This window comes from Gordonia sp. LMA484 (genome assembly GCF_058129505.1).
In genome coordinates, this window is sequence record NZ_CM176700.1 from 2,643,949 (window position 1) to 2,701,420 (window position 57,472).

Below are 57,472 nucleotides of genomic sequence, written 5' to 3' on the forward strand. Positions count from 1 at the left end.
GCGCCCGCGCCGCGATGCGTGCGGCCCAGGACGAATCCCACCGACTGCGATTGCGCTGCGCCACCCAGTCTCTCGACCCGGCTGAGGCCGGGGAACCGCAGCGGACCGGCGACCTCCTGTCGATCGCGAACTCCGACGCCGACGAGACGGGCGGTCTGCTCCGTTTCGTCCCGCAGACCGTCGCCGCGGTGACCGCCCTGACCGCGTGCGCGGTGGCCCTGCTGTCGGTGGACGTCACGCTCGGGGTCATCGTGTTGATCGGCGTACCGGTGATCCTGTCGCTCGTGCAGGTGGTGGCCCCGCTGGTGACCCGACGTGTCGGTGCGCAGCAACACCACATCGGTCGCGCGACCGCCGTCGCCACCGATCTGCTCACCGGACTGCGGGCACTGCGTGGGATGGGAGCGCAAACCGTTGCCGCGCAACGCTATCGGACAGTCAACGAGCAGGCTCGTGCCGCGGGGCGGAGGGCAGCGGTGGGCCACGGCATGTTCTTCGGCACCGCCACCGGTGTCACCGGCGTACTCGCCGTCGGGGTGGCGACGCTGACCGGCTGGTTCGCGCTGACCGACCGCATCACCGTCGGTGCGCTCATCGCGGTGCTCGGCGTGGCCCAGTTCCTGACCGAACCACTGGCCGTCCTCGCCATGATGCCCGGTCGCGTCGCCACCGCCCGAGCATCCGCCGACCGGATCGCCACGGTGGCACCCGCCGGCCGTGACCGGGTCCGACGCGCATCGACGGTGACCGGCGTCGACGCACCCGGGGCATCGGTCGACGCGACCGTCGACATCGTCGCGAACACAACGGAACCCGAGGCCGTCGTCGCACTCTGCGCCACTGCGGCAAGCCCGGTCGGCGCGCTGCGATGTGGGGTCCGGCCCGGCGAACTCGCCGTGTTCGTCGCGCCATCCCCCGTCCTCGCGCAGCGCCTCGTGGATCTCCTGGACGGACAGGACGGGTCACCGGACGCTGAAGTCCGCGTGCTCGGACACGATTCAGCCACCCTGCCTGCCTCGCTGCGGCCGCGCGGTCTCCTGGTCGAACCGCACGGCGTCGACCTCTTCACCGGAACGGTCGGCAGCAACCTCGCCATCGGCGGAGCCGCCGGCGCTCAAACCACCGGTGCCGAGTCCGTGCTGGCCGTGCTCACCGCGATGGGTAGCCGGGACCTCGTCGACGAGGGACCAGCCGACTCGCCGACCGACGCCGCGTCCGCGCTGCGACGCCCGGCCAGCGATCGTGGGCAGTCACTATCGGGTGGTCAGCGACAGCGACTGGCACTGGCCCGAGCGATCCTGACCGATCCGTCGGTGCTCGTCCTGCACGAACCGACGACCGCCGTCGACTCGGTCACCGAGCATCGCATCGTGCGTGCCGTACGCGACCTGCGTCATCACGACGGATCCGACCGCGTCACCGTCGTGGTCACGGCCGCTCGAGCGTGGCGGTCGGTCGCCGACCAGGTCATCGAGCTCGTGGACCAGCACGCCCCCGACAAGGCGCCGGCCGGCGCGGCCACATCTCCTCGGGCGGATGCGGCGGTGATGGCCCGATGAACCACGCATCGGACACCACCCCGGCGGCCGGCACCACGGTGCTGCCGGTCGCCACACCCGCCCAGACATTTCGTCATCTCGGGTCCGGCCTACGCCGCAGAAAAGGGCGCGCCTTCGCCGTGGCGGGGCTGTGTCTGATCACCGCTGCATCGGCGGTGATCCCGCTGCTCGCACTCGGCGTACTCGTCGACCGGGTCACCGCGCACGCCGACGTCTCGACGCTCGTCCCGATCGCGACGACCGCGGCCATCGCCGCGATGATCGGCGGCATCGCCGCCGGCGCCACCGTGCACTCGATCGCCTGGCTCGGCGCCGATCTGCTGGCCGATCTGCGTGAGGACGCCGTGGTGTCGGCGTTGCAGATGCGTGCCGACGTGATCGAAACGGCCGGGCGTGGCGATCTGCTGTCGCGGGTGAACAATGACGTCACCGCGATCAACCGTGCCGTCACCACCGTGCTGCCCACCGTGGTCACGGCGGCCGCGCTCGGTGTGGTCACGCTCGCCGCGATGGTCGGCCTGGACTGGCGCCTCGCGATCGGCGGGGCGCTCGCGATCCCGCTGTATGTGATCGCGTTGCGCTGGTACCTGCCGCGTTCGGCACCGGTGTTCGCCGACGAACGTCAGGCCGCGGCACACCGCTCGCACGCTCTCATCGAAGCGATCGACGGCCGTGACACCGTCCGGGCCTACCGCATCGCCGACCACGAGATCACGGCCATCGCCCGGGCCTCCGGGCGCACCCGCGATCTGTCGATGACCGCGTTCACCCTGTTCACCCGCTTGGTGGGACGAGCCAATCGCGCCGAGTTCGTCGGACTCGCAGCCATTCTCGTCATCGGGTTCTGCCTCACGTCGGCCGGCGCGGTGACCGTGGGCGCCACCACCGCGGCGGCCCTGATGTTCCACCGATTGTTCAACCCGATCGGCATGATCCTCTACAGCGCGGCGGACCTGCAGCTCGCCGCGACCGGCGTCGCTCGGCTCATCGGCGTGACCCACGCACAGACGGCCTCGTCGCCGCCGGAGCCGAGCCAGCGGCGTGGCGACGACGATGTGGTGCTGCAGGACGTGCACTTCTCCTACCGCACCGGCCGCCCCGTGCTGCGCGGGGTCGACCTGCGCATCCCGCCGGGCACCCGGGTGGCGCTCGTCGGCAGCAGCGGGGCCGGGAAATCCACGGTCGCCGGTCTCCTCGGCGCAACGCTGGTACCCGATCACGGTGTCATCGGCGTCCCCGCCGGGGAGGGGGTCTACACGATCAGCCAAGAGGTCCACATCTTCGCCGGACCGCTGATCGACGACCTTCGCCTACCGGCCCCGCGGGCGACCCGCCCCGAGGTCGATGCCGCGCTGGCGACGGTCGGTGCCCTCGACTGGGTTCGGACGCTGCCCGACGGCGTCGACACGATCGTCGGGGACGGCGGCCATCGCATCGGCGGCGCCCGGGCCCAGCAGCTCGCGCTGGCACGCCTGATCCTCGCCGACCCCCGGATCGTGGTGCTCGACGAGGCCACCGCCGAGGCGGGCAGCCACCACGCAACCGAACTCGATGCCGCCGCCGAGGCGGCGACCCGTGGCCGCACCGTCTTGGTCATCGCCCATCGACTCTCTCAGATCCGGGCCGTCGACGAGGTCGCCGTCATCGACAACGGAGTCATCACCGAGAACGGGCCACCCGACGACCTCATCGACGCCGGCGGCGACCTCGCCCGGATGTGGAGGGGATGGTCACCGACCATCGCCGGGGCGCCGACATCACAACCCGCATCGCAGATCCCAGCAGATTGCCCGCACAACCGACCCGAGGATGCCCGATGAACGACAACGCGCACGCCGACAACCGTCTCGCACCCACCCTGATGGCCGAACCCACCGACGCCTCCGGAGTCCTCGACATCGTCGGGATAGGTTTCGGGCCGTCGAATCTCGGGTTGGCGATCGCCGCGGCCGAGTTCAACGCCGAGACCACCGGACCCGGGCTGTCGGCACGCTTCGTCGAGCGGCAGCAGAAATTCGGATGGCACACCGGGATGCTGTTGCCGCGCACCACGATGCAGATCTCGTTCCTCAAGGATCTGGTGACCCAGCGCAACGTGCGCAGCCGGTACTCGTTCCTGAGCTATCTGGCCGACCGTGGCCGACTGATCGACTTCGTCAATCATCAGACGTTCTTCCCCACCCGCCACGAATTCCACGACTATCTGGAGTGGGCGGCGCGGAGGGTGGACGCCGACGTCACCTACGGGACCACCGCGCGGCAGGTCCGGCATGTCGACGATCACTTCGAGGTGGACTTCGCGGGCCGGACGAGCGGCACCGTGCGAGCCCGGAACATCGTGGTCTCCACCGGTTTGTCGGCCCGCCTACCCCAGGGCGTCACGGCGTCGCGGCGTGTGTTCCACAATCACGATCTACTCGGCAACCTCGCCGACATGCCACGACCACACCACCACCGGTTCGTGGTCCTCGGCGCCGGTCAGAGTGCCGCCGAGACGGTCGAGTACCTGCATTCGACCTACCCTGCCGCCCAGGTGCACTCGGTGTTCTCCAAGTACGGCTACAGCCCCGCCGACGACAGCCCGTACGCGAACCGCATCTTCGACCCCAGCGCCGTCGACGACTTCCACGCATCCACCCCGGAGTTCCGGCGGCGCCTGATGGCCTACCACCGGGCGACGAACTATTCCGCCGTCGACCTGCCGTTGATCGAAGAGCTCTACGCCCGCGAATACGCCGAACGGGTCTCCGGGGATCGACGGCTGTTCATGCACGGAGCGTCAAGGGCACTTCGGGTGGACGAGCACACCGATGGGGTCGTGGTGACCGTGTCGCATGAGCCCACCGGCCTCACCGAGGACCTGGTGTGTGACGCCGTGGTCTGCGCGACCGGCTTTCACCAGATGGACCTTCGCGCGGTTCTCGGTGACCTCGCCGGCGATGTCGTCGCCGATGACGCGGGGCCGTCCGTCACCCGCGACTATCGTCTCCTCACCCACCGCCCGACCCCGGGTGGTGCCATCTACCTGCAGGGCGGTACCGAACACACGCATGGCATCTCGTCGTCGTTGCTCTCCAATGTCGCCACCCGGACGGGGGAGATCGTCCGGTCGATCGCTCGCCGGCGGGTGTCTGCCGAGCCCGTCGGAGCACACCACCAGTAGTGCTTACCGAAAGGCACTCTGTAATACACATTGTTGATAGGATCGGGGCCATGATCTCCAAGGTTCCCCCAGACTATGCGGATCTGCTCGAACGACCCATCGTCGGTGTTCTCGCCACCGTCAGTCCGGACGGCTCGCCCACCCTGACGCCCAAGCAGTTCACCTGGGACGGCGCGCACCTGCGGATGAGTCAGACGATCCCCCGTAAGAAGTTCGTCAGCCTGCAGGCCAATCCGAACTATGCGTTCATGATCACCGATCCCGACGCGCCGTCGCGCTGTCTCGAGGTGCGCGGTTGGCTGGTCACGGTCGAAGAGGACACGAACGCCCGGTTCTATCTGGACCTCGGCAAACGGTATGGAGAAACGTCCGCGCAGCCTCCGTCCGACGTCGACGATAGGGTGGTCATGATCCTCGATGCCACCCGATTCACCGCCAAATAGGTCGACAGCACTCGCCTCGACCGCGCCGACCCCCTCCACCCTGCCGCTGCACACACTCTGGCGGCCGGGCGTTGGTCTGGCGGTGTGGTGGGCCCGACCCGACGCCGGCCCGGCCGACCTGCCCGAGGTGCTCGCCGATCAGCTGTCGCGACGTCGATCACGACGCGAGGTCGCCGTCATCGGCGAGTCGGGTCGTCGCGAGTTCCTCTCGACGATCACGCTGGGCACCGCATCGGCGGTCGCCCTGCTCGATCTGACCCGCTCGCATCCCGTCAGCGGAGAGATCTCGTGGTATCGCCACCTCCTCGACGGCGTCCGGCGCCACGTGTCCGCCGGCGCCGTCGCGCCCGGTGTCGCCGAGATCGACGGCGAACCGATGCTGCGCTGGCAACCGATTCCGACACCGTCCTGGCGTAGCTGGGCTGCGGTCGCCTCGTCGACCGCACCGCAGGTGGTGCTGGACAACGGTGGGCAGGCGGCGATCACCGACCTCGTCGCCGAGCTCGTCGATACTGAATGCCGCGGTCGCATCGCCGCCGCCGGGCCGATCAATTCCGACGGACTGCCCGCCGACTGGCTCATCCGCGGGCTCGGAACCGACCCACCGGCCTTCACACCCGACGTACAGGCGCGGTTGAGATCCGCGTCGGGGGCGTGGATGCAATGGAACTCCGCTGCCCCGCACGACGATTCGATGGTGGTCCTGCGACTACACGAACCCGAGGACGAGCCCGAGGAGTCGTGGCGCCCGGCCCCGCAGCCCGAGCACACACTGTGGCGGCTCGAGGTGTGCCGACGCAGCTCCGAAGGCCGCATCATCGCTGTGCAGCCCCACCGGCTCGATCAGTATGAACTCGATCGGGTGACGAGCGCCCTGGCGACCGCGGTACGGGTGTTCCCGGAGCTCTCACACGCCGAACCAGACCGCCACTCCCTGGACTTCCTGCTCACCACACCGACCGTCGAGCGCCTGTTCGCCGACGGGGCCTCCGCGCTCACCGAGGCCGGCTGCCCGGTGCTGCTCCCCCGCACGATCGCCGAGGTCCGTCCGACACTCGGGCTGCGCGCCCGCCCGGTCGTCGGCGACTCCGGGCGAGCCGCTCAGATCGGTGTCGCCCAGATCGACGAGTTCGAATGGCGCCTGGCCCTCGGCGACGATCCGGCGGCGGCCACCCTGTCGGACGCCGATCTGGCCGACCTGGCCCGGCGCCAGGGTGATCTGGTCCGGGTTCGCGGCATCTGGGTCCGGGCCGAAGGTGGTGCGCTCAGCCGCGCAGCGGCATTCATCCTGGCCCAGCGAGCGCAGGCGACGTCGGACCATCCGGCCGACATGGGCGAACTGTTCAATCTGGTCGTCGACACCGTCCCGGTGCCGGTCACCTCGATCGAGGGATTGTCGTGGCTCGACGACATCGCCGCGGGTGGCGCACTTCGCCCGTCCCCGATCACTCCGCCACCGTCGCTACGTGCGGAGTTACGGCCCTATCAGCAACGCGGTCTCGACTGGCTGGCGTATCTGTCCTCGCACCGGATCGGCGGCGTCCTCGCCGACGACATGGGGTTGGGGAAGACGGTCCAGATCATCGCTTTGCTGTGCCACGAGAAGGCCACCCTGGGATCGTCTACGCACCCACCCACACTGATCGTGTGCCCGATGTCGGTGGTGGGTAACTGGGAGCGCGAGATCGACAGGTTCGCGCCGCATCTGCGCGTAGTCGTGCACCACGGCACCGCTCGTGCCGGGCGGAGCACCATCGCGCAGCAGGTGGCGTTGGCCGATGTGGTGCTCACGACGTTCGCCATCGCCACGCGTGACCGGGAGATCCTCACCGCCCGGCGGTGGCGACGCATCGTCGTCGACGAGGCACAACACCTCAAGAATGTCTCGACCAAGGCGGCCAAGGCGGTTCGGGCCCTGCCCGCCGATCATCGGATCGCGCTCACCGGCACCCCGGTCGAGAACCGCCTCGAGGATCTGCGCGCGGTGATCGACCTCGTCAATCCGGGTCTGCTGGGATCGGCGTCTAGGTTTCGGGCGCGATTCGCCGAACCGATCGAACGTGACCGCGACCCCGGCGCCCTTCGCCGTCTCAACGCCCTGACGCGGCCGTTCGTGCTGCGCCGGGAGAAGACGGACCCGTCGATCATCACCGATCTCCCGGAGAAGGCCGACATCACGGTGCGGGCCAACCTCACCCTGGAGCAGGCGGCGCTCTACCGCGCGGTCATCGACGAACTGATGGAGGCGTTGCGCAACAAACAGCAACGCACGATCCGGCGCCGCAACATCCTGGCCGCCCTCACGCGCCTCAAGCAGGTCTGCAACCATCCGGCCCACTACCTGGCCGACGACTCGGACATGATGCGGCGCAACCGACATCGATCGGGCAAGGTCGAACTCCTCATCGACATCCTGACCACCGCGGCCGCCGAGGGCGACCGGGCGTTGGTGTTCACCCAGTTCGCCGCCTTCGGGGAGATGTTGTCGCAGTGGCTGGCGCAGTCGTTGGGCGAACCGGTGCCGGTGCTGCACGGCGGCGTCAGCCGCGGTGATCGCGACGACATGGTGGCCCGATTCCAGTCCGGTGACGGACCTCCCGCGATGATCGCGACCCTCAAGGCCGGCGGCACCGGCCTGAACCTGACGGCCGCAAGCCATGTGGTGCACGTCGACCGGTGGTGGAACCCCGCGGTGGAGGATCAGGCAACCGATCGCGCCTACCGGATCGGTCAGCACCAACGTGTACAGGTGCACCGGTTCCTCTGCGTCGGCACCCTCGAGGAGCGGATCGACGAGATGATCACCGCGAAGCGTGAATTGTCCAGGCTCACCGTCAACTCCGGTGAGAACTGGCTGTCCGATCTCGGGGACGACGAACTGTTCGACCTGTTCCGTCTGCGGGACGAGGCGGTGAGCGAGTGAGTCCCCGAGGAAGTCAGCGACGGGTTCCGCGGAGCTCGGCGACCCGCGGTTACGGGACGACCCGATGGGGTCGGGCCTTCGTCGACCTCGTCGAGGGTGCGCATACCGGGGACCTCGACCGGCGACGGATCACCCAGGCGCGCCGCTATTTCCGTGACCATCATGTCGAGCGGATCACGATCGCCGACGCCGAGGTCACCGCCTCGGTGCGGGGCAGCCAGCTCGACCCGTTCGAGGTGACGCTGACGATGCGTCCGGTCGACGCGCCGACCGTCGTCTCCCTGCTGCGCGGGCGTGACGCCACCGGCGACCTGATGGCGCTGACCCGTGGCGAGCAGCCCCGACTGTTGGGCGAGCTGATCCTGCCGTCGGAGTCGGCCGATGTCGCGTCGGACTGCACGTGCCCGGACGAGTCGCCTCGCTGCATCCACGCCCTGTGCGTCGCCTACGAGGTGGCCGCCGAGATCGACCGCAGCGCAGCCACACTGCTCACGGTGATGGGCACCGACACGCCATCGCTGTTGGCCGCCGCGACACAGGTGACGTCGTCGCACACCGACGCCCGCGCCGGTACCGATGCCGATGCAGGTGCCGATGCGCAGCCCGACACGGGCCGGGCCGCACCGGTCGTCGACTTCTACGGCACCAACGCAGCGCTGCCGGCATTGCCGAACCCCCCGCGTCTGAACGCGATCATGGAACTCGACGCGGATGCGCTACGGAAGGCACTGCGTGCGTCCGGAGTGGCGCCCGCCGACATCGGCGAGACGCTCGACCTCCTCGACGACCTCTACGACCGCCTCCGCGATCCCATGTGAGTGTTGGCGGCGACTGTGCCGTAGATCAGTGTCATCCAGCGACACCGATCTACGGCACTCACGCCCGGACGCGAGACGCGGGCCTAGAAGTCCCAGTCCTCGTCCTCGGTGTTGACGGCCTTGCCGATGACGTAGCTGCTACCCGACCCGGAGAAGAAGTCGTGGTTCTCGTCGGCGTTCGGCGACAACGCGGACAGGATCGCGGGGTTCACGTCGGTCTCGTCCTTCGGGAACATCGCCTCATAGCCGAGGTTCATCAGCGCCTTGTTGGCGTTGTACCGCAGGAACTTCTTGACGTCCTCCGTGAGGCCGACCTCGTCGTAGAGCGCTTCGGTGTAGTCGGACTCGTTGTCGTAGAGCTCGAACAGCAATTCGAAGGTGTAGTCCTTGAGCTCTTGACGGCGCTCGGGTGACTGCACCTCGAGCCCACGCTGATACTTGTACCCGATGTAGTAGCCGTGTACCGCCTCATCGCGGATGATCAGGCGGATCAGGTCGGCGGTGTTGGTGAGCTTCGCGCGACTCGACCAGTACATCGGCAGGTAGAAGCCGGAGTAGAAGAGGAACGACTCGAGCAGCGTGGACGCGACCTTGCGCTTGAGCGGGTCCTCGCCACGGTAGTAGTCCATGACGATCTGCGCCTTACGCTGCAGCTGTTCGTTCTCCTCCGACCAGCGGAACGCCTCGTCGATCTCCTTGGTGGAGCACAGCGTGGAGAAGATCGAGCTGTAGCTCTTGGCGTGCACCGACTCCATGAAGGCGATGTTGGTGAGCACCGCCTCCTCGTGCGGGGTGGTCGCGTCCGGGATCAGCGACACCGCACCGACCGTGCCCTGGATGGTGTCGAGCAGCGTCAGGCCGGTGAACACCCGCATGGTCAGCTGCTTCTCGTACTCGGTGAGCGTGTTCCACGATGGGATGTCGTTGGACACCGGAACCTTCTCCGGCAGCCAGAAGTTGCCGGTGAGCCGGTCCCAGACCTCGGCGTCCTTCTCGTCGGGGACGCGGTTCCAGTTGATCGCCGAAACCCTGCTCACCAGCTTGATGGGTGCGCCGTCGGCGGGGCTGTGGGTGCCGGACACGCTGGTCATGATGTCTCCCTTGCCAAAGTTCTGTCGGTGGTCAGAGTACTGATCGGTCTGGTCGCGGTGCGATTGTCTCGGTGGTCGGGCCGGTTCGGATGACGTGGGACTCAGGTGACGTGGACGAGGTCGAGAACGTCGTCGGCGACCGCACGGTCGCCCACCACGTCCATGTCGGCGAGGCGCCGCCGATGCCAGACCGCCAGGAGCAGGTCCGACGCCGACCCTCGCACTGCGGCCTCGGCCTTGGCGTGCACCCGAACGTGGTCGAGGCCCTCGGGCGTCAGCGTCAGCAACCACTCGCCGCCCTCGACGTCGCCCGCGTGCAGATGGACGGTGCGGCCGACCAATTCGGGCGGCACGCCACGCCGTTTCAGAAACCGGGGGACGAAGACCTCGAGCCATTCGGCGATACCGTCGATCGCCACCTCACCGGGTATGGGTCGTTCACGGCCCGGCCGGACGGCGGTGTCGAGATCCCAGCGGTGCACCGACAGCTCGTGCGCCTGTCGCCGATACCAGAAGGCCACGGTCACGTCACCGACGAAGCTCGTCGTCGGCGCCGCGGGATCGCTGACGTCGAGTGCATCGATCAGCGCGTCCAGGGACTCGCGATACCAATCGAGCAGCTCCGGCCCCGACGTGGGCCGCTTCGCGTTCGCATAGCCGGCCCGCGCGCCGTCCGTGTCCCCGGACAGGTGCGCGGTCGCCCACCGGTGCACGGCGCCGACATGGACGATCAGGTCGGCCGCGGTCCACCCCGGGCACGACGCCACGGGATTGGTGAGGTCGGCGACATCGGTGGCGGTGATCCGTGCGCCTTCGTCACGGATCACCTGCAGCCACTCGTCAGCACCCATCATCGACTCTCGTCACAACATGCACGAGACGCAGTTCTCCACTTCGGTCCCCTCCAACGCCATCTGGCGCAGTCGGATGTAGTAGAGCGTCTTGATTCCCTTGCGCCACGCGTAGATCTGCGCCTTGTTGACCTCGCGGGTCGTGGCGGTGTCCTTGAAGAACAGCGTGAGACTGAGCCCCTGGTCGACGTGCTGGGTGGCCGCCGCGTAGGTGTCGATGATCCTCTCGTACCCGATCTCATACGCATCCTGGTAGTACTCCAGGTTGTCGTTGGTCATGTACGGCGCCGGATAGTAGACGCGACCGATCTTGCCTTCCTTGCGGATCTCGACCTTGGCCGCCACCGGGTGGATCGAACTCGTCGAGTGATTGATGTAGGAGATCGACCCGGTCGGCGGGACGGCCTGCAGGTTCTGGTTGTAGATGCCGTCGCGTGCGACATCGGCCTTCAGGGCACGCCAGTCGTCCTGGGTGGGAATGTGAATACCGGCCCCGCCGAACAGATCCCGCACCTTCTGGGTCTGCGGCTCCCACACCTTCTCGGTGTACTTGTCGAAGAACTCGCCGCTGGCGTACTTCGAGCGCTCGAATCCGGCGAACGCGCGACCGCGCTCACGGGCGATCTTGTTCGACGCCCGCAACGCATGGAACAGCACGGTGTAGAAGTAGATGTTCGTGAAGTCGACACCCTCTTCACTGCCGTAGAAGATCCGCTCACGGGCGAGATAGCCGTGCAGGTTCATCTGGCCGAGACCGATGGCGTGGGAGTCGTTGTTGCCCTTCTCGATCGACGGCACCGAGGTGATCGCCGTCTGATCACTGACCGCGGTCAGGCCACGGATCGCGGTGTCGATCGTCTGACCGATGTCCGGCGAATCCATCGTCTTCGCGATGTTCAACGACCCCAGGTTGCAGGAGATGTCCTTGCCGATGTGCGAGTAGGACAGGTCGTCGTTGAATTCGGACGCGGTGGAGACCTGCAGAATCTCCGAGCACAGGTTGGAGTGGGTGATCTTGCCGTCGATCGGGTTGGCCCGGTTCACCGTGTCCTCGAACATGATGTACGGGTAACCCGATTCGAACTGCAGCTCGGCGAGGGTCTGGAAGAACTCGCGAGCCTTGATCTTGGTCTTGCGAATCCGCTTGTCCTCGACCATCTCGTGATACTTGTCGGTCACGTTGACGTCGGCGAACGGGACCCCGTAGACACGCTCAACGTCATACGGGCTGAACAGGTACATGTCGTCGTTGGCCTTGGCCAGCTCGAAGGTGATGTCGGGAATCACCACACCCAGTGACAGCGTCTTGATGCGGATCTTCTCGTCGGCGTTCTCCCGCTTGGTGTCCAGGAAGCGGTAGATGTCCGGGTGATGGGCGTGCAGGTACACCGCACCGGCTCCCTGGCGGGCACCGAGCTGGTTGGCGTAGGAGAACGAGTCCTCCAGCAGCTTCATGATCGGGATGACACCCGAGCTCTGGTTCTCGATCTTCTTGATCGGCGCGCCATGCTCGCGGATGTTGCTCAGCAGAAGAGCCACACCGCCGCCCCGCTTGGACAGCTGGAGAGCCGAATTGATCGATCGCCCAATGGATTCCATGTTGTCTTCGATGCGAAGTAGGAAACAGCTGACCGGCTCACCGCGCTGCTTCTTACCCGAGTTGAGGAACGTCGGGGTGGCCGGCTGGAACCGGCCCTCGATGATCTCGTCGACGAGGTTGCGCGCGAGCGCGGTGTCGCCGTCGGCGAGGGTGAGCGCCACCATGCAGACCCGGTCCTCGAACCGTTCGAGGTAGCGCTTCCCGTCGAAGGTCTTGAGCGTGTAGCTGGTGTAGTACTTGAACGCACCCAGGAACGTCGGGAACCGGAACTTCTTCGAATAGGCATGGCCCACAAGGAGTTTCACGAATTCACGGTCGTACTTCGCGAGCACCTCGGGCTCGTAGTAGTTCTCCTCGACGAGGTAGTCGAGCTTCTCGTCGAGGTCGTGGAAGAACACCGTGTTCTGGTTGACGTGCTGCAGGAAGTACTGATGGGCCGCCTCGCGGTCCTTGTCGAACTGGATGTTGCCGTCCGCGTCGTACAGGTTCAGCATCGCGTTGAGCGCGTGGTAGTCGAGCTCGCCGGGCTCATGCCCCGACGGGCCGGCGTGCAGACCGGACCGGCTGGCCGAGGCGGTGTCCGAGACGGGTGCGGCGGTTGGCGACACGAAAGACTCCTGGCAGATTGAGGATTTGTATGTGAAAAACGCTACTCGGCGGGTCCGACAGTTCAGGCGTGTGCGGCGCTGAGTTCGGCCCGCGGATCGAGGAACGCCGGGCTGTGTGCGAAGTCCGCGAGGCCGGCCTGTACCCGATCGACGTCGTCCGTGGTGCCCATCAGCTCGAATCGATAGAGATAGGGCACCGCGCATTTGCGCGAGATGATGTCACCGGCGTGGCAGAACTCCTCACCGAAGTTCGTGTTGCCGGCCGCGATCACGCCGCGGATCAGCGCGCGGTTGTGCTCGTTGTTCAAGAACTTGATGACCTGCTTCGGGACGAACCCACCGGATGCGCCCGACGCCTTGCCGCCTCCATAGGTCGGGCAGACCAGAACGTAGGGCTCACCGACGGTGAACCCACCGGTGCGGTCGATCACCGGGATGCGCACGGCGCGCATCCCGAGCTTCTCGACAAACCGGTGGGTGTTCTCCGAGACCGAGGAGAAGTACACGAGCAACGGCGATTCGTCTGCCATGTCGTCCACCTCCCCGTCAGTTCGTTTCCGATGCGTCTGGATGTCGCGGTGCGATGATCCGGCTTCCCCGTCGGATCGTCACCGCCCGGTGGGGCCGATCAGGCGGCAGCGGTCGCCAACGCCTTGATGCGATCCGGGCGGAAACCCGACCAGTGCTCGTCGCCGACGACCACCACGGGAGCCTGCAGGTAACCGAGTGCCATCACGTAGTCGCGGGCCTCGTCATCGGTGCTGATGTCGACGACCTCGTAGTCCAGGCCCTGCTTGTCGAGGGCCTTGTAGGTCGCATTGCACTGGACGCAGGCGGGCTTGGTGTAGACGGTGATGGCCATCAAAGTTCTCCTTGCTGGATCAGGCTGTGTGCTGGATCGTTCTGCGCGGGCCGCCGCATCGTCGTGGCCGATGGTCCGCGTCGGAGTCGTCTGTCTCGGGTCGTCGTGTCGCGTTCTACTGTCTTCTCACTCTGGCCGGCTCCGGCCCCGGACGGGCCTTCACCGTTCGCTCCGCACGGGAGCGAACCCGCGTCTCCCCGACCTCGCCGGGCGTCGCACGTTCACCGCATACGACGTTCAACGATCCGTGGCGACGGACACTTTCCCAACGTGAAGAAAGTGATCCAGATCACCGTCTTGCTGGCGTTCTCCGCATAATCACATCGATGTACGTTGTCGGCCATGTTGGTGTCCAAAACACTACACCTTGTGGCTGACATTTCGACCCACCACAACAACTTGTGAATAACATTCGTGAAAGTCGCAGGTCGCGGGCATGCACGATCGTGAAGCCGGGCGTGTCCGGCGTGTCGTCCACACGTTGTCCCCCGACTGTCCACAAGGTGTCCGCAGAATGCTCCACAGGCACCGGAGAAAAGACGCACCGCCGCGGCCCCGGGGGGCTCGCGGCGGTGCGTCGACAGTACTGTGCGGACCGGATCAGGCGGCGACGGCCACCTCGTCGACGAGACGATTGACCGCAGCGACGACCTGTGCGACGAGCTCGGGATCGGCGAGGCCCTGATCGCCGAGCGTGGAGGTCTGGACACCGACCTCGACATCTTCGATCACCCGGCCGCCGGCGATACCGACGGACTTGCGGGTGTCCTCACGCGACCAGGTGCCCGCATACCGTCCCAGTGCCGCGCCGATGACGCCGACCGGCTTGGCGGAGAGTGCCCCGGCGCCGTACGGCCGCGAGAGCCAGTCGATGGCGTTCTTGAGCACGGCAGGGATGGTGCCGTTGTATTCCGGTGTGACCACGAGCACGGCATCGGCGGCACCGACGGTCTCACGGAGAGCGGCCACGCCGGCCGGGAGGACGGCATCGCCTGTGATGGACGGGTCGTGATCCTCGCTGTAGAACGCCAACTCCCCCAGGCCCTCCACGATGGTCACCGTGGCGCCCGCGGGCGCATTCTCGGCCGCCACCTGCGCCAACTGACGATTGATCGACTCCTTGCGGAGACTTCCCACGAGCGCGACGATCTTCACGTTTCGTACGGTCACAATGCTCCCTTTCGATGTTTAGCTGATCGAAACAAATCAACCGGACTTCAGTCCGATTAATTCCGGTTCCGACCAAGCGTTACGCTCGTCACGTGTCCCTCGGTCCCGACGGTGGTCTCATACCCCTACGCGCCTCCGGCGACCTCTCCGAGCGGGCGGATTCCGAGCGGGCCGATGCCGCGCGCAACCGGCGGCTCCTGCTCGCTGCCGCCAAGAACCTCATCGACAACCACGGCGCGGCCGGCGTCACCATGGATGCCGTCGCTCGCGAGGCCGGCGTCGGCAAGGGCACTGTCTTTCGCCGGTTCGGCAGTCGGACCGGATTGATGCTGGCGCTGCTCGACCATTCTGAATCCGAGATCCAGCGTGGTTTCCTGTTCGGGCCCCAGCCCCTCGGTCCCGGCGCACCGCCGCTGGATCGACTGCTCGCCTACGGCCGGGCCCGCCTCAAGCTCACCTCGGATCATCTGGACATCCTGATCGAGGCCGCGGGCGCGGGCGGTGACCTGATGACCCACCCGGTGTGGGCGGCCTCCAATCGACATGTACAGATTCTGTTGCGCGAGCTGGGGTTCGGCGACCATCTCGATGTCGTCGCGATCGCCGTGCAAGCCCCGCTCAACGCATCCTCGGTGCGACACCTGCGCGACATCGTCGGGCTCGACCTCGAGACAATCATCGCGCAGTGGGAACAGACGGTCCGCCGCCTCACCGCAGGCGTCGCCACCGCATGACCGTGTGACCGAGGGGTCTTAGCACGTACGGCACGGGACGTCGGCGCGTACGCCACACTGCGGTCTCGCACGGTCGGTCTTAGCCTTGACTCACCCGTCGGGGACGACGACGCGGGAGAGAAGGGACATCACGAGGTGAAGGCTGTCATCATCGGCGCCGGAATGGGCGGACTCAGCGCTGCGATCGCGCTCAAGCACATCGGACTCGATGTCGAGGTCTACGAGCAGGTCACCGAGAACAAACCCGTGGGTGCCGCGATCTCGGTGTGGTCCAACGGAGTCAAATGTCTCAACCATCTCGGCCTCGAGCGTGAGACGGCCGAACTCGGCGGCATCGTCGACACGATGTCCTACATCGACGCGTTCACCGGCGACACGATGTGCCGCTTCAGCATGCAGCCGCTGATCGACGAGGTCGGCCAGCGGCCGTATCCGGTCGCACGCGCAGAACTGCAGTTGATGTTGATGCGCGCCTACGGCATCGACGACATCAACTTCGGCAAGAAGATGGTCTCGGTCACCGACGGTCCCGACGCAGCAACCGTCGAATTCGCCGACGGGACCACGGCTTCCGGCGACCTGGTGATCGGGGCGGACGGCGCGAAGTCGCTGACCCGCGAGTACGTCCTCGGACATCCCGTCGAACGCCGCTATGCCGGCTACGTCAACTTCAACGGCCTCGTCGACGTCGACGAGGCCATCGGCCCGGCCACCGAGTGGACCACCTATGTCGGTGACGGCAAACGTGTGTCGGTGATGCCGATCGCCGGCAACCGTTTCTACTTCTTCTTCGACGTGACCATGCCCGAGGGCGTGCCCTACGAACGTGGTTCGGCCCGTGAGGTTCTCGGAGAGACCTTTGCCGACTGGGCGCCCGGCGTACAACGGCTGATCGAGAAGCTCGACCCCGCCACGACCAACCGGGTGGAGATCCTCGACCTGGATCCGTTCCACACCTGGGTGAAGGGCCGGGTCGCGGTCCTCGGGGACGCCGCCCACAACACCACCCCCGACATCGGTCAGGGCGGTTGCTCGGCCATGGAGGATGCCGTCGCTCTGCAGTTCGCCGTCAAGGACAACCCCGACGACGTCCATGCCGCACTCGCGGCCTACGAGCAGGCCCGCACCGAACGCGCCGGCGAGCTCGTCCTACGGGCCCGCAAGCGCTGCGACGTGACGCACGCCAAGGATCCCGACGCCACCGCCGCCTGGTATGACGAACTGCGGTCCGAGGACGGCACCCGGGTCATCCGAGGCATCGTGTCCAACATCGTCGGCGGGCCGCTGACGTCCTGACCATTCGGCGGCACGGCGAGAAGACTCCCGGCTTCCTCGCGCGAACGCCCGCCAGCGATACACCCCGGTCCTGAGGAGCCTCCGAGCCTGCGAGGCCGGCCCCGGTCCCTGAGGAGCTTCCGAGCCTGCGAGGCCGGCCCCGGTCCCTGAGGAGCCTCCGAGCCTGCGAGGAAGCGTCACGAAGGGCCCCGAAAACCCCAACTCACCAGCGACACACCCGCTCCCTGAGGAGCCTCCGAGCCTGCGAGGATGCGTCACGAAGGGCCCTTCGTGACGCACCGCTCGTTCCTCGCGAGGCTCCTCAGGGACCGTAGGGATGACGCACCGCTCGACCGCAGGGATGACGCACCGCTCGTTCCCCGCAAGGCTCCTCAGGGACCGCAGGGATGACGCACCGCTCGTTCCCCGCGAGGCTACTCAGTTCTCCGGTTGCGAGATGGCTCGGCCGCCGTCGTCGGGTGCCATACCGTCGTGCGACACCAGTGCGGCTGTCCGCGAGAGTGCGGGCCCGGGGGCGAGCAGGGAGATCACCGACCACGGCGCCCTCGTCGGGCTGTCCCCCAAGCCCAGGACCTGCCCGGTCCCGGCGTCGGCGACGCCGAACCGGATGCCGAAATCACTGATGTAATAGCGGGATTCGGCCCGGTCACTGTCCGGCTCCGAGCCGGTCACCTGGATGTACTCACCTGACCCGGGGCGCAGATAAACCTGATCGACCCCCGGGCCGGGACCATCCGAGGTGGTCACGGTGACCGGGTGCGCGTCATCGGGTAGAGGCAGGGCCCGCCCGATCAGGAATCGGGTGGTCGCGCCGGCATCGTCGGTGCCTCTGGACCATGCCTGGCACAGGGTTTTCGCCGACCCCACATCCACAAGATTAGGTGTGCGTCGCGGGAAGTCGTCGACCGGAAGCCTGGATGAGGTACGGCTGGCCGCGACCTGTCCCGGTGCGACGGTGGGCACCGGAGCGCTGCCGTCGCGGTCGGCGAGCCGGAGGATCTCGGCCGTGGTCTCGCCGATCTGTTGGACCCCGTCGCGCAGCACCACGTAATAGGTCGTCTGATCGTCGATGCCGACGGCCTTGACCACCGATCCGACCCGTACGTCGTCGACGTCCAGCGCACCACGCCGACCCACACCATCGATCTCTGGCACGGCGATGGGGTCGACCTCGGGAAAGGTGTTCAGCAGGCCGGCACTCACCTCGCGGGGGGTGGCACCCTCCAGACCCAGGGCGCGCATCACCGGCACGCTGTCGGTGTCCACCGCGGCACGAACCGCTACGGGCCTGCCGTCACGCTGCACGGTGTAGATGAGGAAGGTCTGCCCTGCGCTGGTGGCGTACACCGCATCGGCTGCCCCCGCGGTGCGGATCGCATCACCCAGCGCGGGTCGGTCACCGATGACGGTCAGGGCGATGGACTCGCCGGACATCTCCGCGGAGATCGTGGACGTGTCGCAGACCGTCCAGTAGGACCGACCACCGTGGGCAGAGGACTGCAACGCGGCGGGAGCACCGGGTATGCCGAGCAGGGGCCCGCGCGGATAGCCGGCCAATTTGCCGTCACCGACGGATTTCGGTGACTCACTGCTGCCGGTGATCAGGCGGGCCGAGGCGAGGTTGAGTACTGGGTGCAGGGTCCCGTCGACGAGAACATAGTTGCCGCCGGAGTCCTTGCTGACCACGATCTTCGCGTCACCGACCGACCCCTGCGGCCTGACCAGGCCCCATACACCGCATCCGCCGAGCACGAGCAGAGCCAGGACCGTGCCGACCATTAGCGCCTGCACCTGCGAGCGCATCGGATCGTGCAGCATGCGCACGTCTCGCCGTACCAGCGCGTGTTCGAGCCGGCGCAGCAGAAAGCGGTACCCGTTCACCTGGGCCTTGGTGGTGAGCTGCCGAGCCATCGTCCCCCCTTCGACTGCATGGCAGACAGGGCGCGCCGTCGGTGCCCGAGTATCGCGTGGCCACCGACGTTTCGCCGCGTAGTAGCGTAGCCGATACATTTCCACGGGTGTCGCGCCTGTCACCCGTGAGAACTGAGGGGGGTTCCATTGGCGATGCGAGGCGCGCCCACGGCCGTGCGTGCACCGGCCACACCGACGGACCGTGGCGCACACACGGGCGCGGCGGGCGAGCACCAGTCGGCCCGCGACCGCCACCCGCGGCGACGTCTACCGTTGCAGACGCTGGTCGTGATCGAGGTAATCCTCGCCGTCGGTGTGATCGCCTGGGCGGTCAGCGGCGCCGAAACAGGCTGGATCGCACTGGTTGTCGCGGGCGTGGCAGCGATCGCCCTGCTCCCGTTCCGGGGCCGGGGATCGGCGGTTGATCGGTTCTCACAGCGGCTCGGGTTCGGTTGGGCCAGGGCGCGCCGACGGTCCACGGATCTGGCCCCCGCATCGTTCGACATCCCGGCGGGGCCACAGACGACCACGCTACGCACACCGTCGCCCGGCGGCGACACCATCGGGGCGCGTTGGGTCGGTGACACGCTGATCACGGTGCTCCGGGTGTCCCCGGGGTCACCGGCTGCAACCTATCTGACGCCGGGTCATGCGGGCGTCGCCGACCCGACCGGTCAGCTGGTGCCGCTGTCCGCGCTCGCGGAATGCATCAACCCGTTCGACATCCGCCTCGATTCGATCGAGGTGATCAGCCATGGCATCCGCAGCTGGGGCGGGGGTCCCGTCGCAGAGACCTATCACCGCACCCTCGGGCCGTTGGCGGCCACCGCGCACCGATCGGTCCTGGTGGTGCTCAGGCTGAATCCCCTCGACTGCGCCGATGCGGTCGCCCGCCGCGGAGGCGGAGCCGTCGGCGCCCTGCGGACGGCGACGATCACCACGCGCCGGGTCGCCAACCGCCTGTCCGAGAGCGGTCTTCGGGTGTCGGTTCTCGGTGGCGCGGAGATCACCACGCTGACCACGGAGCTGTCCGAGGGCGCATCCCTCGACGACATGGACGAGGACTGGGACTCGATCCGCGCGGGCGAGCTCCGATTCCGCAGCGCGGCCATCGAACCCGATGCGATCGCGTCGGTGCTCTCGACGGTCTGGGTCAACACGGCACTGTCGACCACCGCCACTCTGCGGCTACGCCACGACGCGGACGGCGTCCTGGAGGTCCGCGGCATCGTCCGATACGCCGAACTTCCCGCCGCGGGGCGTACGGCCGATCCCCTCCCGCCCGGCCTCACCGCGCTCGACGGCCACCACTTCGACGCACTGACCGCCGGCTTGCCGATCGCGATCCCGGCACGCCTCGACAAGCACGTCCGCGCGCTGCGCGGCGAGGAGGCCGACCAGCTCGTCCGGCTGCTCGCACTGCCCGCCGGCGGTTGTGGTCAGCTGGTGGGCGCCGATCACAGCGGACGCGCCGTCGCGGTCCCACTGCTCGGTCCGGACGTCGGATCGGTCGCCATCGCCGCGGGCCCGCAGGTGGTGGCCCAGGTCACGTTGCGTGCGGTCGCCATCGGGGCGACGGTGACCGTTCACACGATCCGCCCCGATCTGTGGCAGGACCTGATCGGCAAGGTCGGCGACCTCCGGCGACTCGCGCTCGGTTCGGACCGGGTGCACGCCCCGGTCGGCCATCGTGTCGTCATCTTCGACGGCGTGACCGCGCCACCCGCCGAACCCCACACCACCCATCTCAGCGTGCTGGCCCCCGGAGACCCCCGGGTGCACGAACTCGTCCCCGACGCGGCGGTGATCGTCCGGCAGGATCCGCGCGCACCTCAGGACATCTCGGTGACGACGCCGAACGAGCGGGTGGCGGTCACCATGGTCGCCACGCCGGAGGAATGGACATTCCTCGGCCGCTGACGGCCGTCGTCAGCCAGGCACGCCGAGAGGTACCAACGCGCGGAAGAACACCGCTCGCGACGACGCGGCGTGGACCACGACGTCGGGTTCGGCATCGCCGACCCAGACCGCCTGTCCGGCACGCACGGTGATCGCCGTGCCGCCCATCGGGCGAACGTCGATGGTGCCCGACAGCACGGCCAGGATCTGCGGGCCCGGCATGTCGAAGCAGATCGACGACGCGTACAGCAACCCGGTCCCGTCGAGTTCCACGCGGGAGAGCCGGAACTCCGGTGCGGCACTGAGGTAGATCCGTTCGGCACCGACGGTGCGCACCGGCGGGGTGAGCTCACCGACCCCGACCGGGGTGAAGTCGAGCACCCGGAGCAACTCCGGGACGTCGATGTGTTTCGGCGTGAGTCCCCCGCGCAGCACGTTGTCCGAGTTGGCCATGATCTCGACGCCCGTCCCGCGAAGGTAGGCGTGCAGGTTGCCCGCGGGCAGATAGAGCGCTTCGCCGGGCTCGAGGTGAATCCGGTTGAGCAACAAGGACGCGAGTACGCCGGGGTCGCGTGGGTAATCCTCGCCCAGCTCGAGGACGGTCCGGAGTTCCGCGGCGAAGTGGGGCGCCGCGCCCGCGCTCAGCAGGTTCACCGCGCCGCCGAGCACCGCGGGCACGAGCGTGGCGATGGATGCGTCGGGCAAGGTCAGCCACGTGGTGAACAGCGCCCGCAGACCCTCCGAGTCGGGCTGGCCGGCCAGCATCCCCAGGAAGGGATCGAGTTCGGAGACCTGGAGTTCGCGGAGCAGTTCGACCGTCGCGTGCGGATCACGGAAACCGGCGAGTGCCTCGAATTCGGTGATCGCGACAATCAATTCGGGTTTGTGCCATGGATCGCGATAGTTGCGGTCGGGTGCGTCGATCCGCAGACCCTGCGCATTCTCCCGATCGAACCCCTCGCGTGCCTGCGCCGCACTCGGATGTGCCTGCAGCGACAGCGGTTCTTCCGCGGCGAGGATCTTGATCAGGAACGGCAGCCGACCGTCGAACGTGTCGACGATCCGATCGCCGAGCATCGCGCTCCGATCGGCGTCGATCGCACTGAGCAGGTCGGTGTCCACCGATCCGTCGGTGTCCAGACATGCCGCCGCACCGGCCGGATGGGCGCCGAACCAGAGTTCGGCCTCCGGGTGCGGCGACGGCACCGGCAACCCTCGCAACGACGCGATCGCGGTGCGCGATCCCCACGCGTAGGGGCGCACGACCCCCTCAAGAGTTCTCATCACCTCAGGTCCTGATCAGCCGGAGATACACGGCAGCCATCTCGATTCGCAACATCAACAACAACACGGGCAGCAGATCAGTCGGCGAGTCACCGGTCACCTCGTCGGGCGCATGGTTCTGCGGAGTCGGTGCACCCTCACCCGTCGGCTCGACCCCATCGCCGGTCAACACGTCGAGATCGCCGATCGCCGCCATGCGCCGCCGGACGTACCACTCGCGCGAGGCCGTGGTGGTCGCGAACACCCGGGGTGGCCCCTCCGGTGCTGGGCCGTCGATCTCCGGGTCGTAGAAGATCGAGTCCGTGGCCGCCGAACCCGTGCGCTCGGACCATTCCCGAACCGTCCGGATGGCGTCACCGATCTCGGCGACCGCACTGATGACCCCCGCCAGCGCGATCAGCGCCCGGGCCGCCTGCGCAGCCACCACCGCGGCGCCCGCCGTGTCCCCGACCCACAGGACCGGGCGGCCGTCGAGCCGGGTCGCGAGCATCTTGGCGCGGTTGTGGAAGCTCTCGTTGCGTGGATGGTTCGCCCCGGCCTCGCCGTCGAGGGCATCGGCGAGGTCGGCCACCTCGGGCACGTTGCCGGTGAAGCGGACCTGCGTCAGCGACACGAATACCGCGAACAGCGCGGCGACGAAGCCCGGAAACCGAAACCGCGGGTCCACCGGAATCCGGGGCGAGAGGTCGATCCCACTGCCGCCCAGGGCATCTCGAAGAGGACCTTCGATCGGCGCGGCGACCACCACCTCGGCGCGGCGTCGCAATGAGCGTGCAGCGGCGTCGGCGAGCACCCGATCGCCGGCGTCGTCACCGGCCAGCACGACCACGTCGAGCGGCCCGATCCAGCCGGGCAGCGCCGGCGCACAGACGATGGGGACGTCGACGCGCGCGCCGACGACGGCCGTCACGAACTGTGCGGCCGGCGACGCCGCCCCGGTCGTCCCGTACACGATGACCACACTGCGGGGGCGGAGTTGGGTCAGCGGCTCGAGCACTCCTTCGCGTTGCGCCTCGGCCACCGATCGGACCTGCGCGCCGGCCAGGGCCACCGAAGGGAGGAGACCATCCACGTCCGCCGCGATCAGTTCCTCGACATCATCGAGATCGGGGGCACCGGTACGCATGACACCTACCCTAGCCACGCGATCGGCCGACCGCGCGCACGCCTGTCACCACCGAAGGCCCCGTACACCCGGCACCGCGCCGATGGGGATGCCCCGGTCTCAGTCAATGGGGTCGGGCAGCACGCGCAGGTGACCGCGGCGGCCCGGTCGCGGACGTGCCGAATGCGGTGCCCGCCGCACGCCGCTGTCACCGGATGACGGTGTCTCCGTCCCCGACGCGGCGGGACGGTTCGAGCGATGGCGACCGGCCGGTGCCTCGTCGAGCCCGTCGAACAAATCGGGGAATCCCGGCGAGACGTCGACCCGATCGGCACCGCCGACCTCGCGCACCGCCTCGGCGAGCGCGGTCAACTCGTAATCCTCGGCGATCGGGGCGGAGAAGCCGCGCTCGCTGCGCAACATCTCCCAGCCACGGGGAACCGTGATCCGCCGCGCATGATCGTCACAGAGATCCCACGAGTGCGGCTCTGCACTACTGGCCAGTGGACCTATCACCGCCGTCGACTCCGCGTAGACGAAGGTCAGGGTAGCCACCGCGGAACGAGCGCAGCCGGGCCTGCAGCACTGTCGGGGAAGCTTCACGCAGTCGAGGTTATCCCCGGCGGCCGGTTCACGCCGGTGGCGACACGCATCCGTCGCGAAACCGGAGCCCCACGCACGACCGCGGCGTGGCGAATCCCCAGGGCAGACATGCCCTAGACTCGCGTCATGCGCTTCGATCCGCCACGACCCTCCCGTGGTCGCGCCGACGAACCTCGACCTCGTGCGCAGGATCCGAGAGGTCGGGCCACCGACGCGCGCGGGCGTGGGGGCGATCCGCGGCCGGCGACGACCCGGCGGCCGACGCGACTGGTCCGGATTCGTGATCGGCGCGGACGCGGACTGAGGTCTCCACTGCTGCCGCAATCGGTGCCGGCGTTCACGAGCAGGGCCGATTCGTTCGATGTGATCGCACTCGAGGCATTCGCGGAAATCGATGCCCGGTGGCACGATCAGCTGGCGGGTCTCGACATCGCGGTCGACGACATCCCACGAATGTTGCCGCGGGACCCGGATTCCATCCAGTGGCCCGACGAGGTCACCGCCGACGGCGCGATCCCCCTCGCCCGGCTCATCCCGGCGGGCATCGATGTCCACGGACACCCGACACGGGCCCAGATCATCCTGTTCCGGCGCCCCCTCGAGATCCGCGCCAAACGGGGCGCCGATCTCCTGGAGCTGGTTCACGAGGTGCTTGTCCAGCAGGTGGCCACGCACCTGGGCGTCGACGAGGACACCATCGACAACGGGCCCGACGACTCCGAGTGAGAGTCGCGGCACCCGCGCTGACAACGACACTGGCGCGGCCGACCGCCCACCCGCGAGCTCAGAGCTCGGGGACACCCCGCCCCGGCGATGGAGCGTCCGCCGTCGCGCCAGTCAGGTGATGACGCGCTCGAGTCAGATGATGCCGCGCTTCAGGCGGCGGCGTTCCCTCTCGGAGAGACCGCCCCAGATGCCGAATCGCTCGTCGTTGTGCAAGGCGTACTCCAGGCACTCCGACTTGACCTCGCATCCCTGACAGATGCGCTTGGCCTCGCGGGTCGACCCACCCTTCTCCGGGAAGAACGCCTCGGGGTCGGTCTGGGCACACAGCGCCCGGTCTTGCCACTGCTCTTCAATCGACTCGAAGAGATCATCGAAGTCGTTGGGCACCAAGGAAAGATGGCGCCTCTGCGGCCACGGTGAATTGTCGGACTGGTCGGCAGTGTCACCGCCCACAGCCGACGACATCAGTGAATCACCCGACGGCGCAAGCGGATTGACTCCCGCTTCGACGCCGGCCAGTTCATCTGCCCGACTGATCGGCAGTGCGACGCCGAAAGGATCGGAAACATTGCGTGGTTCAAGGGGATTGCCGATCGGGTTCTCAAAAGCCATCGTCGGCGCCTCCTAGCTCGAGAGTCTGTCAGTTTCAGTCAAACGGCAGCGCGGCCACCTCGCCGCTCCACCACATCTGCCCACACCATCGATCTTCACCGTAGTGCCTGGGGTACTCCAACCCGCCGGGTCATTCGAACGTATGATCGAAAGCGTTGTGCTCCATCGATTCTCGATCTCAAACCCAGAATGACACTGATGTGATTACACACGTGATGGGCCACTGCGGTCAAGTTAAACCGAAAGATTCCTTAATACCATCAGTCTCAAGAAGTCCCTCGGTTCGACACGGACACGGATCGAGGACATCAGCAATGTCACAGATCTGCGATCTCCTCCCCCGAAATCGCCTCCCATGGTAGCGAATCGGCCGTCGACTCCAACTTTCTCCCGCCGTCGGCCGCGCTGACCACCGTCGATGCATTTCGGCCACCGCGATCGACCCGCCCGATCGGTGGCCGCCGTGGTGTGTCCAGCCTCCTTGCGAGGTTCGGCGGAGTCGGTCGTCCGGGGGCAGCCGACTCGCCGATGGCATGAGCCGTCGTAACCGAGCACAACGCCGCCGAGGGGCCGCCGGCGAGCCCCAAGGCCGGCAAAGAGGCACCGGGGACATGCCCTAGAGTGAACGGGATGAAGGTGACGGTCCTCGTCGGCGGCGTCGGTGGCGCCCGCTTTTTGTCCGGTGTCCGGGAATTGCTCGGGGCCACGCCATTTCCCGACCCCGTCGAACCTGCCACCGACGGCGACTCCGGGCCCGATCAACCGGACGACCGAGAGCATTCGATCACCGCGATCGTCAACGTCGGAGACGACGCCTGGATGCACGGGGTACGGATCTGCCCCGACCTCGACACCTGCATGTACACCCTCGGTGGCGGTATCGATCGCGATCGCGGTTGGGGTCGTGTCGGCGAGACCTGGCACGCCAAGGAGGAACTGGCCGCCTACGGAGCCGACCCGGACTGGTTCGGCCTCGGCGACCGTGATCTGGCGACCCACCTCATCCGCACGCAGATGCTCGACGCGGGCTACCGATTGTCCGACGTGACCGCTGCCCTGAGCCGGCGCTGGCAACCCGGCGTCCGCCTGCTCCCGGCAACCGACGATCGGCACGAGACCCATGTGGTGGTGGCCAAACCCGACGGCGACGAAGGTGAGCGCGTCGCAATCCACTTCCAGGAGTGGTGGGTCCGACATCGCGCACAGATACCCACATTCGGCTTCGCTCAGGTCGGCTCCGACGACACAACGGCGGCCCCCGGCGTGGTGGAGGCGATCACCGAGGCCGACGTCGTCCTGTTCGCGCCGAGCAATCCCGTGGTCAGCATCGGCGCGATCGTCAGCGTGCCCGGAATCCGCAGCGCGCTGAGGACCACGTCGGCGCCCGTGGTGGGCATCTCCCCGGTCATCGACAACCGACCGCTGCGGGGAATGGCCGACGAATGTCTGTCGGTGATCGGCGTCGAGACCACGGCCGAGGCCATCGCGGCGCACTACGGCGCCCGTAGCGGCAACGGGGTCCTGGATGCCTGGCTGATCGCCGACGGCGACCACGGGGCCGTCGAGGGCATCACGGTGGACACCGCACCACTTCTGATGACCGACCCGGCGACGACCGCACAGATGGTTCGCGACGCCTGCGCCCTGGTGGGTGTGCCGATGCCGGATCACAACATCGGCGCCGCCTCGACGGGGACCGCGCGGTGACGACCGACCCACACCCCGACCACGGAACACGCGCCGCCCTGGAGATCCGCCCGGTGACCGGGCTCGGCGAGTTCGGCCCCGGTGTCGACGTGGCAACCGAACTGCTCGCGGCCGCGCCATGGCTCGCCGACGGTGACGTCGTGGTGGTGACCAGCAAGATCTTTTCCAAGGTCGAGGGCCGCATGGTCAGCGCCCCGACCGATCCCGATGAGCGGGATGCGCTGCGCCGTAAGCTGATCGCCGACGAGTCGGTCCGGGTCCTCGCCCGCAAGAACCGCACGTTGATCACCGAGAATCGCAACGGCCTGGTGCAGGCCGCGGCCGGTGTGGACGGGTCGAACGTGGCCACCGACCAGCTTGCCCTGCTGCCGCTCGATCCCGACGCCAGTGCGGCCGCACTGCGGCAGCGGATCGCCGAGATCGGTGGTCTCGAGGTGGCGGTGGTCGTCACCGACACCATGGGACGGGCGTGGCGCAACGGGCAGACCGACGTCGCCATCGGCTCGGCGGGCATCGCCGTGTCGCATCCCTACGACGGTTCGGTCGACGCGTATGGCAATCCGCTCATCGTGACCGACATCGCCGTTGCCGACGAGATCGCCGCCGCCGGGGATCTCGTCAAGGGCAAGCTCGGCGGTGTCCCCGTCGCCGTGGTGCGTGGTCTGTCACCGATCGACGACGGCTCCCGTGCCGCCGACCTCGTCCGCCCCGCGGCCGAGGACCTGTTCCGCCTCGGCACCGCCGAGGCGATCGACCTGGGTCGGCGGGAGGCACTGCTGACGCGCCGGTCGGTCCGCGCGTTCGCCCCCGGTCCGGTCGAACCCGAGGTCATGCACGCGGCATTCGCGGAGGCGCTCACGGCGCCGGCACCACATCACACCCATCCGGTCCGGTTCGTGTGGGTCCGCTCGTCGGATCGTCGCGTTCGTCTGCTGGACGAGATGGCACGCTCGTGGCGCACCGATCTCGAGAACGACGCCAAGTCGCCCGAATCGATCGTCAAGCGCCTTCGGCGCGGTCAGATCCTCTACGACGCACCCGAGTTGGTCATACCGTTCCTGGTGCCCGACGGGGCGCATGACTACCCCGACGAGCGGCGCAGAGCCGCGGAGCACACGATGTTCACGGTGGCCGCCGGCGGCGCCGTGTCGGCGCTGCTGGTCGCTCTGTCGGTCCGGGGAGTCGGGAGTTGCTGGGTCGGTTCGACGATCTTCGCCCCCGAGGTCGTCCGAGATGTACTGGATCTCGACGCCAGGTGGGAACCGTTGGGCGCCGTCGCGATCGGTCACCCACTCGACGCCGCGGGGACGCGGCCGCCGGCGAACACCGACGGCCTGGTGATCGAGCGATGAGCGCCGAATCACTGCACTCGTCGACGATCGCGACGCTGCGGTCATGGACGGCACCCGATGCCGAACAGGATTCGCTACGGCACACCTATCTGGCGTTCCTCGATGCGGCACGCGACGGGTGTCTGCGGGCGAGCGAACCCGGACACATCACGGCGTCCGCGATCGTGTTCGACGCCACGCTGACGCATGTCCTGCTGACGCTGCATCCCCGGGTGGGCAGATGGATTCAGCTCGGCGGTCATTGCGAGGAGTCCGACGAGTCCCTGCGCGACGCCGCCACCCGCGAGGCCCGGGAGGAGTCCGGGATCGCGGCCCTGCAACTCGCGACCGGGCCGGTGCATCTGCACACCCATCCGATCACCTGTTCGCTGGGGGTTCCCACTCGTCACCTCGATGTCCGGTTCGCGGCGATGGCCGCCCCGACACCGAACGGGGACCCGCCACCGATCGTGCGTAGTGACGAGTCCGTCGATCTCGCCTGGTGGCCGGTGGACGACCTGCCGGAGAACACCGACACGATCGATGTGCCCGTGCTGATCGAGCGCGGGCTCGAGGCCTGCCGGGCCGGTAACGCCCGGTAGCCGAGGTCCGCTCAGACCCGGATGCCCTTCCCGACGGTGACGACACCCCCGCCGCTGACCGAGAATCGTTCGCGGTCGGCCTCGGCGTCGACGCCGAGTTGCACGCCTTCGCCGACCACCACGTTCTTGTCCAGGATCGCGTGCCGGACCACGGCTCCCTTGCCGACCCGCACGCCCGGCATCAGGACGCTGCCCTCGACGATCGCGCCGTCCTCGATCACCACGTTCGCCGACAACACCGAGTCGCTCACCGTCCCGGCCGAGACGATGCAGCCCGCGCCCACCACCGAGTCCTGCGCGGTCCCGCCCTGCACGAACTTCGCCGGGGGCAGGTTCACGGTCTCGCCCCGGATCGGCCAGCGGCGGTTGTAGAGATTGAAGACGGGATGGACCGAGACGAGATCCATGTGGGCGTCATAGAACGCATCCAGTGTCCCGACGTCGCGCCAGTACCCCTTGTCGCGCTCGGTCTCCCCGGGCACCTCGTTGTCCTTGAAGTCGTAGACGTAGGCCCGGTCACGTCGGACGAAAGCGGGAATGATGTCGCCGCCCATGTCGTGGTCGGAGTCCGAGTCGGCCGCGTCGGCCCGGATGGCATCGACGAGCGCTTCCGTCGTGAACACATAGTTGCCCATGGACGCGAAGGTCACGTCGGGATCATCGGGTGTCCCGGGCGGGTCGCTCGGCTTCTCCAGGAATCGCGTGATGCGGCCGGCCTCGTCGGAATCGATGCACCCGAACGCCGTTGCCTCGGCACGCGGCACGCGGATCCCGGCGACGGTGACGTCGGCGCCGGACGCGATGTGCGCCTCGACCATCTGTGACGGGTCCATCCGGTACACGTGGTCGGCGCCGAACACGACGATGTAGTCGGGCTGCTCGTCGGTGATCAGATTCATCGACTGGAAGATGGCGTCGGCACTGCCCGTGTACCACCGCGGACCGAGTCTCTGCTGCGCCGGCACGGGCGTGATGTACTCGCCGTGGAACCCGGAGGAGAACCAGGTCTGCGAGATGTGCCGGTCGAGCGAATGGGACTTGTATTGCGTGAGAACGCAGATGCGTTCGTACCCGGCGTTCACGAGGTTGGACAGGACAAAGTCGATGAGGCGATAGGAGCCGCCGAACGGCACCGCCGGTTTCGCACGATCCATCGTCAGGGGGTACAGGCGCTTCCCCTCGCCGCCTGCGAGAACAATTCCGAGCACGTGCGCCTGTGATCTCACAATCTCCAACTTAACGGTCATCGATCGTCGGGGCTAGGTGAATCGCACCCTCCCGCCACCGAGTTTGCGGCACCGATGGCGAAGTCGGGGCGATAAGGTTAGCGTCGAGGCCATGAGGGTGGCGATGATGACCCGGGAATATCCACCCGAGGTGTACGGCGGTGCCGGCGTACACGTCACCGAACTCGTTCGGCACCTACGCGCCTTGGCCACCGTCGACGTGCACTGCATGGGCCGCGAGCGTGAGACCGCCCAGGTCTATCAGCCCGATCCGGGCCTGGCCGGCACCAATCCGGCGATCACGACCCTGTCGACCGATCTTCGGATGGCGATGGGTTCGGAGGGCGCCGACCTCGTGCACTCGCACACCTGGTACGCGGGCCTGGCCGGCCACCTCGCCGGCCAACTGTTCGGCGTGCCCCATGTCCTGACCGCTCATTCCCTGGAGCCGATGCGCCCGTGGAAGGCCGAGCAACTCGGCGGCGGCTATCGGGTGTCGAGCTGGGTCGAGAAGAACTCGATCGAATACGCCGACGCGGTGATCGCCGTCAGTTCCGGGATGCGTACCGATGTGTGCAACACCTATCCACGTGTCGACCCCGAGCGGGTTCATGTGGTGCGCAACGGTATCGACACCTCGTCCTGGTATCCCGTGGAGGACCCGTTCGGCCCGGAATCGGCGCTGACACGGCTGGGGGTGGATCCGGGGCGGCCGATCGTCGCGTTCGTCGGGCGCATCACCCGCCAGAAGGGCGTCGCACATCTGGTCGCCGCGGCGCATCATTTCGACCCCGAGATCCAGTTGGTGCTCTGCGCCGGAGCGCCGGACACCCCGGAGATCGGCGCCGAGATCGAGGGCGCCGTCACCGAACTCGCCGCGTCACGCGATGGCGTGTACTGGGTCCGAGACATGCTCAGCCAACCGCGAATTCGCGAAATTCTCACCGCAGCAACAGTTTTCCTGTGCCCGTCGATCTACGAGCCACTCGGGATCGTCAATCTCGAGGCGATGGCGTGCGGCACCGCGGTGGTCGCGTCGGCGGTCGGCGGAATTCCCGAGGTCGTCCGCGACGAGGTCAGTGGACGGCTGGTGGCCTATGACCCGGTCGATCCCCGAGGGTTCGAGATGGGACTCGCCGAGGCAGTCAATGCGGTGGTCGGCGATCCGGCGGCCGCGCAGGCCATGGGCAGCGCGGGCAGAGAACGCGCCGAGTCGGAGTTCTCGTGGGCGTCGATCGCCGAGCAGACGCTCGAGGTCTACCGGATCACCCTGCGCTGACCTCGCGTCTGTCCTGTGGCCGGCAGGTCGTGACCGTGACCGACACGGTCAGATCGATTGTGCTGCCCGCGGCGAGCGACTGGGCCGCAGACCGGATCTGCGCCTCTGAGCGGTGAAACGCGGACGGCCCCATGGCGACGACGTCCGCGATCACCGCGGCGTCCACCGCGTGGGACCGCCGTACGACGCTCTCCTCGACGACGGTGAAGTCCTCGGCGAGGGCGGTGTGCAGACGCTGGTCTTTGTTCTCGCCGACGGTGAGCATGCCCATCGGGCCGATGATCTCGGCCAGGTGATCGGGGTTGGGCGTCACCACCACCATCACCCCGGCGGGGGCCAGGATCCGCGCGAACTCGCTCAGGTTGCGTGGTGAGAACACCGACAGCACAACACCGATGGCTCCCGAGCGGACCGGTAGCGGGCGCCAGACATCGGCGACCACGGCGGCGGCACGGGGATGGGACCGCGCGATCGTGCGGGCGCAGTACTTCGACAGATCGAGCCCGATGCCACGCATCTCGTCACGTCGATCGAGGGTGGCGCGGAGATAGTGGCCGGTTCCGGCCCCCGCATCGAGGACCATGTCCGGCCCCCCGGTGGCGATGGTGGCCTCCACCGTGTCGGCGACGGCCTCGGCCACCGGATCGAACAGGCCGACCTCATGGACCCGACGCCGGGCCGCGACCATCGGCCCGGTGTCGGAGAGGTGGGCCGTCGACCGACCGTCGAGGAGTGAGACATATCCCTGCCGGGCGATGTCGAATCGATGAGACGCCGCGCAGCTCAGCGACCGATCGTCGGCGGTGACCGAAAGGCCGGCGGAGCAGACCGGACACCACAGCGCGGATTCGACGTCACGCAGGCCTCGGCCCGAATACCCCTCTGTGCTCAGCCGGTGACCCCGCGCAGTTCCTCACCCAATGCCGCGGCCTCGTCGGCGGTCAGCTCGACGACCAGACGTCCCCCGCCCTCGATCGGAATCCGGACAACGATTCCACGTCCTTCCTTGGCCGCTTCGAGGGGGCCGTCCCCAGTACGTGGCTTCATTGCCGCCATTCTCGAACTCCCTTCAGAGCATCCGCCACACGATGTGGAACGACACCTGGAGCATCGGTCGAAAATGCTGCAAGCGCCAGGACAATGATACGTGGTGGCCGGGTCCGCCCCTGCGCACACGTGCGCGAACGTGTCGTGTCCCGCCCGGTCACCGTCGGCCGGGTTCGCCTCCGGTGGCCGGGGAATCGGCGTCCTCGCGTGCCTGCAGGTCGAGCACGACGGCACGGAGTTCGTCGAGTTCGCGGGCGAGTTTCTCCATGGCCCAGTCGACCTCGGCGGGTGCATAGCCGCGCACTGTCTGCCGGAAGACCAGCGCGCGGACGTGGGCACCGGTGATACCGGCGCGCGGCAGACGCGTCAGGGTGGTCCCACGCTCCAGCGGCGGAAGATCCTCGCCACGGCCGAAGACGAACCACACCAGGGCGAAGACTGCGACCACCACCACGGCCATGATCAGCAGATACAGCAGCATCGTCTGCATGGCACCCATAGTGGCAGACGGACGCCACAACCACGTCAGCGCGGCAGCGTCAGGATGCCATCTCCGCGTCACCGGACTCAGCGGTGAGGATGCTGTCCATCGGCGGACGGTCTTCGAGGTAGACCTCGGTGGTGTGCGGTGTGAACGATCCGTCCGGCTCCGCTGTGAACTGGGTCAGACCCACACCCGAGTCCTCGATCCCGCAGCGGCGCATCAAGGTCCCGACGATCTGTCGGCTCATCACACCCAATTCGATCAGCGGACGATTCCGATGGGTCCGCACCCCGAGGTTCACCTGACCGATGCCCTGGAGTCCGTAGCGGTCGAAGGTGTCGATCAGCAGTCCGATCTCGACGCCGTAACCGGGTGCGAAGGGCACCGACGAGAGCAGCTCACGGGTACCGGCGTACTCGCCGCCGAGCGGTTGCAGCACGCCGGTCAGATCCGGCCGCTGGGAGGCCAACAGCGGACGCGCGACGAGCTCGGTGACCCGGCCGCCGCCGTTGGCGTCGTGTTGACCGCCGGTGCGCAGCGGGCGTCGGTAGTAGCCCTTCACGAGCTGGATCCTCGGATCGATCAACAGCGGTCCGAGCATCTTGGGCACGAACATGGGGTCCGGGTCGATCAGGTCGGAGTCGACGAACGCGATGATGTCGCCGGTCGCCACGGCGATCGACCGCCACAGCACCTCACCCTTGCCCTTCACGGGCTCGAGTTCGGGCACCGCGTCCTCTCGGCTGACGACCGTCGCTCCGGCGGCCTCCGCGCGCTCCGCGGTGGCGTCGGTGGACCCGGAGTCCACGACGATCAGTTCGTCCACGAGGGTCCCGTACAGCGGCCGGATCGAGGCGATGACATCGGCCACCGTCTCCTCCTCGTTGAGCGCGGGCAGAACGACCGACACGGTCCGGCCGTTCTTGGCGGCGACGAGTTCGTCGATCGTCCAGTCGGGCTGCTCCCAGGTGTTCGTGGCCGCCCACTGCTGTTTGGCCCCCAACGTGTCGGCGGGTGTCGGCCAGATGGTCGTCTTGTCGCGATTGTTGGTGACGGTCGCCTTGCGACGCGCCTGGGTTCGACGTACCTGTTCGGTCATGCGAGTCCCCTGACTGTTCGGGCGGGCGGTCGTGTCCCCGCGATGGCAGCGACCATGTCGACCACGCGGCGGGTGGCGGCAACTTCGTGGACGCGAAAGATCCGTGCGCCTGCGGCGGCGCTCAGAGCGGTCGCGGCCAAGGTTCCCTCCAGCCGGTCGTCGAGGTCCACACCCAGAGTCTCCCCTACAAAGTCCTTGTTGCTCAGCGCCATAAGCACTGGCCAGCCGGTATTAACAAGAACGTTCACCTGACGTAACAAGGCGAGCCCGTGATGGGTGTTCTTGCCAAAATCATGTGTCGGATCGATCACGATCGAATCACGCGCGACCCCCGCCTCGACGGCCCGATCGGCCGCTGCGGTGACATCGGCCACAACATCGGCGACGACATCGCGGTAGGCGACACGGTGCGGGCGGGTGCGCACGGTGGCCCCACCGGTGTGCGAGCACACGATCCCGGCGCCGCGCGCCGCCGCCACCTTCACCAGATCCGCGTCGAAGCCGGCCCAGGTGTCGTTGATCAGATCGGCACCCGCGTCGCAGGCCCGCTCGGCCACCTCGCTGCGCCACGTGTCCACGCTGATGAGGACGCCGGGAAACCGGTCACGGATCCACCCGATCATCGGGACCACCCGTTCGGTCTCGGTGGAGGCGTCCACCTCGTCGCCCGGCCCGGCCTTCACGCCGCCGACGTCGATGATGTCGGCACCCTCTGCGACAACCTGTTCGATCCGCGCCTGTGCGGCGGTGTCGGTGAAGCTCGCGCCTTTGTCGTAGAAGGAGTCAGGTGTCCGATTGACGATGGCCATGACCAGAGCGCGGTCGGTGGCGACGGGTTTGCCGCACAACGTCGAGAGCATGGCTCCCAGGGTAACGAGGGGCCTGCACCCGGCCCTCCGCTGCGCTCGTCACCCACTCGACGACCGGCAACCCGGACACCTCCGCGCGCTCGGCATCCGCCGAGAACCGGAAGGCTCAGCCTTTCGGTGCCTTCGCGTTCGCCACGTCGGCCGGATAGTCGTCGTAGAAGTCGACGTATCCCTTCTCGCGACCTGCCAACACGTACACCGGGTCGCCATCGGTCTTGTCGAATCCCTGGTCGCGGAGCTCGACCTTGCGGCTCTTGAAGGTGGAGGTCTGTTCGAAGTCGTCGACGACCCGGATGAACAACGGCACCGCGTAGGACGGCAGATGGTCGTGGAGATGGTCGGCGAGCTTCGCGGGATCGAGTTCGGCGCCGTCGCGCACCTTGACCGCCGCCATCCCCGCCTTGCCGTCCGCTCCCTCGACCTCGACGCCGTAGACGACGGACTGGGCGATCTGACCGAACGAGTCCAGCGCCCCCTCGACCTCGGTGGTGGCGACGTTCTCACCCTTCCAGCGGAAGGTGTCGCCCAGGCGGTCGACGAATGCGATGTGCGCGAATCCCTGGTCGCGCACCAGGTCACCGGAGTTGAAATAGGCGTCGCCGTCCTTGAAGGCGTCTCGGATCACTTTCTTCTCGGTGGCCTCGGCGTCGGTGTAGCCGTCGAGCGGCACCCGTTCACTGATCTCCGCGATCAACAATCCGGTACCGCCCCTGCCCACTTCGGTCAGGCGCCCGGTTTCGTCGCGCCGGGGTTCACCGTCGTCGTCGTACTCGACGATCTTGTGCGGGAGCGGGCAGAAGCCTGCGGTGCGTTTGACACTGAAGGCGTTGACGAATGCGAGATTCAGTTCGCTGGCGCCGTAGAACTCGACGATGCGCTCGATGCCGAATCGCTCGGCGAACTCGTCCCAGATCTCGGCCCGCATCCCGTTGCCGATGATCACCCTGACGGCATGCTGCCGGTCGGTGGGTTTCTCCGGCTGCGCCAGCAGATAGCGACACAGCTCGCCGATGTAGCAGAACGCCGTCGCCCGGTTGAGGATGACGTCATCCCAGAACTTGGATGCCGAGAACGATCGGCCGATCGCGATACAGGCACCCGAGGCCAGCACCGAGCCGAGCGACACCGACAACGCGTTGTTGTGGTACAGCGGCAGCGGGACGTACATGGTGTCGCTGTGGCGCAGTCGGACCGCGAGGCCGCCGATGCCGGAGAGATTGGCCAGCCATCTGTTGTGGCTCATCACGCTGGCCTTGGGCATGCCGGTGGTGCCCGACGTGAAGATGTAGAACGCCTTCGTCGACGCCGGCAGGCTCGCGGTGACGGCGGGGTTCTCCTCCGATCGCCCCTCGGCCGCGCCGTCGAACTCCGCGAAGTCGAAGACGTGCCGGGGAAGTACGTCGGCAGGGATCGACTCGAACGCCTCGGCGCAGTCCGGGTCGTGCACGAGCACTTTGGCATCGAGCAGAGATACGCTGTGCGACAGAACTTTTCCGCGCTGATTGTAGTTCAGCATGCCGGCGACGGCGCCCAGTTTGACCGTGGCCAGCATCAGCATCAGGTCCGTCGGATTGTTCTTGGACAGGATGGCGACCACATCGCCGGATCCGACGCCGTTGTCGGTGAGCAGTGCGGCGTACCGGTTGACCCGACGATTGACCTCGCCGTAGGTCACCGAACGTCCCTCGAAGCGGATGAACGGACGATCGGGATGGGCCGCGGCAAGCTTCTGGAAGACCGATCCGATCGTCCGCTTGGCCTCCGGCGGTCGGTGGACGAGGCCCGATGCGTGCTTGATCATGTTCGGCGCATCAGGCGCCATCTTGATCACGCCTCGGATCAGATCGGTCAGACCCACGGCCTCCTGAGTGTCGTTGCTCGGCATCAAACCCCACATCCTCGTGTTCGCACTGGTCGAGAGCATTCTGACAACGCGCGTTGACGGACTGCTCGCCCCACCTTACCGAGCAGTAGCAAACTCGATGGCCTTTGGTATGGAATCGGTGACGAGGAGCCGGTCCAGCGCGCGCTGGGCGACGAAGCCCCGTCCACGCAGATCGTCCAGCCAGGACAGCAGCGGCTCGTAGAACTCGAACGGGTCGAGGAGCACGACCGGCTTCGCGTGCATGCCCAGGACTCCGCCGGTCCAGGTCTCGAAGAGTTCCTCGAGCGTCCCGATGCCGCCGGGGAGCGTGATGAAACCGTCGGCCCGTTCGTCCATCAGTCGCTTGCGTTCGCGCATGGTCTCGGTGACCACCAGCTCGTCGGCTCCCAGATCGGCGACCTCGCGTTCCATCAGCGCTCGCGGGATGATGCCCACCGTCGAGCCCCCGGCCGCCCGCGCGGCCTCGGCCAGCGCACCCATCATCGAGATGTTGCCGCCACCGGAGACCACGGTGTGTCCCTCGGCCGCCAGTGCGGCACCCAGCTCGGCCGCGAGATCGAGGTACTCGCCGGCGACCGGTCCCGACGCGCAGTAGACACAGATCGCGCTCATCGACCGGCCCGTCCCGACGCGGCGGCGGCGATGATGTCGACCGCCTCCGACGGCTCGTCCACGACGTAGAGCAGGTCGAGGTCGTCGGTGGAGATCATCTTCTTGGCCAGGAGCACATCACGCATCCAGCCGACGAGACCGGCCCAGTGGTCGCGTCCGATGAGCACGATCGGGAACCTGACCACCTTCTTCGTCTGTACCAGCGTCAACGCCTCGAACATCTCATCCAGCGTGCCGAAGCCGCCCGGGAGGCAGACGAACGCTTGTGCGTATTTGACGAACATGGTCTTACGAACGAAGAAGTAGCGGAAATGCATGCCGACATCCACCCACTCGTTGAGGTGCTGCTCGAACGGCAACTCGATGTTGAGGCCGATGGACTGTGCATCGGTGTCCCAGGCTCCTCGGTTGGCGGCCTCCATCGCGCCCGGTCCTCCCCCGGTGATCACCGCGTAGCCGGCCTCACCGAGTGCCCGGCCGAGCCGGACGGCGAGGTCGTAGTCGTCGCTGCCGGGGACGAGTCGCGCCGAGCCGAAGACCGTGACCGCCTCGGCCACCTCGCTCATCGCGTCGAAACCGGCGACGAATTCGGACTGGATCCGCAGTACGCGCCACGCATCCCGCGTGGTCCGTTCGGCCCGCAGATCCTTGTCCCGTGGGTCGACCCACTCCAGGAGTCTGCGATCGGTGGTCGGACCCGCATCACCGGGCTCACGAATGACTCGGACGGGACCGACGTAACAGGTCTCCAGATCGGATGTGGCCGGAACGTCGGCGCGATGTCGACCCGGCTCGGCGGCGGGATCGGAATGCGTGTCGGACATGCCTTCACGCTAGTGCACGACGCCGAGTCCACTACCCCGAGAGAAACGACCGGAGCAGGTCGGAGACCTGACCGATCTGTTCGACCGGGACGCGCTCGTCGACGCGATGGGCCAGACTCGGATTCCCGGGACCGAGATTCACCGCCGGAATGCCCAGTGCCGAGAACCGCGAGACGTCGGTCCACCCGAACTTGGCGCGAAACCTGCCGTCGGCCGCCTCGACCAGTGCTGCTGCCGCCGGATTCGCCAGTCCCGGAAGCGCTCCGGCCGCGGCGTCGGTGACGTCGAACCCCAGTTCGCCACCGTCGAGATGAGCGGCGAACACCTCGCGAACATGATCGGTCGCCTGCTCGACGTCACGATCCGGCGCGAACCGGAAGTTGACGTCGACGTAGGCTTCGTCGGGTACGACGTTGCCGGCGACGCCCCCGGCGACGGCCACCGCCGACAGCCCTTCCCGATACTCGCAGCCGTCGATGTCGACGGTGCGCGGATCATAAGCCGACAATGTGGTCAGCACCCCGCCCAGTTTGTGGATCGCGTTGTCGCCCATCCAGGATCGGGCCGAATGTGCCCGCACGCCGCTCGCCGAGATCCGGACCCGCAGAGTGCCCTGGCACCCGGCCTCGATCAGGCCCGAGGTCGGTTCCCCGAGGATCGCGACGTCGCCGGTCAGCCACTGCGGCAACTCGCGCTCGATCACACCGAGACCGTTGTATTTCGCCGCGATCTCCTCGCAGTCGTAGAAGATCAGGGTCAGGTCGTGCGCCGGTTCGGCCATCGTCGCGGCGAGATGGAGGAACACAGCATCCCCGGACTTCATGTCGACCGTGCCGCACCCGTGCAGCACCTCGCCGTCGTCGGGCTCGGTGGTGCGGCGATGCGGGAGGTTGCCCGCCACCGGCACCGTGTCGAGGTGTCCGGCGAGGACCACGCGGCTGGCACACCCGCGATCGGTACGGGCGAGGACGCGGTTGCCGTGCCTGATGATCTCGAAACCGGTTGTCTGGGAACGCAGGGCGGCTTCGACAGCGTCGGCGATGGCGGTCTCGTTGCGCGACTCGCTCTCGATGTCGACGAGCGCCGCGGTCAGTTCGACGGGGTCGCCGTGCAGGTCGAGGTCGGTGGCGGTCATCTGTTCACCGTAGCGCCCGATGCTCGCCGATCACTTCTCGTATCTGGGTTCGTACAGCTGGACGGTGAAATCACCCGGCACCGTGAAATGGGTGACGAGACCGTATCCGTGGTCGGCGATCTCATCGATGAACTCGACGCCACGGCCCTTCAGGTCCGCGACGGTCTGTTCGATCTGGTCGCAGTAGAACGAGATGTCCGCGGTCCCCGACGGCGGGCCGTTCTCGTCGGTCGGATGGACACCGAGATCGGCCTCGGGCGCGTCGAAGATGAGCCAACCGCCCCCGGTGTCGTTCGCGGGCAGAGCGAGTTTGTCCTTGATGAAGTCACGAAGCGCCGCCGCCTCGGACGAATAGAACATGCCGTGCATGCCGCGGATCATGTGGCCTCCTGACCATCGCCGACAGAAGCATCGCCCAATCTACCGTCCTCGAGGCCGCGGTCGACTGCGTGTTCGCCAACTGACCCCACGTTGGACGAGATACCACGGTCTCGCACCTATCCGGGGCCTGCCCATCGTCCCGATGGGGCACGGAACCCACACGGTCCAGTGCTCGCACTGCGGTGCGGGATCCGCTCCCTCGCCGACAGGTTGTCCGAAACATTCAAGACGACACGATGATCGCCTACTAGCGTCGGCGCCATGAGTTCCGACAACGGTCCACGACCCACTCTCAACGCCCTGTCCATCGTCACGGCCGACATGGCCGGCGCCGTCGCGTTCTACCGGCTCTGCGGCCTGACGTTTCCCGACGGAGCCGAGGAGGCCCCGCACGCCGAAACATCTGTCGGCGCGATGCGCATCATGTTCGACACCCGCGACGTGGTGTCATCGTTCACCCCGGATTGGTCCGAGCCGACCGGCGGGCATCGCATGGCGCTGGCGTTCGAATGCGCGACACCCGCCGACGTCGACGCACAGCGCCGACGACTCGTCGCGGCGGGCCACCGGTCCCAGCTCGACCCCTTCGACGCCGTCTGGGGCCAGCGTTACGCCGTCGTCGTCGATCCGGACGGCAATCCCGTCGACCTCTACTGCGCGCTCGGCTGAGGCACCGGTCGATCAGAGCACGAAGGTCGCCGGTCCGCGGCCGGCGAGCTCGAGGAACTCCCGATGCATGTGCGGGTGATCGGCAAAGTTGCGGCGGAACGCGACCGCTGAGATATCCTGTCCGGCTGCCAGATCCGCCATCGCGGCCCGCAGCCGCAGAATCCTCTGCAACGTCTTGGGCCCATACCCGAAGTAGCGGACCGAGTGGCGGTGGAGTGTGCGAGGCGACACCCCGACCCGGTCGGCACAGTCGTCCACACTGATGCCGTCGGTCAACGCCGAGGCCACCGGCGCGAGCCACGCCGGACGCTCCCATCGGCGTAGCCCCGCCAACCGGTGGAGGACGACGGATGGATCGTCGGCGTCGGCCATCATCTCCGCCCAGCGCCGAGCCTGCCCGTGCGGCCACAGGTCGGCCAGCTCCACGCGCCGATCGCGGAGTTCCTCGGCGGGCACACCGAGCACACCGGGCGCGACGCCGGGATCGAGCCGGAGACCGACCATCTGCTCGGGCACCTCCGACCGATAAGGGTGTGGCCGTGTGTCGGGCCCGGCGACCAGGAGCCGACTGCCGGTCCAGATGAGGTCCATACAGCCATCGGGCAGGACCAGCGCGCAACCGGCATCGTGCCGGGTGGCCCACAGAGTGCCTGCCACGTCGGCGAGCCGACGTTCCCGATAGACGGGTGCACCGTCGGCCACCCGTCCCATCGTCTCGGAACCGGGCGAGACGGTCATGGCATCGAGTATCCACCATCCCGGTAGGCTGTCCTCCCGTGACGACTAATGGCGCTTTCGCAACCGGTATTGCCACGGTGACCAACGGGGGGTCCGCCGACCCGGGCGTGGTCCTCGACGTGTGGTTTCCCGAGCCCGAGCTGAACAGTCCCACCATGTCGGAGACCGTCACGCTCGACGATGACGGCGTCCCGAGTGAGCTGCGCGACCTCGTCGGTACCGACGCCGCACGCGGCGTCAAAACCGTCGCCGTGCGCACCTCGATCTCCGACCTGTCGGCCGCGCCGACCGATGCCTACGACGTGTACCTACGTTTGCACCTGCTCTCGCACCGACTCGTGACCCCGCATTCGACGAACCTCGAAGGCATCTTCGGTCTGCTGACCAACGTCGTCTGGACCAATCACGGCCCCTGCCCCATCGACGGTTTCGAGTCCACCCGCGCGCGACTGCGCGCCCGCGGCCCCGTCACCGTCTACAGCGTGGACAAGTTCCCGCGCATGGTCGACTACGTCCTGCCCGGCGGCGTACGCATCGGCGACGCGGATCGGGTGCGCCTCGGCGCACACCTCGCGCCGGGTACCACCGTCATGCACGAGGGATTCGTCAACTACAACGCGGGCACTCTCGGATCCTCGATGGTCGAGGGGCGGATCTCCGCGGGCGTCGTCGTCGGCGACGGTTCGGACATCGGCGGTGGCGCCTCCACCATGGGCACGCTGTCCGGCGGCGGCAAGGAGATCATCTCCCTCGGCAAGCGCTGTCTGCTGGGCGCGAATTCGGGCTGCGGCATCCCCCTCGGCGACGACTGCGTGATCGAGGCGGGCCTGTACGTGACCGCCGGTACCAAGGTCACCGGACCGGATGGCTCGTCGGTCAAGGCCCGCGAGCTGGCCGGGCAGTCGAACCTGCTGTTCCGCCGCAACAGCCTCACCGGGGCCGTCGAGGTCGTCGGATGGAAGGGTGACGGCATCGCACTCAACGAGGCCCTGCACAAGAACTGAGTCGCCGCCGACGAGTCGCTAGCCGCGCAACCGCTCGGCGGCGGCGGCGATTCGCTCGTCGGTCGCGGTGAGCGCCATACGGACGTGGCGTGATCCGGCTGGACCGTAGAAGTCGCCCGGGGCCACCAGGATGCCGCGTTCGGCAAGCCAGTCAAGAGTGGTCCGGCTGTCCTCGTCGCGGGTGGCCCACAGGTACAGGCCGGCCTCGGAATGATCGACACGGAACCCGGCGTCGCCGACCGCGTCGAGCAACAGCGCACGCCGGGCCCGGTAGCGCTCGCGCTGAGCGTCCGCGTGGACATCGTCGTCGAGCGCGGCCACCATCGCACCCTGGATGGGGAATGGGACGATCATCCCGGCGTGCTTGCGGACCGCGAGCAGTTCGGCGATCAGTTCCCGGTCGCCGGCGAGGAATCCCGCGCGGTAGGACGCCAGGTTCGACACCTTGGACAGCGAATGCACCGCTATCAGGCCCGTGTGGTCACCGTCGCTCACACGCGGATCGAGGATCGAATATGCTTCGCCCTCCCAGGTGAGACCCAGATAGCACTCGTCGGACACCACGATCGCGCCGCGCTCGCGGGCCCACGCGATCACCTTGCGCAGGTGGTCGGCGCCGAGCACCTTGCCGGTGGGGTTCGACGGCGAGTTGAGGAAGACGAGCGCCGGAGACATCGGGCCCAACTGCACGGTCGAGTCGGCCCGGACCGGCGTCGCGCCCGCCAGGAGTGCGCCGACCTCGTATGTGGGATAGGCGATCTCGGGAATCACCACGACGTCGCCGGCACCGATGCCGAGCGTCGACACGATCCCGGCGATCGCCTCCTTGGTCCCGATGACCGGCAGCACTCCCGATTCGTCGAGACCTGACGCACCGTAGCGTCGTTCCATGGCGGCAACCACGGATTCCCGCAGTTCGGTGGTACCGATCGTCGTCGGGTAGCCGGGGAACTCCGATGATGCGGCCAGAGCGTCACGGATGATCGGATCGACCGGGTCGACCGGAGTCCCGACCGACAGGTCGACGATGCCGCCGGGATGTGCGGTCGCACGTGTCCGGGCCGCTCCGATGGTGTCCCAGGGGAAATCGGGGAGGATGGCGCTGACCCGGCGACGTGTCGCAAACCCAGGCGTGTTCACTGGCCGGAGATCATTCCTCTTCGTTCATCGGGGGCAGGCCCTTGATGAACGCAGGATCGTGTTCGGTCTTGCCGACCTTGCTGGCGCCGCCCGGCGACCCCAGATCGTCGAAGAAGTCGGCGTTGGCGCTGACGTACGGTTCCCACTCGTCGGGCACATCATCCTCGTAGAAGATCGCCTCCACCGGGCACACGGGCTCGCAGGCTCCGCAGTCGACGCACTCGTCGGGCTGGATGTAGAGCATCCGGCCACCCTCGTAGATGCAATCCACCGGGCATTCCTCGACGCAGGCCCTGTCCAGAACATCCACACAGGGCTCCGCGATGATGTACGTCACCACACTCTCCTTCGCTGCAAACTCGCTGGCCTCCCGCGATCGCTGCCGCGGCGTCGCTGTCGGCACGGCGCGTGGGCTGGTCGCGCCTCGTCTCGAACCACGCGGCGACCCCCGATCATCGGGTCGGTTGCACAGCAGTCCGCCCCCAAGAGTATCGGGCGCCCGAAGAGGTCACCGACCCCCGCCCCCATTCGCCCGGCAGGGCGTAACGGGGATCACACTGCCGGACCGAGGTTGTGATCAGCCGGCGTCGAACTCTCGACGTCGCGGGATCGTGCAGCGAACCTGGGACACGTGAGAGAACACGCACCCATCGGTGGGGTCCGCAGCGCGATGTGTCCGGGCCGTCCGACCTGACACCGTCCCCGTTGACCCCACTCGAAGGACCCCATGACCACCACGTTGCGACGTCCGGATTCTCACCACCCCCGGTTCGATCCGACCCAGGCCCGTACCGCGAACCTGCCGACGCGGCTGCGCCCGGCCGATCTGCTCCGTATCACCGACCAGGGCGTCGCCGACGTCATCGACGGTGCCTATGACGATCTGCTCCCACACCGATGGGATCCGGTCGAACGTTGGGCGACCCGACTGGAGTCGGACGACGATCTCGATCTGTGGCTCATCAGCTGGACGCCGGACCGGTCGACCGAACTGCACGATCACGCCGGGTCACTGGGCGCCCTGACTGTTCTGAGCGGCGCGCTGCGCGAGTATCGGTGGACCGGCCACGACCTGACACTGCGTATCCTGACCGCGGGTGATCAGGCCTCGTTTCCGCTGGGCTGGGTGCATGATGTGCAACGACATGACTCGCTGACCGTCACGCCCTCGGCATCGCCCGATACCCTGGCCGAACCCGTGACGCCGACGTTGAGTGTGCACGCGTACTCCCCGCCGCTGACGGCGATGTCCTACTACGCGGTGACCGACCATCACACGCTGCGACGCACCCGCACCGAACTGACCGACGAACCGGAGTGACCCTGATGCCGACCATCGACGATCTGCTTCTCGAAGCGCGTGACCGACTGGTACGTCTCGACGCTGCCGCGGTCGCGGCAGAGGTGGCCGCGGGTGGCGTCCTCGTCGACATCCGACCGGCCGCCCAGCGCGCCGCCGAGGGTGAGGCCGACGGAGCACTGGTCATCGAACGCAATGTCCTCGAATGGCGGTGTGACCCGGCGAGCGATGCCCGGGTACCGGAGGCCGTCGATCATGACGTGCGGTGGATCATCCTGTGCTCACAGGGGTACACCTCGAGCCTGGCCGCGGCCTCGCTGCAACAACTCGGTCTGCACCGCGCCACCGATGTGGTGGGCGGCTACGAAGCGCTCCGGGCGTTGCCCACCGCTATTTCCTGACCCGCGCCGGGTTCTCTCGGCGCGAACTCGGGTTCTGTCGGCGCGAGGTCGGGTTCTGTCGGCGGGATCTGGGGTTCTGTCGGCGGGATCTGGGGTTCTGTCGGCGCGAGGTCGGGTTCTGTCGGCGGGATCTGGGGTTCTGTCGGCGGGATCTGGGGTTCTGTCGGCGCGAGGTCGGGTTCTGTCGGCGGGTCAGGCGACCGCGGGCCAGGGACGTCCCTGCGGGATCACTGCTGCGGCCAGGCCGGTCGCCGGGTCGGCGACCGCGCCGACGTGATCGGCCAGTGACGGATCGATCCATTCTGTCCGGCCGAGAACGTACGGGGGCTGCGCCGTGATGCGCTCGGTCAGCGTGTGGCCGGTCGCCGCGGTGATCTCGGCGAGCGCGTCGAGGTTGGGCCAGGGGCGCTCGGGATTGACGTGATCGGGCGTCAACGGCGAGACCCCACCCCAGTCGTCGATACCCGACGCGATGAGCGCCGCGCATTCCTCGGCGGACACCAGGTTCGGTGGCGCCTGCACCCGCATGTGCGGTCCCAGCACGACGCGCGCCACCGCGACGGCCGCGAGGAACTCGGTCATCTCGGCGTCCGGGTTCCCGCGCATCGCCGTGTCCGGCTTGGCGCGGAAGTTCTGCACGATGACCTCCTGGATGTGGCCGTGCCTGCGGTGCACGTCCGCGATCGACAGGAGGGACTCGGCGCGTTCGACCAGCGACTCGCCGATACCAACCAGGATTCCGGTGGTGAACGGAATCCGTTCGGCACCGGCATCTTCCAGTACCTGCAGCCGAACCGTCGGATCTTTGTCGGGGCTACCGTAGTGAGGTTGGCCCTTCTCGGTGAACAGCCGCCGCGAGGTGGTCTCCAGCATCATCCCCATCGACGGCGCGACCGGACGGAGGCGCCGCATCTCCTCGGCGCTCATGACTCCCGGGTTGAGATGCGGGAGCAGGCCGGTCTCCTCGAGTACCGCCACCGCCGCCGCGCGAACGTACTCCAATGTGGAGGCGTAGCCGCGCGCCGCGAGCCAGTCACCCGCCTGCGCCCACCGCGCCTCGGGTCGGTCGCCGAGGGTGAACAGCGCCTCTTTGCAGCCGAGAAGTGCGCCCTCGCGGGCGATCTCGAGCACCTCGTCGATCTCCAGGTACATCCCGTGCCCGTCGCGGGCGAGTTTGCCCGGCACGGTGACGAAGGTGCAGTAGTGGCAGCGGTCACGGCACAGTCGGGTCAACGGGATGAACACCTTGCGGGAGTAGGTGATCTGCCGCGCCCGGCCCACCTCGGCCAGACCGGCGTCGCGGACCGCGCCGGCAATCGCCTGCAGCTCGACCAGATCGTCGCCGGAAGCGGCGAGCAGGGCGGTCGCCTGCGCGGTGTCGAGTTGTTCTCCGGATCGCGCCGCCGCCAGTGCGGACGCGGTCGATACGGCATCGGTCATCCGTGCTGATCCTTAGGGTCGGGGTGTCGCGGTGCGACCAGGTACGGCTGTGGGTCGAAGGCACCGTTGCGTTCTCGGAACGACGCCGCGGTGCCCGGCCACAGCAGGGTGAGCCGTCCGCTGCCGGGGTCCACATACCAACTGTCACATCCGGTCAGCCACACCGTCGAGGCGCTGCGTTCGTCGATCTCCCTGGTGTAGGCCGCCTCTGCCGCAGCCGACACCTCGAGAGACCGACTTCCGCTGTCGCCCAGGTAGTCCAGTGCACCGAGAACGTAGTCGAGCTGTGTCTCGATCATGTAGATCGCGGAGTTGTGGCCGAGCGCGGCATTGGGACCGTCGAGCACGAACATGTTCGGGAACCCGCTCACGGCCGTGGAGGCGTACGACACCATGCCGTCGGACCAGTGCTCGGCCAGTACGCGGTCACCACGACCCCGTATCCGCACCGCCGCCGGCGGTCGGCCGGCCTGGAACCCGGTCGCCATCACCAACACGTCCAGGTCGTAGGTCTGGCCGCTCATCGCCCGCGCCTTGCACTCGACCACCGATTCCAGGGCGCTCGCCTCGAAGACCACGTTGGGACGTTGCAGCGCCGGGTAGAAGTCGTCGCTGAGCAGGATTCGCTTGCAGCCGATCTCGTAGTCGGGGGTGAGCGCGGTGCGCAATGCCGGGCTGCTGATCTGGTCGCGGAGATGACCCAGGGCGCGGTCACGGATCACGTCGATGTCGGGATGCAGGCCGAGTCGTTGCCGGAACGCCTTGTCGGCGTCGACCAGCATCCGGTCGCGCAGCGAGTCCGCGTTCTCCGGGATGCGCAACTCGGCGCGCTCCTCTTCGGAGATCACCCGATCGTCGCGGGGAACGACGTAGGGCGGTGTGCGCGAGAACACGACGAGCTCCTCGGCACCCTCGGCGAGGTGCGGGATGACCTGGACCGCGGACGCACCGGTACCGACGACGCCGATCCGCTCGCCGCCGGAGAGCAGGTCGTCACGCCATTGCGCGGTGTGAACGACTGTGCCGGTGAAGGATTCGATCCCATCGACCTCGGGGAAGTGCGGCTCGGACAGTCGACCGACCGCCATCACCAGAACCCGGGCGGACACGGGCCCCGATCCGGTGGCCAGATGCCACCGGGACACGGACTCGTCCCATCGAGCCTGCTCGAGTTCACAGCCGAGCCGGATGTGTGGCGTGAGCCCCTCGTCCTGCACGGTCTGCTGAAGATAGCGCTGGATGTCGGCGCCGCGCGGGTAGAGGGTCTCCCAATCCCATGGTGGCCGAAAGGAGAACGAATAGAGATGGGCCGGGATGTCGCAGGCGATCCCGGGATACGTGTTGTCCCGCCAGGTGCCCCCGACGGCATCCGCACGCTCGAGGACGACGAAGGACTCGCGATCACTCCGGGCCAGCCGGGTGGCCATGCCGATCCCGGCAAATCCGGCGCCCACGATCGCGACGTCCACCTCGAGTGCAGCCGCTGACGGGCGGGCGATCATGGACGCACCTGTGGGATCTGGAGCAGGCGGTCGGGCGAGGGATCGGAATAATCGGTGTTGCGTTGGCGCAGTGTACGTCCCGCGCGCGCCGCAAGGTCGACGAGTTCGTCGATCTCGAGGACGTGGCCGGCCTCCTGGCCCGCGGTTGGCATCAGTTCGCCGTCGATGAGCAGGCCTCCGATGTCGTCGACTCCCCCGCCCAGCAGTTGTTCGGTGGTGTCCCGGTCGTGTTTGGTCCACGCCACCTGCAGGTGATCGAACCGCCCCAGCGTGAGGAGTCGGGCCACGGCGTGCAGCGCACGCGTTTCCCGTCGCGACACGGTCGCGGTGGCGACGTCGGCGAGGTGCGGCGCCGCATTGGCCGGCAGCAGCGGCATCAGGATCAGCTCACTGAAACCACCGGTACGGCTCTGGATCTCGTTGAGCAGCCGCAGATGGGCGACTTGGTGCCGGGGAGTCTCGACGTGACCGTACAGAAGTGTCGCGGTGGAGAACAGTCCCACCCGGTGGGCGGTCTCGATCGAGTCGATCCAGTCCTCGATCGGGGGTGCGCCACCCTCGGTGAGGCGGGACCGGACCTCGTCGTCGAGAACCTGCGCGGCCGTGCCCGGCACCGATCCGAGGCCGGCATCGTGGGCACGACTCAGGAAGTCGGCGATCGGGATACCCATCCGCGCCGCCGCATCACGCACCTCGGGGGGTCGGAAGGCGTGCAGGTGCATGCCCGGCGCCGCATCGTGGATGGTCCGGACGAGGCGCAGATATCCATCGCTCGGCGCGTCGGCGGGCAGCGGCCCCTGCAGACAGATCTCGGTCGCCCCGAGCCGCCACGCCTCGGCGACGAGGTCCGCCGGCGAGGGCACCGCGTCGCCGCCACCGACCACCGCGGTGTCGAGATTACGATTGACGACGAACGTCAGGGTGTCGCCGCCGATGACCCGTCGCCGGGCTCCGTCGGCCAGCGCGCAGAGTTCGTCGAGTTCGGCGCCGGACGAGCCCAACAGCGCCACCCACTCGTCGTCGCCGAGCGAGGACGGGTCGTCGGAGACATGACGCAGTGCTTCCCGGGCTTCCTCCACCGCGGCGTGCGCGTCCTGAGCCCACTCCCGCAGGACCATTCCCTCACTCTAACCGCACGCGCGGCCGCACCGACGGGCCCCCGATGTCGGCGTCGTCACGGGGTCAGGCATCGTCGGGCATCGGCAACCGGCCCGACCACACCAGCGCGGCCGGGAGACCTGCGCCGATCGCCAGCAACGCCAAGGTCGGGAGCATCAACACCCCATCGGGTACCAGCACCACATCACCGCCGGGACCGGGCAGGGCCCCGACGACGAGGGCGAGCAGCCAGGCCAGCAGCGGCAGGTATCGCACCGGCCCGTCGGTGATGCAGGCGGCCAGCCAGAGCAGGACGCAGTTGACGACACCTGCGATCAGCGCGGCCAGCGGTATCGCGATCCCGCCGAAACGCAGGTAGGCGAAGGCGACGGACATCACGCCGATCACGAAGCCGTCGATGATCAGGAACACCAGCAGGGCTCGGTCGATGACTCGCATCACGACACTCCGGCGAACAAGTCGGTCTCCCGGCGGCCCGGGACCGCAGGATGGGCCGGCTCGGAGGTGAGGATGAAGTGTTCCCGGTCGAAGATCGGCTGCAGGATGTTGTTCGACAACGCGTACTCGGTTCGGGAGCCGGAGACCGTCACCTGGGTGGCGTGCGCAGCGAGCGCGGCCGCCTTCCGACCGAGGTACGGCGCGATGTCGATCTCGGTGGTCACCGCGGTGTCGGGATGGCTGGGCAGTTCGGCCACGTCGGGCAGTCGCCAGCCGCTGGGCACCCGCGGGCGCGCAGCCACCAGCCCGGCCTCGAGTGCGGACCGTTCGGTGACCGACTCGTAGACCTTCGGACCGGGAACGTCCCCACCGCCGAGGCGGTCACGCACGAGCGGCACCGCAGCCACCGTCGACTCGTGGACGAGCTTGTGGTCGGGATGACCGTAGGTGCCCGCGTTGTCGTAGGTGACGATGACCTGCGGCGCGAAATCCACGATCTCGTCGACGAGCGTGGCGACCAGGTCGGCGAAAGCCGCTTGTACGAGCGCGCGCGGGTGCTCGGCCGACGGCGCCCCTGCCATCCCCGAATCACGCCAGTGACCCGCTCCTCCGAGAAAGCGCGGGCGCAGCGCCTCGCGGCCCGACGGTGTCAGTGCGGCCAGCGCCCGACTCAGTTCCAGAATTCGGTACCCGCCCAGCTGGTCGGCGCCGCCGTCCGCGGCCAGTTGCGCCCATTCGTCACCGATGACCTCACCTTCTTCACCGAGCGTGAAGGTCAGGACCCGGACATCGACCCCTTCGGCGAGGTACCGGGCGATCGTGCCGCCGGTCATGATCGTCTCGTCGTCGGGGTGCGCGTGCAGCAGGAGCAGGCGTCGATCGGTGTTGGTCATCGCTGCTCCCACGCCACGGTGTCGCCGAAGATCGCGACCTGGATCGGCCCGGACAGCGGGACGTTCGCCACCTTGTCGGTCACGCCGACGAACATGCTGTCCTGGTAGACGGGCAGATAGACGAACTGTGCCGCCAGCAACGGTTCGGCGGCGGTCAGCTGCGGGATGGGATCGGCCGCCGACAGCGCGTCGCGCGCCAGTCCGATCAGCTCGGGATCGCAGATACCGGACACGTTGCTGGCATAGCTGTCGTCGTTGGCTCCGACCTGTCCGGGCGCGACGCTGGCCGGCGTGGGCGGAGTGGACAGCGAGGGGGCCGTCCCCGGCTTGGGCTGGTCGCAGTCGACCTGGCTGGCCAGCGCGGCGGCCGGCGGTACCCCGAGGCCCTGCCATCCGATGACGAGGTCGACCCGCGCGTTCGTCAGCGCGACGCCGTAGAGCTCACTGTTGGGCAGCGCCACCACCGCGGCCCGGACTCCCTGCCCGCGCAACTGGTCGACGATGTTCGCCGCGGCCGACGTCGACCGCGGGTCACCGCTGATGGCCCCGACGCGGACGGTGAGGTCCTCGCCGTCCTTCTGGTATGGGGCGATCCCGGTGGGCAGCGGTTCGACGGCGACGTCGCCGTCAGCGGCTCCCGATCCGGGATCGCTCGAGGACGATTCGGTCGTCGACGGGCTCGATGCGGTCGGACTGCTCGATGCGGTCGGACTGCTCGATGCGCCCGCGGCGGTGGACGCGCGGGGCTCCGATTCCGGCGCGGCGCGTTGGTAGCCCTCGTCGGCCAGCAGGGCGGCGATCGTGTCCGCCGATGGTCGCGTCCGGGTCACCGGGAAGTAGCCACGATCGGTAGGCGCGAAGACGGTGTTCGCGAACGGGGTGACGTTGTCGTCGCCGGCCCCGGCAAGGGTCACCAGTTGCGGGTCGATCATCCCCAGGATCGCACGCCGCGTCGGCAACGAACGCATGGTCGACGTTCGCGCGTTGACGCTGATCGACAGTGCCCGCGACGTCGGGTTGCGTCGGGTCGCCAGGCCGGGCACCGCGCTGAGCTCGGCGGTGGTCGCAGGACCGGTCCGGACGGCAGTGACCGCCGAATCACCGGAACGAACGGAGTCGACCATCTGTGAGGCCGTCCCGGCCCGCCGCAGCACCACCTGATCGAGGGTCGGCGTCTTCATCCAGAAACGGTCGTTGCGCACCAGGCGCACCTCGTCACGCGTCTGGTCGATGGAAACGATCGCGAACGGCCCGGCCGACAACGGTTTTCCGCTGTCCATGCCGGTCTGGAAACCCGCAGGCGCCCCGCGCAGGATGTGGCTGGGCAGCAGGTCGGTGAACAGCTCACGCCACGCCGGGTAGGGGCGCGCGAACGTCACCTGGACCTCTTTGCCGCCGGACCGGGATTGCACCGAGTCGATCAGGCGGTAGCCGGCGGGGGCGACCACGTTGGGTTGGCGTGACATCTGCTGCCACAGATAGGAGAAATCGTCTCCGGTGACCGGCAGACCGTCGGACCACTGGGCGTTGGTCTGGATGTGATAGGTGACGGTGAACGGATCCGTCGAGGTGACCGACGCCGACGTGATCAACGCATCCTGACGCTGCCAGACGACCCCTGCGGGTGTGTCGACCGGGCGGAACGCACTGGGCAGTGTCATGGCGGCCACCGCGGTGGTGACGATTCCCTGATCGGCTCCGATGTGCGGGTTGAATCCGCCGCCCACCGAGTCGGTGGCGACGTAGACCGTCTTCTCCGTCGGGTACTCGGTGGGTGTCGGTGGTGGAGCCGTCTCGCGCACGGGTGGTGGCGGGTTCGACATGCATGCCGAGACCAGCAGCAGGAGCGCTCCGACGAGCGCGACCAACCGGCCGTGACGGCGGATCGTCGGCAGCCCTGTGAACCGAGCCGACATCGATCTCGCATGCCAACGACTCACCAGATGTACCCCCAAGGTCACGATGCGCCCGTAGCCACCCCGGGCACGGCCATTCCCCTGCCCTATCCGACCGCCTGATCGCGCGTTTTCGCCCGCGACCGTTCCCGGGCGCGGGTCGACGCGTCGAGATGAACCTTACGCACCCGCACGACCTCCGGAGTCACCTCGACACACTCGTCGGCAGCGCAGAACTCCATCGCGCCCTCGAGTTCGAGCTGCATGGGCTTGGCAAGTGTCTCCATCACGTCGGCGGACGACTGCCGCATGTTGGTGAGCTTCTTCTCACGGGTGACGTTGATGTCGAGGTCCTCGGCGCGCGGGTTGATGCCCACGACCATGCCCTCGTAGGTGTCGGCACCGGGCTCGACGAAGAACGTGCCACGGTCGGCGAGCTGGATCATCGCGAAGGGTGTCACCGAACCGGTGCGGTCGCTGACCAGCGAACCGGTGTGACGCGCCCGGATCTCCCCGGCCCACGAGTCGTAGCCGTCGAACACGGCGTTCGCGATGCCGGTGCCACGGGTCTCGGTGAGGAAGTCGGTGCGGAACCCGATCAGACCGCGCGAGGGCACGATGAACTCCATCCGGACCCAGCCGGTGCCGTGATTGTTCATCTGCTCCATGCGCCCCTTGCGGGCTGCGAGCAACTGGGTGACCGCGCCGAGATACTCCTCGGGCACGTCGACGGTGAGGTGCTCGAACGGCTCCTGCACCTTGCCGTCGACCTTGCGGGTGACCACCTGGGGTTTGCCGACGGTGAGCTCGAAGCCCTCGCGGCGCATCTGCTCGACCAGGATGGCCAGCGCGAGCTCGCCACGACCCTGGACCTCCCAGGCATCGGGACGGCCGATGTCGAGGACCCGCAGCGAGACGTTGCCGACCAGTTCGGAATCCAGGCGCGACTTGACCATGCGCGCGGTGAGCTTGTGACCGGAGACCTTGCCGGCCAGCGGCGACGAGTTGGTGCCGATGGTCACCGAGATCGCCGGCTCGTCGACGGTGATCCGCGGGAGCGGCTTGGGGTCGTCGAGGTCGGCGAGGGTGTCACCGATCATGATCTCGGGCATGCCCGCGACTGCCACGATGTCGCCGGCCGCGGCCGACTCCGCCGGTGCGCGCTCGACGCCGACGGTGGCGAGGAGTTCGGTGATCTTGGCCTTCTCGACCACGGGCTCGCCGTCGACCTCACGACACCACGAGATCTGCTGACCCTTGCGCATGGTTCCGTTGTGGATGCGGACCAGCGCGAGGCGACCGAGGAAGGCCGAGGCGTCGAGGTTGGTGACATGCGCCTGCAGCGGAGCCTCGGGATCCCCCTTCGGGGCGGGCACGTGCTCGAGCAGGACGTCGAAGAACGGGTCGAGGTTCTCGCCGGCCGGGACCTCGCCGTTGGCGGGCTGCTCCTGGCTGGCGATTCCGGCCCGGCCGGAGGCGTAGAGCACGGGCAGTTCCAGCGCGAGCTCGGCCGCGGCGGCCGCTTCGTCGTCGAGATCGGAGGCCAGGTCGAGGAGCAGATCCTGGCTCTCGTCGACGACCTCTTGGATTCGAGCATCCGGGCGGTCGGTCTTGTTCACCACGAGGATGACCGGCAGGGACGCCGCCAGCGCCTTGCGCATGACGAAGCGCGTCTGCGGCAGCGGGCCCTCTGATGCGTCCACCAGCAGGACCACGCCGTCGACCATCGACAGGCCGCGCTCGACCTCGCCGCCGAAGTCGGCGTGGCCGGGGGTGTCGATCACGTTGATGACGACCTCGGTGCCGTCGGGCTGACGACGGTGTACGGCGGTGTTCTTCGCGAGGATGGTGATGCCCTTCTCGCGTTCGAGGTCACCGGAATCCATCACGCGGTCGACGAGCTCGGCGCGTTCGCCGAAGACGCCGGACTGGCGCAGCATCGCATCGACCAGCGTGGTCTTGCCGTGGTCGACGTGCGCGACGATCGCGACGTTGCGGAAATTGTGGACAGCGCTCACTGACTCGTCTTTCGGATCGGGTTCTCAGACCGAGATCGGCCCGGTCAAGCGTAACGGAATCCTTCGTGAGATCGCCGTCACAGCGACCAAAGGGCAGCCCGGGTACAGAGGCAATACTTTCACACTCGGTCGGGTGACCCGCTCAGCGGGCCGCACTGCGGCCCCCGTCGACGCCCGAGCAGTAGCCCACCCGGCCCGCCGGTCGCGCTGTCAGCCCCCGAGGTCCTCGAGGAGTTCGGCGACCCACGCCGTGTCGGCAGGCACCAGGTGCCCGCCGTCCGCGAGTGCCCGCAGTGCATCGGCATCGACCCAGCGCAGCGCCTCGTGCTCGGACGGGTGTGGACTGCCGTCGACGATCTGGGCACGCAGTGCGATCAGCCTGAGGTCGGCCCGCAACGGGACCGTCGCGCGCAGCGCGGCGCCGACGCGCACCGTCACACCGATCTCCTCGGTCAGTTCCCGCGTGAGCGCGGCCTCCCAGGTCTCCCCCGGTTCCACCTTGCCGCCGGGCAACTCCCACAGACCTGCGACCTCGGCCGGGTAGCGACGCTGCGCCAACAGCAGACGACCGCCGTCGATGATGGCGCCCGCGACGACCACGCGCGGATCCCGCACCGGGTCGTGCTCGCAGCGGATCTCGTTCATGGGCCGATCACCGCCACACGCTCGGGCACCACCCTCAGGTGCACCCGGTCACCGATCGCGACCGGCTCGGAGGTGACCGCGTCCACGTCACCGGCATCCGACCGAACCCGCAGTCGCCGACCACTGGGCAGGTCGGCGACCATCGCGACGATCCCGGCCGCAGTCGGATCCGGAGCAGTCGGGTTCGGTGCAGTCGGGTTCGGAGCCGTGGGGTTCGGAGCCGTGGGGTTCAGAGCCGTGGGGTTCAGAGCCGCCGGTTCCGGAGCCGCCGGGACCGGAGCAGCGCCGCCCTCTGCGCGCACCGACTCGGGTCGCAGTCCCAGCAGAATTCGCCCGTCGGGCAGGTCGACGGACACGTGGCCGAGGGCGGTCGAGGCGGAACCTCCGACGATCTCGGCGTCGATCACCGTCGTCACACCGAGGAACCGGGCGGTCCACTCGTCGACGGGACGCGACCAGAGTCGTTCCGGCACAGCGGTTTGCACGAGTTCCCCGCCCCGCATGACGGAAATGGTGTCGGCCATCAGCGCGGCCTCGGTGTGATCGTGGGTCACCACCACGGTCGGGGTGTCCGCGGCCCGCACGATCTCGCCGATCTCGGTCGCCAGCTGGTCACGGAGCAGCCGATCCAGAGCCGCGAGCGGTTCGTCGAGCAGCAGCAACCGTGGCCGCGGGGCCAGCGCACGGGCCAGTGCGACCCGCTGCGCCTGCCCTCCCGACAGCTCGTCCACCCGCCGGGTACCGAAGTCGGGCAGGCGGACGAGGTCGAGCATCTCCGTTACGCGCGTACGGATCTCCGATCGCGGCCATCGTCGCATCCGCAGTCCGTACGCGATGTTCGATGCGACGGTCCGGCCGGGGAACAGCTGACCGTCCTGGAACACGACGCCGAAGTCGCGACGATGTGCCGCAACTTCGGCGAGATCGCCGTCATCGAACCGAATCGCTCCGCCGCTCAACGGTTCCAACCCGGCCACCGCCCGGATCAGGGTCGACTTGCCGCATCCCGACGGCCCGAGGAGCGCGGTCACCACCGACCCGGATGTACCCACCGTCCAGCTCAGGTCCTCGAGGACCACCGTCGACCCGTAACGGACCGACACGCCATCGATCTCGAGCATGTCAGAGCACCGCTCCGCTCCGTGGTCGCAACAGTTCCACGGCCACGACCGCGAGGATGGTCACCCCGACCAGCAACATCGACGCGGCCATCGCGGTGGCCAGGTTCTCCGCGCCCGGCCGGTTGAGCGCCGAACCGATCAGCACCGGCAGCGTGGTGGTGTCCGCGCGGGCCAGAAAGCTCGTCGCACCGAACTCGCCGAGCGCCATGACAAAAGCGAAACCGCCTGCAGCACAAAGCGATCGGCCGATCAACGGCAGGTCGACGGTGAGAAAGACCCGCATCGGACCCGCACCGAGGGTGGCCGCGGCCTGACGCAGCCGCCCCGGCACCGACATCAGCGCGGGCACTGCGATACGTACGACGACCGGAATCGCGATCAACGCCTGGACGCACGGGATGACCAGTGGCGAACTCGCGATCCGGGACGGTAGGGCGGCCAGGACGATGAGGTAGCCGAAGCCCAGGGTCACCGCGCTGACGCCGAGCGGAATGGTCGTGACGACGGTTCCGGCGGCCGCCCAGACTCCACGGGAGCGGTGCATCGCGACGGCCGCGAGCAGGCCGACCACGAGTGCGATGGCCATCGCCAACGCCGCCGTGCCGAGTGAGTAGCGCAAGGTGGCCAGCGGCGTCACCCCGTTCACCGATTCCGACAGGGCGCGATAGCCGTCAAGAGTCCACGCGCCGTCGGCACCGGGCCGCACCGATCGGAAGGCCAGCACCGCGATGGGTCCCACCAGCACGACGACGGTCCAGATCAGCGCGGCGCCCACGGCAATCCACTGACGGCCATGCGGCCGGAACCTGGTCTCGGCCGGTCGGGCACCGGAGGCGCCGCCGGGTTCGGAGAACACCCGGGTGAGCAGTAGTGCCACGACGACCACGACGACCTGCACCATGGAGAGCGCCACGGCCTCAGGAATACGGAAGTAGCCGATCGCCTGCGTGTAGATCTCGGTCTCCAGAGTGCGGATCTCGCCGTTGCCCAGAATGATGATCACGCCGAAACTCGTAGAGCAGAACAGGAACACGAGAGCAGCAGCCGCGCCGACGGCCGGGACGAGCCGGGGTGCGACCACGTCGACGAAGGCCCGCGCCCGACTCGCGCCGAGCGTCTGGGCGGCCTCACTGAGCCGTGGATCCAGCGACCGCCACGCGGCCCCGACGACACGTGCGATCACTGCCACGTTGAGAAAGGCATGCGCCAGCAGGATCGGCCACAGACCGGTACTGATGTCCGCGAAGGCCAGCGGGCCGTCGAGCAACGCCCGGAACGCGACACCGACCACCACGGTGGGCAGGACGAACGGCACCGTCACGATGACCGTGATCAGCATCGAGCCCGGCACGTTCACCCGCGCGATCAACCAGACCATGGGCACGGCGACCACCACGGCGAGCAGGGTCG

General features: G+C 67.9%; 53 protein-coding genes (2 of these 53 running past the window's edge). 18 read left to right on the forward strand and 35 right to left on the reverse strand.

Annotated elements, in window-relative coordinates:
- The 6 genes in view from AC4AMJ_RS11580 to AC4AMJ_RS11605 are tightly spaced (at most 50 nt apart) and all read left to right on the forward strand, a layout consistent with a single transcriptional unit that may run on beyond the window.
- Positions 1-1,559, forward strand: the 3' portion of a protein-coding gene (locus tag AC4AMJ_RS11580) for an ABC transporter transmembrane domain-containing protein (RefSeq protein ID WP_489918098.1). Its footprint begins 271 nt before the window's first position; 1,559 of the gene's 1,830 nt are visible here — the last part of the coding sequence; its start codon lies off the left edge, out of view; the stop codon is at positions 1,557-1,559.
- Positions 1,556-3,379: an ABC transporter ATP-binding protein gene (locus AC4AMJ_RS11585; RefSeq protein ID WP_489918099.1), complete on the forward strand. Its 1,824-nt coding sequence runs from the start codon at positions 1,556-1,558 to the stop codon at positions 3,377-3,379. The genes AC4AMJ_RS11580 and AC4AMJ_RS11585 overlap by 4 nt, the downstream gene beginning before the upstream one ends.
- 41 nt (positions 3,380-3,420) lie before the next feature.
- Entirely contained in the window at positions 3,421-4,722 is a 1,302-nt protein-coding gene (locus AC4AMJ_RS11590; RefSeq protein WP_489918417.1) for a lysine N(6)-hydroxylase/L-ornithine N(5)-oxygenase family protein, read from the forward strand.
- A gap of 50 nt (positions 4,723-4,772) precedes the next feature.
- Positions 4,773-5,165 carry a pyridoxamine 5'-phosphate oxidase family protein gene (locus AC4AMJ_RS11595; protein WP_489918100.1) on the forward strand — a complete coding sequence of 131 codons (393 nt, stop codon included), beginning with the start codon at positions 4,773-4,775 and terminating at the stop codon, positions 5,163-5,165.
- Complete coding sequence (locus tag AC4AMJ_RS11600; protein WP_489918101.1) at positions 5,140-8,088, forward strand: DEAD/DEAH box helicase; 2,949 nt, start codon at positions 5,140-5,142, stop codon at positions 8,086-8,088. Before AC4AMJ_RS11595 ends, AC4AMJ_RS11600 begins: the two co-directional genes overlap by 26 nt.
- The gene (locus AC4AMJ_RS11605; protein WP_489896390.1) at positions 8,085-8,906 is read left to right on the forward strand and encodes an SWIM zinc finger family protein; all 822 of its coding nucleotides are present in this window, start codon (positions 8,085-8,087) and stop codon (positions 8,904-8,906) included. The genes AC4AMJ_RS11600 and AC4AMJ_RS11605 overlap by 4 nt, the downstream gene beginning before the upstream one ends.
- A gap of 83 nt (positions 8,907-8,989) precedes the next feature.
- Here the strand turns inward: AC4AMJ_RS11605 and nrdF are convergent, their stop codons facing one another.
- The 6 genes from nrdF to AC4AMJ_RS11635 form a co-directional block, all read right to left on the reverse strand.
- Complete coding sequence (gene nrdF, locus AC4AMJ_RS11610) at positions 8,990-9,997, reverse strand: class 1b ribonucleoside-diphosphate reductase subunit beta (protein ID WP_489896391.1); 1,008 nt, start codon at positions 9,995-9,997, stop codon at positions 8,990-8,992.
- Between the two features lie 101 nt (positions 9,998-10,098).
- Complete coding sequence (locus AC4AMJ_RS11615) at positions 10,099-10,851, reverse strand: maleylpyruvate isomerase family mycothiol-dependent enzyme (protein ID WP_489896392.1); 753 nt, start codon at positions 10,849-10,851, stop codon at positions 10,099-10,101.
- A 9-nt stretch (positions 10,852-10,860) separates the two neighbouring features.
- Positions 10,861-13,056: a class 1b ribonucleoside-diphosphate reductase subunit alpha gene (nrdE, locus tag AC4AMJ_RS11620; RefSeq protein WP_489896393.1), complete on the reverse strand. Its 2,196-nt coding sequence runs from the start codon at positions 13,054-13,056 to the stop codon at positions 10,861-10,863.
- 62 nt (positions 13,057-13,118) lie between these two features.
- Positions 13,119-13,586, reverse strand: coding sequence for a class Ib ribonucleoside-diphosphate reductase assembly flavoprotein NrdI (gene nrdI, locus AC4AMJ_RS11625; protein WP_489896394.1), 468 nt, complete (start codon positions 13,584-13,586; stop codon positions 13,119-13,121).
- Positions 13,587-13,684: 98 nt separating this feature from the next.
- The gene (locus AC4AMJ_RS11630) at positions 13,685-13,918 is read right to left on the reverse strand and encodes a redoxin NrdH (protein ID WP_489896395.1); all 234 of its coding nucleotides are present in this window, start codon (positions 13,916-13,918) and stop codon (positions 13,685-13,687) included.
- 600 nt (positions 13,919-14,518) lie between these two features.
- Positions 14,519-15,088 (reverse strand): NAD(P)H-dependent oxidoreductase, encoded by a 570-nt coding sequence (locus AC4AMJ_RS11635; RefSeq protein ID WP_489896396.1) that lies wholly within the window; start codon positions 15,086-15,088, stop codon positions 14,519-14,521.
- A gap of 92 nt (positions 15,089-15,180) precedes the next feature.
- Here AC4AMJ_RS11635 and AC4AMJ_RS11640 point away from each other — a divergent pair, with 92 nt between their 5' ends.
- Positions 15,181-15,822, forward strand: a complete 642-nt coding sequence (locus AC4AMJ_RS11640; protein ID WP_489896397.1) for a TetR/AcrR family transcriptional regulator — start codon at positions 15,181-15,183, stop codon at positions 15,820-15,822.
- 135 nt (positions 15,823-15,957) lie between these two features.
- Positions 15,958-17,118: an FAD-dependent urate hydroxylase HpxO gene (gene hpxO / locus AC4AMJ_RS11645; RefSeq protein WP_489896398.1), complete on the forward strand. Its 1,161-nt coding sequence runs from the start codon at positions 15,958-15,960 to the stop codon at positions 17,116-17,118.
- 417 nt (positions 17,119-17,535) lie between these two features.
- Here the strand turns inward: hpxO and eccB are convergent, their stop codons facing one another.
- Positions 17,536-19,029: a type VII secretion protein EccB gene (gene eccB / locus AC4AMJ_RS11650; RefSeq protein WP_489918102.1), complete on the reverse strand. Its 1,494-nt coding sequence runs from the start codon at positions 19,027-19,029 to the stop codon at positions 17,536-17,538.
- A gap of 174 nt (positions 19,030-19,203) precedes the next feature.
- Here eccB and eccE point away from each other — a divergent pair, with 174 nt between their 5' ends.
- Positions 19,204-20,949 carry a type VII secretion protein EccE gene (gene eccE, locus AC4AMJ_RS11655; RefSeq protein ID WP_489918103.1) on the forward strand — a complete coding sequence of 582 codons (1,746 nt, stop codon included), beginning with the start codon at positions 19,204-19,206 and terminating at the stop codon, positions 20,947-20,949.
- Between the two features lie 9 nt (positions 20,950-20,958).
- Here the strand turns inward: eccE and manA are convergent, their stop codons facing one another.
- From manA to AC4AMJ_RS11670, 3 genes are all read right to left on the reverse strand, one after another.
- Positions 20,959-22,212, reverse strand: a complete 1,254-nt coding sequence (gene manA, locus AC4AMJ_RS11660) for a mannose-6-phosphate isomerase, class I (protein ID WP_489896401.1) — start codon at positions 22,210-22,212, stop codon at positions 20,959-20,961.
- 4 nt (positions 22,213-22,216) lie between these two features.
- Entirely contained in the window at positions 22,217-23,338 is a 1,122-nt protein-coding gene (locus tag AC4AMJ_RS11665; protein ID WP_489896402.1) for a hypothetical protein, read from the reverse strand.
- 99 nt (positions 23,339-23,437) lie between these two features.
- Positions 23,438-23,920, reverse strand: coding sequence for a DUF3499 domain-containing protein (locus tag AC4AMJ_RS11670; protein WP_489896403.1), 483 nt, complete (start codon positions 23,918-23,920; stop codon positions 23,438-23,440).
- A 126-nt stretch (positions 23,921-24,046) separates the two neighbouring features.
- Here AC4AMJ_RS11670 and AC4AMJ_RS11675 point away from each other — a divergent pair, with 126 nt between their 5' ends.
- Positions 24,047-24,646 carry a metallopeptidase family protein gene (locus tag AC4AMJ_RS11675; protein WP_489896404.1) on the forward strand — a complete coding sequence of 200 codons (600 nt, stop codon included), beginning with the start codon at positions 24,047-24,049 and terminating at the stop codon, positions 24,644-24,646.
- Positions 24,647-24,778: 132 nt separating this feature from the next.
- Here the strand turns inward: AC4AMJ_RS11675 and AC4AMJ_RS11680 are convergent, their stop codons facing one another.
- A complete protein-coding gene (locus AC4AMJ_RS11680) occupies positions 24,779-25,036 on the reverse strand; it encodes a WhiB family transcriptional regulator (protein WP_489900968.1) in 258 nt (85 codons plus the stop codon).
- Between the two features lie 852 nt (positions 25,037-25,888).
- Between AC4AMJ_RS11680 and cofD the strand changes: the two genes are divergently transcribed.
- From cofD to AC4AMJ_RS11695, 3 genes are read left to right on the forward strand one after another with little or no spacing between them, the layout of a single operon-like run.
- The gene (cofD, locus tag AC4AMJ_RS11685) at positions 25,889-26,965 is read left to right on the forward strand and encodes a 2-phospho-L-lactate transferase (protein WP_489918104.1); all 1,077 of its coding nucleotides are present in this window, start codon (positions 25,889-25,891) and stop codon (positions 26,963-26,965) included.
- The gene (locus AC4AMJ_RS11690; RefSeq protein ID WP_489896405.1) at positions 26,962-28,317 is read left to right on the forward strand and encodes a coenzyme F420-0:L-glutamate ligase; all 1,356 of its coding nucleotides are present in this window, start codon (positions 26,962-26,964) and stop codon (positions 28,315-28,317) included. Before cofD ends, AC4AMJ_RS11690 begins: the two co-directional genes overlap by 4 nt.
- Entirely contained in the window at positions 28,314-28,898 is a 585-nt protein-coding gene (locus AC4AMJ_RS11695; RefSeq protein WP_489918105.1) for an NUDIX hydrolase, read from the forward strand. Before AC4AMJ_RS11690 ends, AC4AMJ_RS11695 begins: the two co-directional genes overlap by 4 nt.
- A gap of 11 nt (positions 28,899-28,909) precedes the next feature.
- Here AC4AMJ_RS11695 and glgC read toward each other — a convergent pair whose 3' ends face one another.
- Entirely contained in the window at positions 28,910-30,124 is a 1,215-nt protein-coding gene (gene glgC, locus AC4AMJ_RS11700; RefSeq protein ID WP_489896407.1) for a glucose-1-phosphate adenylyltransferase, read from the reverse strand.
- A gap of 112 nt (positions 30,125-30,236) precedes the next feature.
- Between glgC and glgA the strand changes: the two genes are divergently transcribed.
- The gene (gene glgA / locus AC4AMJ_RS11705) at positions 30,237-31,403 is read left to right on the forward strand and encodes a glycogen synthase (protein ID WP_489918106.1); all 1,167 of its coding nucleotides are present in this window, start codon (positions 30,237-30,239) and stop codon (positions 31,401-31,403) included.
- On the opposite strand, the gene AC4AMJ_RS11710 is transcribed toward glgA, so the two are convergent.
- The 10 genes from AC4AMJ_RS11710 to AC4AMJ_RS11755 form a co-directional block, all read right to left on the reverse strand.
- Positions 31,390-32,295: a putative RNA methyltransferase gene (locus AC4AMJ_RS11710; protein WP_489918418.1), complete on the reverse strand. Its 906-nt coding sequence runs from the start codon at positions 32,293-32,295 to the stop codon at positions 31,390-31,392. The genes glgA and AC4AMJ_RS11710 overlap by 14 nt on opposite strands.
- On the reverse strand, positions 32,292-32,459 hold the full coding sequence (locus AC4AMJ_RS11715) for a DUF3117 domain-containing protein (protein ID WP_004019232.1): 168 nt from the start codon (positions 32,457-32,459) through the stop codon (positions 32,292-32,294). The genes AC4AMJ_RS11710 and AC4AMJ_RS11715 overlap by 4 nt, the downstream gene beginning before the upstream one ends.
- A gap of 148 nt (positions 32,460-32,607) precedes the next feature.
- On the reverse strand, positions 32,608-32,940 hold the full coding sequence (locus AC4AMJ_RS11720) for a DivIVA domain-containing protein (protein WP_489918107.1): 333 nt from the start codon (positions 32,938-32,940) through the stop codon (positions 32,608-32,610).
- A 49-nt stretch (positions 32,941-32,989) separates the two neighbouring features.
- Complete coding sequence (locus AC4AMJ_RS11725) at positions 32,990-34,033, reverse strand: glucosyl-3-phosphoglycerate synthase (protein WP_489918108.1); 1,044 nt, start codon at positions 34,031-34,033, stop codon at positions 32,990-32,992.
- Positions 34,030-34,893 carry a dihydropteroate synthase gene (folP, locus tag AC4AMJ_RS11730; protein ID WP_489896411.1) on the reverse strand — a complete coding sequence of 288 codons (864 nt, stop codon included), beginning with the start codon at positions 34,891-34,893 and terminating at the stop codon, positions 34,030-34,032. Before folP ends, AC4AMJ_RS11725 begins: the two co-directional genes overlap by 4 nt.
- A 115-nt stretch (positions 34,894-35,008) precedes the next feature.
- On the reverse strand, positions 35,009-36,787 hold the full coding sequence (locus tag AC4AMJ_RS11735) for a long-chain-acyl-CoA synthetase (RefSeq protein ID WP_489896412.1): 1,779 nt from the start codon (positions 36,785-36,787) through the stop codon (positions 35,009-35,011).
- Positions 36,788-36,862: 75 nt separating this feature from the next.
- Positions 36,863-37,399 (reverse strand): LOG family protein, encoded by a 537-nt coding sequence (locus AC4AMJ_RS11740; protein WP_489896413.1) that lies wholly within the window; start codon positions 37,397-37,399, stop codon positions 36,863-36,865.
- Positions 37,396-38,223, reverse strand: coding sequence for an LOG family protein (locus AC4AMJ_RS11745; RefSeq protein ID WP_489896414.1), 828 nt, complete (start codon positions 38,221-38,223; stop codon positions 37,396-37,398). The genes AC4AMJ_RS11740 and AC4AMJ_RS11745 overlap by 4 nt, the downstream gene beginning before the upstream one ends.
- A gap of 31 nt (positions 38,224-38,254) precedes the next feature.
- Positions 38,255-39,358 carry a succinyl-diaminopimelate desuccinylase gene (dapE, locus tag AC4AMJ_RS11750; protein WP_489918109.1) on the reverse strand — a complete coding sequence of 368 codons (1,104 nt, stop codon included), beginning with the start codon at positions 39,356-39,358 and terminating at the stop codon, positions 38,255-38,257.
- A gap of 30 nt (positions 39,359-39,388) precedes the next feature.
- Positions 39,389-39,739, reverse strand: a complete 351-nt coding sequence (locus tag AC4AMJ_RS11755; protein ID WP_489896416.1) for a VOC family protein — start codon at positions 39,737-39,739, stop codon at positions 39,389-39,391.
- 261 nt (positions 39,740-40,000) lie between these two features.
- Here AC4AMJ_RS11755 and AC4AMJ_RS11760 point away from each other — a divergent pair, with 261 nt between their 5' ends.
- Complete coding sequence (locus AC4AMJ_RS11760) at positions 40,001-40,408, forward strand: VOC family protein (RefSeq protein ID WP_489918110.1); 408 nt, start codon at positions 40,001-40,003, stop codon at positions 40,406-40,408.
- Positions 40,409-40,420: 12 nt separating this feature from the next.
- On the opposite strand, the gene AC4AMJ_RS11765 is transcribed toward AC4AMJ_RS11760, so the two are convergent.
- Positions 40,421-41,146 (reverse strand): helix-turn-helix transcriptional regulator, encoded by a 726-nt coding sequence (locus AC4AMJ_RS11765; protein ID WP_489918111.1) that lies wholly within the window; start codon positions 41,144-41,146, stop codon positions 40,421-40,423.
- Between the two features lie 38 nt (positions 41,147-41,184).
- Here AC4AMJ_RS11765 and dapD point away from each other — a divergent pair, with 38 nt between their 5' ends.
- On the forward strand, positions 41,185-42,150 hold the full coding sequence (gene dapD / locus AC4AMJ_RS11770; RefSeq protein ID WP_489896420.1) for a 2,3,4,5-tetrahydropyridine-2,6-dicarboxylate N-succinyltransferase: 966 nt from the start codon (positions 41,185-41,187) through the stop codon (positions 42,148-42,150).
- Between the two features lie 18 nt (positions 42,151-42,168).
- On the opposite strand, the gene dapC is transcribed toward dapD, so the two are convergent.
- Positions 42,169-43,290, reverse strand: a complete 1,122-nt coding sequence (gene dapC, locus AC4AMJ_RS11775; RefSeq protein WP_489918112.1) for a succinyldiaminopimelate transaminase — start codon at positions 43,288-43,290, stop codon at positions 42,169-42,171.
- 10 nt (positions 43,291-43,300) lie between these two features.
- Positions 43,301-43,630, reverse strand: a complete 330-nt coding sequence (fdxA, locus tag AC4AMJ_RS11780; protein ID WP_489896422.1) for a ferredoxin — start codon at positions 43,628-43,630, stop codon at positions 43,301-43,303.
- A 387-nt stretch (positions 43,631-44,017) separates the two neighbouring features.
- On the opposite strand from fdxA, the gene AC4AMJ_RS11785 reads away from it, so the two are divergent.
- A complete protein-coding gene (locus tag AC4AMJ_RS11785) occupies positions 44,018-44,611 on the forward strand; it encodes a cupin domain-containing protein (protein WP_489918113.1) in 594 nt (197 codons plus the stop codon).
- A 5-nt stretch (positions 44,612-44,616) separates the two neighbouring features.
- A complete protein-coding gene (locus AC4AMJ_RS11790; protein ID WP_489896424.1) occupies positions 44,617-44,991 on the forward strand; it encodes a rhodanese-like domain-containing protein in 375 nt (124 codons plus the stop codon).
- 192 nt (positions 44,992-45,183) lie between these two features.
- On the opposite strand, the gene cofG is transcribed toward AC4AMJ_RS11790, so the two are convergent.
- The 10 genes from cofG to AC4AMJ_RS11840 all read right to left on the reverse strand — a co-directional run.
- A complete protein-coding gene (cofG, locus tag AC4AMJ_RS11795; RefSeq protein ID WP_489918114.1) occupies positions 45,184-46,431 on the reverse strand; it encodes a 7,8-didemethyl-8-hydroxy-5-deazariboflavin synthase CofG in 1,248 nt (415 codons plus the stop codon).
- Positions 46,428-47,933: a flavin-containing monooxygenase gene (locus AC4AMJ_RS11800; RefSeq protein WP_489918115.1), complete on the reverse strand. Its 1,506-nt coding sequence runs from the start codon at positions 47,931-47,933 to the stop codon at positions 46,428-46,430. The genes cofG and AC4AMJ_RS11800 overlap by 4 nt, the downstream gene beginning before the upstream one ends.
- Positions 47,930-49,051 (reverse strand): FO synthase, encoded by a 1,122-nt coding sequence (locus AC4AMJ_RS11805; RefSeq protein WP_489896427.1) that lies wholly within the window; start codon positions 49,049-49,051, stop codon positions 47,930-47,932. The genes AC4AMJ_RS11800 and AC4AMJ_RS11805 overlap by 4 nt, the downstream gene beginning before the upstream one ends.
- A 64-nt stretch (positions 49,052-49,115) precedes the next feature.
- A complete protein-coding gene (locus AC4AMJ_RS11810; RefSeq protein ID WP_489896428.1) occupies positions 49,116-49,490 on the reverse strand; it encodes a facilitated glucose transporter in 375 nt (124 codons plus the stop codon).
- A complete protein-coding gene (mshB, locus tag AC4AMJ_RS11815; protein WP_489918116.1) occupies positions 49,490-50,383 on the reverse strand; it encodes an N-acetyl-1-D-myo-inositol-2-amino-2-deoxy-alpha-D-glucopyranoside deacetylase in 894 nt (297 codons plus the stop codon). The genes AC4AMJ_RS11810 and mshB overlap by 1 nt, the downstream gene beginning before the upstream one ends.
- Entirely contained in the window at positions 50,380-52,299 is a 1,920-nt protein-coding gene (locus tag AC4AMJ_RS11820; RefSeq protein ID WP_489896430.1) for an ABC transporter family substrate-binding protein, read from the reverse strand. Before AC4AMJ_RS11820 ends, mshB begins: the two co-directional genes overlap by 4 nt.
- An 86-nt stretch (positions 52,300-52,385) precedes the next feature.
- Positions 52,386-54,296, reverse strand: coding sequence for a translational GTPase TypA (typA, locus tag AC4AMJ_RS11825; protein ID WP_489896431.1), 1,911 nt, complete (start codon positions 54,294-54,296; stop codon positions 52,386-52,388).
- 210 nt (positions 54,297-54,506) lie between these two features.
- Positions 54,507-54,941 (reverse strand): (deoxy)nucleoside triphosphate pyrophosphohydrolase, encoded by a 435-nt coding sequence (locus AC4AMJ_RS11830; RefSeq protein ID WP_489896432.1) that lies wholly within the window; start codon positions 54,939-54,941, stop codon positions 54,507-54,509.
- Positions 54,938-56,062, reverse strand: coding sequence for an ABC transporter ATP-binding protein (locus AC4AMJ_RS11835; protein WP_489918117.1), 1,125 nt, complete (start codon positions 56,060-56,062; stop codon positions 54,938-54,940). Before AC4AMJ_RS11835 ends, AC4AMJ_RS11830 begins: the two co-directional genes overlap by 4 nt.
- Before the next feature lies 1 nt (position 56,063).
- Positions 56,064-57,472 carry the 3' portion of an ABC transporter permease gene (locus AC4AMJ_RS11840; RefSeq protein WP_489918118.1) on the reverse strand. It continues 229 nt past the right edge of the window, so the window shows 1,409 of its 1,638 coding nt (coding positions 230-1,638); the start codon falls outside the window, past its right edge; it ends in the stop codon at positions 56,064-56,066.

Bases quoted from the DNA above. Each gene is read 5' to 3' on its own strand.
- AC4AMJ_RS11590 (WP_489918417.1), top strand. From the start codon at position 3,421: ATGGCCGAACCCACCGACGCCTCCGGAGTCCTCGACATCGTCGGGATA.
- AC4AMJ_RS11820 (WP_489896430.1), bottom strand. From the start codon at position 52,299: ATGTCGGCTCGGTTCACAGGGCTGCCGACGATCCGCCGTCACGGCCGG.
- AC4AMJ_RS11755 (WP_489896416.1), bottom strand. From the start codon at position 39,739: ATGATCCGCGGCATGCACGGCATGTTCTATTCGTCCGAGGCGGCGGCG.
- eccB (WP_489918102.1), bottom strand. From the start codon at position 19,029: ATGGCTCGGCAGCTCACCACCAAGGCCCAGGTGAACGGGTACCGCTTT.
- nrdF (WP_489896391.1), bottom strand. From the start codon at position 9,997: ATGACCAGCGTGTCCGGCACCCACAGCCCCGCCGACGGCGCACCCATC.
- manA (WP_489896401.1), bottom strand. From the start codon at position 22,212: ATGAGAACTCTTGAGGGGGTCGTGCGCCCCTACGCGTGGGGATCGCGC.
- cofD (WP_489918104.1), top strand. From the start codon at position 25,889: ATGAAGGTGACGGTCCTCGTCGGCGGCGTCGGTGGCGCCCGCTTTTTG.
- AC4AMJ_RS11785 (WP_489918113.1), top strand. From the start codon at position 44,018: ATGACCACCACGTTGCGACGTCCGGATTCTCACCACCCCCGGTTCGAT.
- cofG (WP_489918114.1), bottom strand. From the start codon at position 46,431: ATGACCGATGCCGTATCGACCGCGTCCGCACTGGCGGCGGCGCGATCC.
- AC4AMJ_RS11585 (WP_489918099.1), top strand. From the start codon at position 1,556: ATGAACCACGCATCGGACACCACCCCGGCGGCCGGCACCACGGTGCTG.
- AC4AMJ_RS11630 (WP_489896395.1), bottom strand. From the start codon at position 13,918: ATGGCCATCACCGTCTACACCAAGCCCGCCTGCGTCCAGTGCAATGCG.
- AC4AMJ_RS11745 (WP_489896414.1), bottom strand. From the start codon at position 38,223: ATGTCCGACACGCATTCCGATCCCGCCGCCGAGCCGGGTCGACATCGC.
- AC4AMJ_RS11835 (WP_489918117.1), bottom strand. From the start codon at position 56,062: ATGCTCGAGATCGATGGCGTGTCGGTCCGTTACGGGTCGACGGTGGTC.
- AC4AMJ_RS11805 (WP_489896427.1), bottom strand. From the start codon at position 49,051: ATGGTCCTGCGGGAGTGGGCTCAGGACGCGCACGCCGCGGTGGAGGAA.
- AC4AMJ_RS11615 (WP_489896392.1), bottom strand. From the start codon at position 10,851: ATGATGGGTGCTGACGAGTGGCTGCAGGTGATCCGTGACGAAGGCGCA.
- AC4AMJ_RS11790 (WP_489896424.1), top strand. From the start codon at position 44,617: ATGCCGACCATCGACGATCTGCTTCTCGAAGCGCGTGACCGACTGGTA.
- glgA (WP_489918106.1), top strand. From the start codon at position 30,237: ATGAGGGTGGCGATGATGACCCGGGAATATCCACCCGAGGTGTACGGC.
- AC4AMJ_RS11600 (WP_489918101.1), top strand. From the start codon at position 5,140: ATGCCACCCGATTCACCGCCAAATAGGTCGACAGCACTCGCCTCGACC.
- dapE (WP_489918109.1), bottom strand. From the start codon at position 39,358: ATGACCGCCACCGACCTCGACCTGCACGGCGACCCCGTCGAACTGACC.
- AC4AMJ_RS11760 (WP_489918110.1), top strand. From the start codon at position 40,001: ATGAGTTCCGACAACGGTCCACGACCCACTCTCAACGCCCTGTCCATC.
- folP (WP_489896411.1), bottom strand. From the start codon at position 34,893: ATGCTCTCGACGTTGTGCGGCAAACCCGTCGCCACCGACCGCGCTCTG.
- AC4AMJ_RS11830 (WP_489896432.1), bottom strand. From the start codon at position 54,941: ATGAACGAGATCCGCTGCGAGCACGACCCGGTGCGGGATCCGCGCGTG.
- AC4AMJ_RS11665 (WP_489896402.1), bottom strand. From the start codon at position 23,338: ATGCGTACCGGTGCCCCCGATCTCGATGATGTCGAGGAACTGATCGCG.
- AC4AMJ_RS11800 (WP_489918115.1), bottom strand. From the start codon at position 47,933: ATGATCGCCCGCCCGTCAGCGGCTGCACTCGAGGTGGACGTCGCGATC.
- AC4AMJ_RS11675 (WP_489896404.1), top strand. From the start codon at position 24,047: ATGCGCTTCGATCCGCCACGACCCTCCCGTGGTCGCGCCGACGAACCT.
- AC4AMJ_RS11695 (WP_489918105.1), top strand. From the start codon at position 28,314: ATGAGCGCCGAATCACTGCACTCGTCGACGATCGCGACGCTGCGGTCA.
- AC4AMJ_RS11740 (WP_489896413.1), bottom strand. From the start codon at position 37,399: ATGAGCGCGATCTGTGTCTACTGCGCGTCGGGACCGGTCGCCGGCGAG.
- AC4AMJ_RS11725 (WP_489918108.1), bottom strand. From the start codon at position 34,033: ATGACCGAACAGGTACGTCGAACCCAGGCGCGTCGCAAGGCGACCGTC.
- AC4AMJ_RS11765 (WP_489918111.1), bottom strand. From the start codon at position 41,146: ATGACCGTCTCGCCCGGTTCCGAGACGATGGGACGGGTGGCCGACGGT.
- nrdI (WP_489896394.1), bottom strand. From the start codon at position 13,586: ATGGCAGACGAATCGCCGTTGCTCGTGTACTTCTCCTCGGTCTCGGAG.
- AC4AMJ_RS11715 (WP_004019232.1), bottom strand. From the start codon at position 32,459: ATGGCGGCAATGAAGCCACGTACTGGGGACGGCCCCCTCGAAGCGGCC.
- AC4AMJ_RS11595 (WP_489918100.1), top strand. From the start codon at position 4,773: ATGATCTCCAAGGTTCCCCCAGACTATGCGGATCTGCTCGAACGACCC.
- AC4AMJ_RS11735 (WP_489896412.1), bottom strand. From the start codon at position 36,787: ATGCCGAGCAACGACACTCAGGAGGCCGTGGGTCTGACCGATCTGATC.
- mshB (WP_489918116.1), bottom strand. From the start codon at position 50,383: ATGACCAACACCGATCGACGCCTGCTCCTGCTGCACGCGCACCCCGAC.
- AC4AMJ_RS11810 (WP_489896428.1), bottom strand. From the start codon at position 49,490: ATGCGAGTCATCGACCGAGCCCTGCTGGTGTTCCTGATCATCGACGGC.
- AC4AMJ_RS11720 (WP_489918107.1), bottom strand. From the start codon at position 32,940: ATGCAGACGATGCTGCTGTATCTGCTGATCATGGCCGTGGTGGTGGTC.